Below are 57,369 nucleotides of genomic sequence, written 5' to 3'. Positions count from 1 at the left end.
GCTCCCGCGGTCGTACTCGTCGATAAGCCAAACAAGATTCCCCTCGACGGATCAAAATCAGATGCGAGCGACTCCAAACTTGCACAGGCCCCGGTCGTCAGCGGCAAGTCGGCACGTCCTCCAGGCTCGCGCCCGAACAGTTCCATGGATGCGGCAGCCAACGCTGCAGAAGACGGCGACACCGTCGTCGAAGGCCTTTTGCAACTGATCGGCCTCGCCCGACACGACCTGCTGATCATCTCTCCCTACTTTGTCCCCGGTCCGGAAATCAAACATGCCTTCGCCGCCGCTCGCGCACGCGGCGTCAGTATTCGCGTACTGACGAACTCGCTTTCATCAAATGACGCTCCCATCGCTCATGTGGGCTACGCGCGGCATCGGGAGGAACTTCTCTCGATGGGCATCGAACTCTACGAGTTGCGCAGCGAACAAGCGGGCCTGAGTAGCGCCCTCGGCGCAGGGAGCAACGTTGCCGGCGAATCACGGTCGATGCTCCATTCGAAGGTGCTGGTTCTTGATGGGCGTCTTCTGGTGGTCGGTTCGATGAACCTCGATCTGCGCTCGCAACTTCAGAACACGGAAATCGCATTGCTGATTCGAAGCAATGAGCTTTCACGGATAGCGACCGACAATATCGAGAAGGCCTTTCGAGAGGGTGCATGGCACGTTGAGCAACGCGATGGCCATCTGGTTTGGCGGGCGCCGGCAGGCAGCGGGGTGGCGGACGCCATGTCCGAGCCCGACACCAGTGCCAGTTTGCGTTTGCTGCTCAAACTGCTGGGTCCACTCGCCCCCGACAAACTGCTTTGAGAGGCGCGTCTCGGCGCCTAAACCTGATCCCRCACACGGGTGAATACTCGCCAGAATGCAGCATCCTGCCCCGTTGCGAAGTTGATGCGCATCAGCGTGGTCGGAGGTCGTCTTGCATGAAATAGCGAGCCTGGCGCGATCAGATAGCCCTCGTCGAGCATGCGTTGCGTCAGTACATCCGTGTCGACGCCCGTGTCGAGCCAGCCGAAAAGTCCAGCGGGTTCCGAAGCCAGCGTGCATCCCGCACCCAGGGCCAGCTTGACTGTGCGCCCGCGTGCGCCATCGAGGCGCAGTCGAATTCGCTCTGCGTGCCGGCGCAATTGACCTTGATCGATGCACCAGGCCAATGCTCGCTCCAACAACGACGGCGTGGTCAAAGTCGCGATCAGCTTCGTCTCCAGAAGTCGCCCGACCATCTCCGGTGAAGCCGCCAGAAAACCGATGCGCCAGTTGGGCGCGAGGATCTTTGCAAATCCGCTGACATAGATGGTGCGCTGCAAGCCGTCGAGCGCGCAAAGACGGGTCGCGTACTCGGGCGCGAGGTGGCTGTATGTGTCGTCTTCGACGATGTGAAAGTCGTGCTTGTTGGCCAACTGGAGGACGCGGTGGGCGCTGCCGGGCGACAGGCTGTACCCGGTCGGGTTGTGCAGCACGCTGACACTCACGAAGAGCTTGGGACGGTGACCTTCGCCCGCGTTGCAATAGCGCTCCATCACGTCCAGGTCCGGGCCGTCGGCATGGCGCGGGACGGGCAGGATTCGCATGCCGAGCGCTTGGAGCCGCGCGAACTCGAGCGCCCACCCGGGTTCCTCGACCATCACCGGATCTCCGGGCCGCAGCAATGTCCGGCTCACGATGTCCAGCGCATGCGTAGCGCCCACCGAGGTCACGATCTGCTCGGGACCCGCCGGTACGTTGATGCGCGCAAGCTTGGTGGCCAGGCTTCGCCGGAGCCCGCTGTCGCCCGCTGGCTCGCCGTACTGCAGCGAAAACTCTTGCAGCGACTTGGTGTTCGTCACGCGACGCACGGCCGCAGGCATGAAGGTCGATTCCAGCCAATCGGGCGGAAACACACCCATGCCGGGCTGTGGCTTGTCGCTGGGCCGGTAAAACATGCCGCGGATCAACATGCTGGCGTCTGCTGCGACCGTCTGCGCCTGCGGTGGCTGCGCGGCAAAGGTCATGCGGGCAGGCGCGTTTCCGGCGGGCGCAGCAGAATCACGCACATAGAAGCCTTTTTGACGCCGCGCCTCGATCAACCCCTGAGCAAGAAGCTGGTCGTAGGCTGCAACCACCGTGTGCGCACTGACGCCCTGCTGCCGCGCACATTCACGGACAGAAGGCAAGCGCGCCCCCGGGGCGAGCAGGCGGTCCCGGATACGTTCGGCAAAGCGATCGGCGAGCTGCCCTGTGAGCGACTGTGTGGACGTTCGTGTCAGCATGCGATTCGGTTCTGTGTTGATCATCAGACCAATACAGACTGCCTTCATTGTTTGAGAAACTGTATAGGAACTGTAATGGTCATGAGTTTAGACTGTGGCCTATGAACTGGCAAGAATTCACCACGCTGCTGGTACTGGCCACGGCGATGAGTTTTTCGCCAGGGCCAAACACCACTCTGTCCACGGCTCTGGCTGCCAACAGAGGCCTGCCGCATGCCATGCGATTCGTGATCGCCGTCCCTGTCGGATGGACGCTGTTGCTGCTGCTTTGCGCAGCAGGCATCGGGGCCCTTGTGGTGGCGGCCCCATCCTTGCGGCTGGTCATCAAGGCCTTCGGCATCCTCTATCTCCTGTGGCTTGCATGGAAGCTCAGTGGAAGCGCCACGCTTGCGCAGGCAAACGGAAATAGCGAGCAACTCGACGTCGGCTTCAAGCAGGGCGTTCTGCTTCAGTTCCTCAACATCAAGGCGTGGCTTCTGGCATTGACGCTGGTTGCTGGCTGGATCGCGGGCCACGCTGATGCGTTGCACCGTTTCGCAATCGTTGCGCCCGTGATGCTCATCTACGCCTTCGCCAGCAACTTCAGCTATGCAGTGGCCGGCGCGTTGCTCCGCCACTGGCTGGCGCACGGCCGCCGGCTGCTCTGGTTCAACCGCGCCATGGCGGCCGTACTTGTGCTCACCGCGTGCTGGATGGTCGGCGTATGAAGATCAAGGACGAGACGCTTGGCATGTGGCTCGGCGTGCTCGGTGTCGTCTTCTTTGCCGTGACGCTGCCCATGACACGGCTCGCCACAGGCACGCAAGCGGCGCCGCAACTCTCGCCCTGGTTCGTGACGCTGGGTCGCGCGGCCCTCGCCGGCGTTCTTTCGGCCATCTTCCTGCTCGGCACGCGCGCTCCCCTGCCGCGGCCGCATCAATGGAAAGCGCTGGTCATGGCCGTGCTGGGCAATGCGATCGGTTACCCGCTGCTTCTGGCCTATGCGCTGCGTGTGGTCACTGCGAGCCATGCCGCCGTGGTCACGGCACTATTGCCGCTCGTGACAGCTGCGTGCGCTGCCTGGGTGCTGCATCAGCGTGCGAGGCTGGGCTTCTGGCTTTGCGCCATCGCAGGCAGTGCGCTGGTGCTGGTTTTTTCGCTGCTGCGCGCGAACAGCCAAGGCGCGAGCTTCGGCTTCGAATGGGCCGACGTGCTCTTGGTTGGAGCTGTGTTTGCGGCCTCTCTCGGCTACATATACGGCGCGCAAGTCACGCCTGCACTGGGCGCTGAACGTGTCATCTGCTGGGTCTGCGTACTTGCATTGCCTGTGACGCTGCCGGGAACGCTGTTGCTTTGGCCACAGCAACCGATTGCCGGGTCCGCCTGGGTCGGCTTCGTCTACGTCGGAGTGTTCTCGATGTGGGTCGGCTTCTTCGCCTGGTACCGCGGCCTGGCAATGGGCGGCGCCTTGCGCGTGAGCCAGACGCAACTGCTGCAACCTTTTCTTTCCATCCTCGCCGCCATTCCCCTGTTGGGCGAGCCGCTCGATATCGTTACGCTCGGCTTTGCCGCCGCGGTGGTCGCCACCGTGGTTGCGGGGAAGAAGCTTTCGCAACCGCGAGCCCGTGCCGCTCTCGCCACCGCTTCGCGATAACGATTCATACATTCACGGAGTCATGACATGAACTGGAAACTCGCCGCACGCGCCGAAAAGATGAATCCTTCAGTGATTCGCGAAATCCTCAAGGTGACCGAACGCCCAGGCATCATCAGCCTTGCCGGGGGCCTGCCCTCGCCCAAGACCTTCCCCATCAGCGAATTCGCCGAAGCCTGCGCCGAAGTTCTGCACAAGGATGGCCAGGCGGCCCTTCAATACGCTGCCAGTGAAGGCTACGGTCCGTTGCGCGAAACAGTCGCGGAAATGCTTCCGTGGAACGTGGACCCTGCACAGGTGCTGATCACGACCGGCTCGCAACAAGGCCTTGATCTGATCGCCAAAGTGCTGCTGGATCCCGGCAGCCACGTGCTGGTCGAAACGCCGACCTATCTCGGCGCGCTGCAAGCTTTCTCGCCCATGGAGCCCCTCCCCATCAGCGTCGCGAGCGACAACGAGGGAGTGGTCGTCGACGACATGGTTGCCAAATCGAATGACGCGCGGTTCGTTTACCTGCTGCCTAATTTCCAGAATCCGACCGGTCGCACAATGACTGAAGAGCGGCGTGCAGCGGTATCGGCCGCGGCGGCAAAGGCAGGCCTGCCCATCGTCGAAGACAACCCCTATGGTGAACTCTGGTTCGACGAAGCGCCGCCGCTGCCGCTCACCGCTCGCAACCCCGAGGGGTGCATCTATCTTGGCTCCTTCTCGAAAGTGCTTGCGCCCGGCCTGCGCCTGGGCTTCATGGTGGCACCCAAGTCGATCTATCCGAAGTTGCTGCAGGCCAAGCAGGCGGCCGATCTGCACACGCCGAGCTTCAACCAGCGAATGGTCTCCGAAGTGATGCGCGAGGGCTTCCTGAGCCGCCACGTGCCGACCATCCGCGCGCTGTACAAGCGCCAGCGCGATGCGATGCTCGCAGCRCTCACTCGCGAAATGAAGGGCCTGCAGGTCGAATTCAACAAGCCTGCGGGCGGCATGTTCCTGTGGCTGCGCCTGCCCCAAGGCATGAACAGCGTCGAGCTCCTGCCCAGAGCGGTCGAACGCGGCGTCGCGTTTGTTCCAGGCCTCCCCTTCTACGCTGGCGAAGGCGATCCGCGCACGATGCGTCTCTCCTTCGTCACTGCAAGCGTCGACGAAATCGACACGGCCATTGCCGCCTTGGCAGATGCGGTTCGCGAGCAGCTTGCGCACAGTGCCGCGGCCGAAGTTCAGCGCCAGTTAGCCGCCAGCCCCACCTGAGATCGCACCAAAGGGTCGTTCGACATGCTCAACATCTGGGGGCGCATCAGCTCCATCAACGTACGCAAGGTAGTTTGGTGCGCACAGGAACTCGGGCTCGACTTCCAGCGCACCGAGGCAGGTGGAAAATTCGGTGTCGTCCAAACGCCGGAATACCTGCAGCTGAATCCGAATGCCATGGTGCCGGCGATCGACGACGGCGAAGGCGAGGACCGGGTCGTACTCTGGGAGTCGAACGTGATCGTGCGCTATCTCTGCGCCAAGCATTCGACAGGAAAGCTCTACCCGGAAGCCCTCGCTCAACGTTTCGATGCCGAACGGTGGATGGATTGGCAGCAAACCACCTTGAATGCGGTCAGCGGCGGCGCGTTCAAGCAATGGATACGCACCCCGGCATCGCAGCGACAGCCCGAAGTGATCGAATATTCAGTTCGCGCGACGGAGCCGTTATTCGCTTTGCTGGACGCCCATCTTTCGACGCGTGCTTTCATGCTTGGAGACCAGTTCTCGATGGCCGACATCCCGGTCGGTTGCGAAGCGCATCGCTGGTTAGGGCTGCCGCAAACCGAATATACGCACCCCTCGTGGCCGAATGTGGAGCGCTGGTTTGCAGACCTGCGCAGTCGGACGGGTGCGCGCGGCGTGCTCGACCTTCCACTTGAATGACACAGATGAAAACTCGCCCGTTCAAACAAGTCGACGTCTTCACCTCGACGCCCTACTTCGGCAACCCCCTGGCGGTGGTGCTCGACGGGACCGGGCTCGACGACGTGACGATGCAACGCTTTGCGGCCTGGACACACCTGTCCGAGACCACATTCCTGCTGCCCCCCACCGATCCGGCGGCCGACTACCGCGTGCGCATCTTCACTCCTGGTGGCGAACTGCTCTTCGCGGGCCATCCGACGCTCGGCAGTTGCCACGCGTGGCTGCAGGCCGGCGGAAAGCCCAAGGCGGGCAACCGCATCGTCCAGCAATGCGAAAGCGGCCTGGTGCCGATGCACAGGGAGGGCGATCGCCTGACCTTCGCCGCACCGCCTTTGCGGCGCAGCGCACCCAGTCCGACGATGCTGGCGAAAGTGGCGGCAGCGCTGGGCATCCGCGCTCCACAGATCGTCTCGGCGCAGTTGCTGGACAACGGCACTGTCTGGCTGGGCCTGCTGCTGGCCGACGCTGACACGGTGCTTGCGCTCAAGCCCGACCATCGCGCCTTGTTCGAACTCGGCTACAAGGTCGGTGTCGCCGGATTGTCTGCAGCTGAATCACCCCAGCTAATCACGCGCTCGAATCGCGAAGCGCGAGCATTCGTGCTCTCGGACGAATCGGCCCCGGGCATCGAAGTACGAGGATTTGCAGCGCCGGTCGGCGTCGAAGAAGACCCGGTCACCGGAAGCTTCAACGCCAGCCTCGCGCAATGGCTGATCGCCGACGGGCATCTGCCGGAACGGTACGTCGCGACCCAAGGGCAAGTGCTGGGCCGCGATGGACGCGTCCACGTCATGCGCGACAGTGACGGCCAGGTCTGGGTGGGCGGCGACTCGGTCACCTGCATCGACGGAATCGTCACGCTCTAGGCTAGCGCGATGAAAGCGCGACTGGACCATCTGGTGATTGCCGCGGCGACCCTGGACCAGGGGGTGCAGTGGTGCGAGGCCACATTCGGTGTGCTACCCGGTCCTGGCGGCGCGCACCCTCTGATGGGCACGCACAACCGTCTGATGAAGATCGGCGCGGCAGATTCGCCGCGCCTGTATCTTGAAGTCATTGCGATCGATCCCGCCGCAGCATCGCAGCGGAACCCAATGAGACAGCGGTGGTTCGACTTGGACGATGCCGCACTGCAAGCGACGCTAGAGCGCGAAGGCCCACGACTGGTGCACTTCGTCGCAGAAGTCGCGGACGTTCATGCCGCAGTCCAGATGCTGAGCCAAGAGCGGCTCGATCGTGGCCGCGTGATCGAGGCATCGCGCGATACGCCAGCCGGTCGCCTGTCGTGGCAAATCACGGTACGCGATGACGGTCAGCGACTGTTCTACGGTGCATTGCCGACATTGATTCAGTGGGGCCCCGTGCATCCGAGCGACAGCATGAGCGATTCGCGAGTTGCCCTGCGTTCGCTGAGCATTGCACATCCGCGTTCGACGGACCTCGCCTCTGCGCTCCGCGCGATCGGCCTGACGGGCGTATCTCTGGCGAACGGCGCACCCGATCTTCACGCTGTGTTCGACACGCCGCGCGGCACCGTCGCGCTCCACTCCCGAGGAATCTGATCATGTTGACCGCCTCCGAATTCGCCTGGTTCAGCCTCGCCGCGCTCATACTGGTGCTGACGCCCGGGCCCAACATGATCTATTGCGTCTCGCGCGCGCTGTGCCAGGGCCGTGCCGCCGGCTTGATTTCGCTCGCCGGCGTGCTGCTCGGATTCGTCATGCACCTGATGGCAGCAGCGCTCGGCCTCACGGCGCTGTTGATCGCCGTTCCCGTCGCATTCGACGCCATCCGTCTCGCCGGCGCCGCCTATCTCCTATGGCTGGCCTGGCAAGCCGTGAAGCCCAATGGCACCGCACCGTTCGAAGCACGACTGCTGCCGCACGACAGGCCGGCCAAGCTTTTCAGCATGGGCTTCCTGACCAACCTGCTCAACCCCAAGGTGGCCATGTTCTATCTCTCCTTTTTCCCGCAGTTCCTGCATCCCGACCGCGGCTCCGTACTGTTGCAGAGCCTGGCGCTCGGCGCGGTTCAAATCCTCGTCAGCGGCGGGATCAATATGCTGCTGGTCTTGGGCGCGGCAAGCATCACGGGCTTTCTGTCGAGGAGCAAAGCTTGGCTCCTCGCGCAGCGGTACGTCATGGGCAGCGTGCTCGGCGCGCTCGCCGTTCGCATCGCCCTAATGGATCGCAAGTGATGAGATTCAGCCGCGAAGAGATCGAATCCGCGTTGAGCACCGTCCACTCGGCGATGCCGCCCACGCCGCAGTACGCATGGCCGTTGCTCGCGCAACGCCTGGGATGCACGGTTTGGACCAAGCACGAGAACCACACGCCGATCGGCGCTTTCAAGCTCCGCGGCGGACTCACCTATTTCGAGACGCTGGCACGCGATCAACCTCGGATTCGGCATGTCGTCAGTGCCACGCGTGGCAACCACGGCCAATCGGTCGGCTTTGCCGCTCGACGCCACGGTATCGCTGCCACCATCGTGGTGCCCCATGGCAACTCGCTCGAAAAAAATGCAGCCATGCGGGCACTGGGCGTGACCCTGGTCGAGCATGGCGACGAGTTCCAGACGGCAAGCGAGCACGCCGCCGTATTGGCCGAACGGGACGGATTGCATCGCGTCCCCTCGTTTCATCGCGAATTGGTGCGCGGCGTGGCAACCGGCTGGATCGAGTTCTTCGAGGCCCTGGCGCCTGCTCCGCCGGATGTCCTGTTCGTGCCGATCGGCCTGGGTTCCGGCTTTGCGGGCGCAGCGGCTGCCCGCGCACATTGCGGCGTGTCTACTCGGCTGATCGGCGTCGTCTCGTCGCACGCCACCGCATATCTCGACTCATTTCGAGCCGGAACGGTGGTCGAGGCACCCGTCAGCACCCGCCTGGCCGATGGCATGGCTTGTCGAACACCTGTCCCCGAAGCGCTGGAGGTGCTCAGGCGCGAGGCCGACGACATCGTCTCTGTCGCCGACGGCGAAATCGCCGAGGCGATGCGAATTCTTTTTACTGACACACACAATGTGGCCGAGGGCGCGGGTGCCGCCGCGCTTGCGGCCGCAATCCAACAGCGCTCCCGTTGGCAGGGAAAGACGGTCGGCATTGCGCTGTCCGGCGGCAATGTCGACGCCGATATGTTCGCGGGTGTGATCACCGGATCCTGATCCCAAAAGCACACGCAACCCCGCTGTTCGTTTGTCGTATGTAAGTGGTAGACGAAGACTACAATCCCGCTCCCTTCAGCAACCGACATGGGATTGCCATGAACAAGCGCGTCATCGTCGCTGACGATCATCCAATCATCAGAGCCGGCGTGCGTATGGTGTTGAAAGACGCCTTGGACATCTCCGTCGTCGCCGAAGCCGATTCGCCGCAAGCGCTGATCGCCGTGCTGGCCGAGACACCCGCTGACTTGCTGATCACCGATTTTTCGATGCCGGGCGGAGAAGAAGCAGACGGCCTCGCCCTCGTCCAGCGCATCCGCCGCCTGTACCCCGACATGCCGGTCATCGTGCTCACCATGATGAGCAACGTCGGCGTGCTCGGCGCCATCCTCGCCAGCGGTGTGCGCGGCCTGATCGACAAGGCCTCGGGCATGAACGAGATCGCGATCGCGATTCAGGCGGTGGGTCAAGGTCGCGACTACATCAGCACCACTTTCAAGCACAACCTTCAGCAAAGCCAGTTCGACACCGAAGTCGGCGCCTTCGCGCGCCTGTCGCCGCGCGAAGGCGAAGTCCTTCGACTTTTCGCTTCGGGATTGACCGTGTCCGCGATTGCGGAACGTCTTTCGCGCAGCATCAAGACCGTCAGCCGCCAAAAGTCCGATGCGATGGCAAAGCTGGGTCTCAAGAGCGATCTGGAGATCTACGTCTTTGCGCGCGAACACAACCTGATCTCCTGAGTATTCAGCTTTCCCGTCGCCGCCGCGACCTGAAGTTTCCGAACCACTGGTCAAAATCGAGCCATGGGAACTCTCTATCTCGTGCGCCACGGACAGGCCAGCTTCGGCGCAGCGGACTACGACAACCTCAGCGCGCTCGGCAAGAAGCAGTCGGTGCGCCTCGGCGAATACTGGCGCGAGCGCGGCATGCAGTTCGATGCCGTCATCACGGGCACCTTGAAGCGCCATCGGCAGACCTGGGAAGGCATCGCCGAAGGTTTGGGGTTGAAGCGCGACGACGTCCTTCCCTGGCCGGGACTGAATGAATACGACAGCGAAGCGCTGATTGCGACCATTCACCCGGACAAGCTGGAGCGAGCCGACACGCCGGAGATGTACCGGCACCATTTCCGCCTGCTGCGCCAAGGGCTAGACAGCTGGATGCAGGGTAGGACAGAGCCAACCGGCATGCCGACCTACGTCGATTTCCTCGCGGGCGTGACGAGCGCTCTGGACCATGTTCGAGACAAGCACCACGGCGCGAAGGTGCTGGTGGTGTCGAGCGGCGGCCCCATCAGCACCGCGGTGGGCCATGTGCTGGCTACCAGCCCCGCCACGACGATCGAGCTGAACCTGCGCATGCGAAACACGGCGGTGACGGAGTTTGCCTTTACGCCGAAGCGTCACATGCTCGTGACCTACAACACGCTGCCGCACCTTGATGGCCCGGCGTACGAAGACTGGGTGACCTACTCCTGAACGGGTGGGACACAGCCCCCTTCAACCCAGCTGAGATAGCCTGCCGATCCGCCGGCAACCGGCATGCGAATGATCTCGGGCGTCTCATAGCTGTGGCGCTCGAGGATGAAGGACTCCAGCGCCGCATAACGTGCCTCGAGCGTCTTGATGTGCAGCACCCACTCGGGCTCGCGATGCAACGTGTCCTGCCATCTGTACAGGCTTCGCACCCGCTGCACCTGCACGCAGGCGGCCAGCCGCTGCTCGACGATCTCGGCCGCGAGCGTTTCAGCCTCGTCTTCGGTGCCGAGGCTGGTGGTCACAATGCAAAAGGCGGAGTTCATGTCCTTCTCACTTCTCCATTCGGAACCTGTCCAGAACCTACCCTTGCCAGACGCCGTAGCCGGCCTCGCGCAGCGCGATGCCGAGTTCCACTTCCATGTCCCTGGCCGCCTCATAGGGCATCGGGTTGTACATCGCATAGAGCGCCGGCAAAAGCCGAAGGCCATGATCACGGACAAAGCCATTGGCCTGGATGCCGGCCTTGTGCTTGTCAAAGCGCACGTCCGGATCAAGACCGGTCATCCCGACATAGACAAAGGGCATGCCCAGCTTGTAGTCGGGATTCACGCGGCGAAAGCGCGCGGCATTCCACACCTGATCGCCGAGTTCCACCACGTACACATGGTGGTGATGGCGACTTCGTGTTTTCCGAACCGGCATGTCCTGCACCCAGAGGCGGTGTCGCCGCCGCGCGAACTCACTTCCGCTTGATCAGGCCGTAAAGGACCAACAGCACGATCGCGCCGACCACCGAAGCGATGAATCCCGCGCCCTGACCCGCCGTGTACCAGCCCATGGCCTGACCCACGTAGGTCGCTATCAGCGAACCCGCAATACCGATCAGCGTGGTAACGATAAAGCCTGCGGAGTCATCTCCGGGTTTGATGGCGCGTGCCACAAGGCCCGCGACGAAGCCAATCAGAATGGTCCAAACGATGCTCATAGGGTTCCTTCGGCGAAGAGTCGCGGTGGGGTTTTCATGATAGCGCCCGAGCCCCCTGGCGTCCTACACACGCATGGGTCGGACCGCGCTATACAGGCAGCATGCTCGAAAAACTCCCCGATGTGATCGGCCACGCGCTGCACGACGTCCGGGCCGGTCTCGACCAGATAGCTTTCAACACACTCGGTTTGCGCCAAGGAATGGCTTCGATCAAGCTCGCCAGCCTGGCCTTTGCCGATCACGCCCCAGTGCCTTCGCGCTATACGGCCGATGGCGAGGGCGAGTCGCCACCGCTGCACTGGACCGAGGTGCCGACCGGCTCGACCTCGCTGGTCCTGCTGGTGGAAGACGCGGACTCTCCGACGCCGCACCCGCTGGTTCATGCGATCGCAGTCAATCTCCCGCCGGGCGATGGTAATTTGCCCGAGGGTGCGCTTTCGCGCGACGACGAAGAAGGAAAGGTGTTTCGTGCGGGCCTCAATTCGTATCTTCAGGCGAGTTGGCTTCCGCCCGATCCGCCGCCCGGTCACGGCGTGCATCGCTACGCTTTCCAGATCTTCGCGCTGGGCGCCCCGCATGACTTTTCCGCGACCCCTGGCCGCGATGAAGTTTTCGACGCGCTGAAAGAGCATGCCATCGCGAGTGGTCTCCTGATCGGCACCTGCGAGCGGCCCGACGGTTCGATCAAGATCAAGGATCTCGCGCCGACGGGGCCCTTGCCGGCCGGCTGAAGATCCGTGGGACCGCGGATCCGCTTTTCGAACGCTTCAGGGCAATGGCCCGGTGTTTGCTGTGGTCAGCGGCAAACGCGCCACTTCCGCCAGCAGGGCGGCCAGTTGCGCAGCGCTCGCTTCGACCAGCGCGCGGCCTTTTTCGGCGGTCGCCGCCGCGGCATTGCCGGCGGCGCCTTCTGGGTTGTAGTCTTCCATCGCCCAGCCGAGTTTGGCGCTCCGCCCGTTGCCAAGGACCGAATAGTCGACGGCCCGCTGTCGCGAAGTCGAGCCGAAATCGCGAGCGGCCTCCATGTCGACCTGACCGGGAGACAGGGCCAGCATCATCGAGGTCTCCATCTCGCCGGCATGGACGCCGAACCGATGCTCATCGTCGCTGAACTGAGTGGCAGCCTCTCCGAGCGGGAGGTTGAACCAGCTCGCGCTGTAGACGATAAGACCGTGCGCCGCACGAAGTTCGCGCGCCACGATGTCCATCGCACCGACGTGCCCGCCATGGGCGTTGAAGAGCACCAGCTTTCTGACGCCGGCACGCGCAACGCAGGCGCCAATCTCGCTCCACAAACGGATCAGCGTTTCCGAAGACAAAGTGAGGGTGCCGGGGAAGCGTGCGTGCTCGGGGCTCAGGCCAACATGCTGGGTCGGCAGGAACAGCACCGGCAGATCGGGCGGCAGCAGCGGAAGGGCAGCCTCCACGATACCATCCACAAGCGTCGAATCCACGCTGAGCGGCAAATGCGGACCGTGCTGCTCCGTGGCGCCCAACGGGAGCACTGCAACGGTGGTCGCCGGATCGAGCGCGCGAAAGTCGCGCGTCGTGAATCGAGACCAGTAGCGGCTGGGGGGAGCTTTCATCCGGGCAATCTTAGTGCCCTGCGAGGGGTTCCACTTCTGCTTCTGCTTCTGCTTCTGCTTCTGCTTCTGCTTCTACTTCTTCTTCGCCACCCGCCAAACCGTATTGCCCACATCATCGGCGACCAGAAGCGCGCCGCTCTTGTCCAGTGCAACGCCGACGGGCCGACCCTGCGCCTTTTGGTCGGCATTCAAGAAGCCGGTGAGAAAGTCGACCGGGGGACCGCTCGGGCGACCGCCGACGAAGGGCACGAACACCACCTTGTAGCCCGCGAGCGGCTTGCGGTTCCATGAACCGTGTTCGCCGATGAATACGCCATTGGCGAACTGCGCCGGCATCCCTCGCGGGCTCGAAAAGACGACGCCGAGCGGCGCCCGGTGCGAGCCAAGGGCGTAGTCAGGTGCGATCGCCTTGGCGACCATGTCCGGTCGCTGCGGGACGACGCGATTGTCGACATGCCCACCGTAGTAGCTCCACGGCCAGCCATAGAACGCGCCCTCCTTCACCGAAGTGAGATAGTCGGGCACGAGATCGCTGCCAAGCTCATCACGCTCGTTGACGACCACCCAGAGACTCTTCGATTCGGGCTCCCAGGCCGCCGCGGCGGGATTGCGCAGGCCGCCGGCAAAGAGGCGCTTCTGCCCGGTCTTCGGATCGACCTCCCACACCGCGGCTCGTCCTTCTTCGGCCGCAAGACCGTTTTCACCGGCATTGCTGTTCGAGCCGACCGTCACGTAGAGCTTGGACCCGTCACTGTTCGCGACAACGTCCTTGGTCCAGTGATGATTGATGCCCGCGGGCAGATCGGTCACCCGCGTCGGAGTCGCCGTGACGGTCGTCTGGCCTTCGGCGTACGGAACCTTCACCAGCGCATCGGCGTTCGCGATGAACAACTCGTTGCCGACCAGGACCACGCCAAAAGGCGAGTTGAGGTTCTCCATGAACACCTGCCGCACATCGGCCACCCCGTCGCCGTTGGAATCCCGCAGGAGCGTGATGCGGTTGGCACTCGGCACGCCCGCCCCGGCGCGGTTCTGGACGACCTCCTGGACCTTTGCCCTGATGCGCGCCATCAGGCCGTCGCCGCCGTCATGGCTGCCTTCCGGCGGGGGCGGCTTGTTGCTTTCGACGACGAGGACATCGCCGTTTGGCAATGTGTAGACCATCCGCGGATGGTCGAGCCCCCGGGCAAGCGGTGTCACCGCAAACCCTTCGGGAGCCGTCGGGCCGGCAGTGTCCGTCCAGCCGATGGCAGGCGCGATGTTGAGCGTGGGGATCAGCGTGCTCGTGGGCGGAGGCAATTCGGGCGTTGCGCCGATGCCGGCGTCCGGCGGCAGTTTCGCGGCCTCGCCACAAGCGCTCAACGAGATCGCAATAACCAGCGGCAGGGCCAGCGGGGCGATCGCGGAGCGGGCATGAATGCGGAGCATGGTCTTCATGGGTCGAGGTCCGTCCAATCTCAATCTGTAACCATGCATCTTGAGGCATTCGCCGCGTCCGACTGTCGGCGACGGGCGCTTTCGAGCGTGGGCACACCCCGCCGCGCCCGCACCGCTACCATCGGGCAATGACCGACGATCTTTTTCGCGCCGACGCGTATCTGCGCGATTGTGAAGCCCGCATCCTGAGGATCGAGGAAGGTGCCGTCGTGCTCGACCGTACCGTGTTCTATCCGCAGGGTGGCGGCCAGGCGGGCGACAGCGGATGGCTCGAACTCAGCAGTGGCCGCCGGTTGGCCATTGCCGATACACGCAAGGCCAAGGATGTCGAGGGCAGGCCCACCACGGACATCCTGCACGTGCCGGCGCCCGAACAGTCCGCGATTCTCGATACCCTGAAGCCCGGCGAACCCGTAGCCGCGCACATTGACTGGGAGCGCCGCCACAAGCTGATGCGCTTTCACACCGCCACGCATCTGCTTTGCCATTTGGTTCCTCAGCCGGTCAACGGCTGCTCCATCACCCCCGAGTACGCTCGCCTCGATTTCCACATGACGGAGCCGCTTGACAAGGAGACGCTCACCGCCGGTCTCGCAAGGCTTGTTGCTGCCGGCCATCCTCTCGCAGTGGGCGCCATCACGGATGACGAACTGGACGCCAACCCGGCGCTGGTCAAGAGCATGAGCGTTCAGCCGCCGCGCGGTTCCGGAACCGTTCGCACCATCCGCATCGGCGAATCCGAGCAGATCGACTTTCAGCCCTGTGGCGGAACGCACGTGGCGAACACGCGCGAGATCGGCTCGGTCGTCGTGACGAAGATCGAGAAGAAGAGCGCCAACAGCCGGCGCGTGGTGCTTGGATGGGCATCCTGATTTCGCACTGGAACTTCGCCCTGAACACCCGCTCGGACTGACGGCATGGAATTTTTATCCTCTCTACGCATCGCGGGTTTCGCTTTTGCGGCGCTTTCCGCGCTCACAACCTGCATGCCGGCGGCCGCGCAGTTGAGCTCCAAGGTGGGCTCGGTGGTCACGACACCGCACGTGCGCGCCGAACTGATTGCGAATGCGCCGGACGGCGTTTCGCCGGGGGCGCCCGTCTGGGTCGGGTTGCAGATCACGCATCAGCCTGAATGGCATACGTACTGGAAAAACGCTGGTGATTCCGGCCTTCCGACCGAGCTCACGTGGTCACTTCCACCTGGCGTGTCGAACGGCGACATCGCTTGGCCAGTGCCAAGAAAGATCCCCATCGGCAATCTCGCCAACTACGGCTACGAAGGGACAGTGTTGCTCCCCGTGCAACTCACGGTAGCGCCCGACTTCAAACCGGCCACGGCGCCCACCGGCGCCGGCGAACTCGATGTGCGGCTCAAGGCATCCTGGCTCGTATGCCGCAAGGAATGCATCCCGGAAGAGGGCGAGTTCCGGCTCAAGCTGCCGCTGCAAAGCTCGACAGCACTTCATGCAGGCGAATTCGAATCGGCATGGGCTGCGCAGCCCGTGCCTCTCGCGAAAGCCGGCCAAATTTCCATCGCTGGCGACAAGCTCGAGGTTCGCGTCGAAGGCCTGCCTGATCCGGCGCACGGAAAGACGCTCGAGTTTTTCCCCGAAACGGGCGAGGTGATTCACACCGCCGCGATACTCGGAAAGGACTGGAATCAATCGTGGGACGGCGCGACCTGGACTGCGACCGTGCCGCTCGCCGAGCAACGCAGCGCCAGCCCCGCGGTGATGCCCGTCGTGGTCGCACTCTCCGAAGGCGATCGGCAGCCCGGCAAGCCATTTGCGTGGAGAACCGAAGCTCCCGTCAGCGGCAATTGGCCTACCGTCGCGGCCAAAGCACAGGTGACACCAGCGCTTCAGGCAGCGCTCGACGCCAACAGCAGCGGAAGTGGCAACGCCCCAGTGAGCCGCCCTTCCGGCACGCTCTGGGTCGCGCTGCTTGGCGCCCTTTTAGGAGGCTTGCTCCTGAATCTCATGCCCTGCGTGTTTCCGGTGCTGGCCATCAAAGTGCTCAGTTTTACCCGGCGAGCGGAAGACCAGCGCGGCCACCGCGTGGCTGCGCTCGCCTATGCAGGCGGCGTCATCCTGTCCTGCCTCGCGCTCGGCGGCGCGATGCTGGCCTTGCGGGCTGCGGGAACCCAGCTGGGTTGGGGATTCCAGTTGCAGTCGCCTGCGGTCGTCGCGGCACTGGCGGCGCTGTTCACGCTCATCGGGCTCAATCTCGCCGGACTGTTCGAATTCGGAAACTTTGCATCGCCCTCCCTGGGCGCTGTGCAGGCGCGGCATCCAGTGGCCAACGACTTTCTTTCGGGGGTGCTCGCAGTCGTGATCGCCTCGCCTTGCACTGCACCTTTCATGGGCGCGTCGCTGGGCTTCGCGATCGGATTGCCGGCCGTCGAGGCCTTGCTGATGTTCGGGGTGCTCGGCTTTGGGCTGGCGCTGCCCTATCTCGTCGCTGGATTCGTGCCTGCAATCGCCCGCCTGTTGCCGAAGCCGGGGCCCTGGATGGACACGCTGCGCCGCCTGCTCGCCTTCCCGATGTTCGCCACGGTGGCGTGGCTGGTCTGGGTCCTGGGCCAGCAAAGCGGCATCGACGGCGCGGGCGCGCTGCTCGGCCTGCTGATCTGCCTGGCCGCGATTGCGTGGGCACTGACGCTGGGTGGCCGCACGCGCGTCGCCATGACAGGGCTCGCCCTTGCGGTGACAGCGGTACTGGCGGTCGCGATCGGCGGGAACGTCGTCAAGACGACGGAGCCGCGCCAGAGCGAAGCTGCTGCCGGCGAACGCTGGCAGCCTTGGTCCGCTCAGCGGGTTGCGGCGTTGAACGCGGGCGGCCAGCCGGTGTTTGTGGACTTCACCGCCGCCTGGTGCGTGACCTGTCAATACAACAAGAGAAGCACTCTTTCGGATGATGCCGTGCTGGCGGACTTCGCCGCCAGGAACGTCGCGTTGCTCCGCGCCGACTGGACGCGCCGCGATCCGTCCATTACCGCCGCCCTGACGGCATTGGGGCGCAGTGGCGTGCCCGTCTATGTGCTTCAGGCGCCGGGCAAGGCGCCGATCGTGCTGACCGAAATCCTGAGCAAGAATGAGGTGCGCGCGGCGCTGGCGGCGCTTTGACCCTGCGGCAATACGGGTTGTCACATGCGCTTGAAGAATCCGTTCTAAGCTGCGGTGGTTGTTGCGTATTTCTCATTGGAGGTCAAAGCTGACCATGTCACCATCGTCATCTTCCGAATCCCGTTCTTTTCGCGCCGCACGCCAAGCCAGGGCGGCCCTGACCCGGGCTTCACGGCGCGCTGTCATGACGGCTGCCGTCGCGCTCGGCGCGACTTTCCTCATGAACGCCCAAGCCATGGCTGCCCCCGCTGTCGGCCAGCCGGCTCCCGATTTCATTGCCGTCGACACTGCCGGCAACCAGCATCGCCTCTCAGACTTCACCGGCAAGTACGTGGTGCTCGAATGGACCAACCCCGGCTGCCCGTTCGTGCGCAAGCACTACGGCAGCGGCAACATGCCAGCCACCCAGAAATCGGCAACGGGCAAGGGTGTCGTCTGGCTGGCCATCAACTCGACCGAACGCGCTGCCAGCGACTACCTGAAGGCCCCCGAACTGGAAGCCTKGATGCACGAACAGTCGGGTGCGCCGACCGCCGTGCTGATGGACGAAGACGGTGTGATCGGTCGAGCCTACGGTGCACGGACGACGCCGCACATCTTCATCATCGACCCGAAAGGCACGCTCGTATATGCCGGCGGCATCGACAGCATCGCTTCGGCGCGCCCCGAAGACATCAAGACAGCTGCCAACTACGTGAACCAGGCGCTCGGCGAGGCTTTCGACGGCAAGGCGATCAGTGCCGCGACGACGCGGCCCTACGGCTGTTCGATCAAGTACAAGACCTGAGTCACAAGACCCGGGTCGCCGAAGGCTGCGGCCAAGCCCCTGCGACAATCGCGGGATGCCTTTTGCCCCCTTGAAGAACGACACTTTCCTGCGCGCCTGCTGGCGCCAGGCCACTGACCACACGCCTGTCTGGCTCATGCGCCAAGCTGGGCGCTACCTGCCAGAGTACGTTGCCACCCGTGCAAAGGCCGGCAGCTTCATGGGCCTGGCGACCAATGTCGACTACGCGACGGAAGTCACACTCCAGCCGCTCGAGCGCTACCCGCTCGACGCTGCCATCCTGTTTTCCGACATCCTCACTGTTCCCGACGCCATGGGACTCGGGCTTTCGTTCGAAGTGGGCGAAGGGCCGCGCTTCGCACGACCCGTGCGAGACGAGGCGGCAATTTCGGCCCTCGAAGTGCCGGACATGGCCAAGCTGCGCTATGTGTTCGACGCGGTCGCATCGATTCGAAAGGCCCTTGACGGCCGCGTACCGCTGATCGGGTTTTCAGGCAGTCCCTGGACCCTGGCCTGCTACATGATTGAAGGCGCGGGTTCGAGCGACTACAGGCAGGCCAAGACGCTGCTCTACAGCCGCCCCGACCTCATGCACAAGCTGCTCTCCGTGAACGCGGATGCGGTGGCCGCTTATCTGAATGCCCAAATTGCGGCCGGTGCCCAGGCCGTGATGGTGTTCGACAGTTGGGGTGGCGTGTTGGCTGACGGCGCATTCCAGGAATTCAGCCTCGCGTATACGGCGCGCGTTCTATCGCAGGTTCAACGCAATGGCCCTGACGGCGAACCCGTGCCGCGGATCGTATTCACCAAAGGCGGCGGCCCGTGGCTGACAGACATGCGCGCGCTGGATTGCGAAGTATTGGGCCTCGACTGGACGACCAATCTAGGCAAGGCACGAGCGCTGGTCGGCGAAGGCACCGGTGGCAAGGTGCTGCAAGGAAACATCGATCCCAACGTGTTGTTCGCGCCGCCCCGGCAGATCGAGGCTGAAGTGGCGAAGGTCCTGCAAAGCTTTGGGCGGCCGCACACTGACATCCAAAGCACAGGTCCGACCCACATCTTCAACCTTGGCCACGGTATTAGCCAGTTCACCCCGCCGGACCAGGTCGCGGTGCTCGTCGATGCTGTTCACGCGCAGTCGCGGGCACTTCGCGCCTGAGACGATTGTTATCAATTGTAAACACAAGACGAGCGATCAGCGCTTTGTCAAGGGGGCAAAAAGCGTAAGGGCCGACTGACTTATGCACAAAACACCTGTTGCGGTGCGCAAAAAATATCTGAGGTCCGATGCCGATGCTCCTAAAGGGATAGCGCAGCTAAGTCATTGATTCATAAGGGGATTGAACTTTGCGGTTTTTGCGAGCATTCCAACGGAAGCCTTGATTTTCAAGGGCTGCCGTTGAATCCAGACCCGATATCAACAAAGTTATCCACAGAAAATCTGGATGAACCGCAAAGCGCATCAAAATCAACAACTTAGGTCGTTTTGTTCAAAGTACCTTTAACAAACAAGCGCAGCGGAGATCGCGGTTGAACTGGCGCGTCGACGTCGCAGTTCAGACTCCTGCCCATAGCGCACTAGGGGATGTCCTTAGTTACGCAAGTGGCGCGCCGGTGACGCCGGGCGCTTTGGTGCGGGTGCCATTGGGACGCCGTGAGGTGCTTGGCGTGGCTTGGGCGACGCATGCGGAGGCCGCCGAGGCTGCCGAATCCGGAGCACCGGGCGTGGAATTGAAGTCCATCGGCGCGGTCCTTGATGCGCTCGCGCCGCTCGGCGATGCCTGGCGAGATCTGGTGGCCTTTGCGGCTCGCTATTACCAGCGTTCCCTGGGTGAAATCGCGCTGGCCGCCTTGCCACCGCAGCTTCGCGACTTGTCGAGCGTGCAATTGGCTCGGCGCCTGAAGCGAAAGAGCACGTCAGCGCCCTCGAATGCCGACGCTTTCGCTCCTGTTTCCGTGATCCTCAGTGACGAGCAAACCGCGGCCTTGGCGCGCTTCGAGGCCGAACCCGGGCCGTTCTTGCTTTTCGGTAGCACTGGAAGCGGAAAGACCGAGGTCTATCTTCGCGCCGTAGCGGCGCTCCTCGACCGCGAACCCGAAGCACAGGCGCTGGTGATGGTGCCCGAGATCAACCTGACCCCACAGTTGGAGGCCCGCTTCAAGGAGCGGTTCGCAAGCCGCTTCGGCGCGGATGCGGTCGTCTCGCTGCACAGCGGCATGACGAATCCGCAGCGTCTTGCGAGTTGGCTCGCCGCTCACAGCGGCGCGGCTCGTATCGTGCTCGGGACCCGGATGGCGGTGTTCGCCTCCATGCCCACGCTGCGACTCATCGTCGTCGACGAAGAGCACGACCCCAGCTACAAGCAGCAGGAGGGCGCTCGCTATTCCGCACGCGATCTGGGGGTGTGGCGCGGTCATCGCGAAAACGCGAAGGTGATCCTCGGCTCCGCCACCCCCTCACTCGAAACCTGGCACCAAAGCCGGCCGCCGTCAGGAGAAGATGCAGGCGGCCGCTATGCGCGGCTGGCAATGCCTTCGCGCATCGGCACCAGCTTGCTCCCCACAGTGCGACTGGTCGATATGAACCTTCAGCCGCCCAGGACGGTCTTGTCGGTCGCCCTGCTCGATGCCATCGGCCAGCGCATTGCGCGAGGCGAGCAAAGCATGGTGTTCCTCAACCGGCGCGGCTACGCACCCGTACTGGCATGCGGCGACTGCGGTTGGAAAAGCGAATGTCCACACTGCAGCGCTTATCGGGTGTTCCACAAGATCGATCGCACGCTGCGCTGCCACCACTGCGGTTTTGCCGAACGCGTGCCGCGCACGTGTCCAGCCTGCGGCAATCCCGATATCGCGCCAGTCGGCCGCGGCACCGAACGGCTTGAAGAACACTTGGGCGAGCTTTTCGCGCCCGTCCAGCGACCGGATGGAAGCGCAGTGCGAATCGCCCGCATCGATGCCGACAGCACTCGCAAGCAGGGCGCCCTCGAATCGCAGCTGGCGGCAGTGCATGCAGGCGAAGTCGATGTGCTCGTGGGCACGCAGATGATCGCCAAGGGGCACGACTTCAGGCGAATCACGCTGGTGGCGGCCGTCAATCCGGATGGGGCGCTGTTTTCGAGCGACTTTCGAGCGCCGGAGAGGTTGTTCAGTCTGCTCATGCAATCTGCGGGACGGGCGGGCCGTGACGCGGCGTACTTGATGTCGCAAGGTGCGACCGCCGAAATGTGGATTCAGACGCACCATCCGCAGCATCCGCTTTTTGCGGCCTTGCGGCGCCATGACTACCCCGCCTTTGCTCAGCGCGAACTCGAAGACCGCGCCGCCGCCGGCATGCCGCCGTTCGCGTTCCAGGCGCTTTTGCGCGCGGACGCTCGATCGCAAGAGGTTGCGCAGGCGTTTCTCGCTTCAGCGAGTTCCGCGGCTGAAAGCCTCGCTGGGTCGGAATGGGTCACGCGCTACCCGCCGGTTCCGCTCGCGATTCAGCGCGTTGCCAATGTGGAGAGAGCGCAGATGCTGGTCGAAAGCCAATCCCGGGCAGCCTTGCAACGGTTGCTCGCAGCCTGGCAACCGCTGTTGCATGAGCTGCGGCGGACGCCCGAAGGCAAGGGGGTGATCCGCTGGCTGGTCGACGTCGACCCGCACAGCATCTGATCGCCCCCGCAAAATCGCTCGGTCCTACAGCAAACCGACCGGCTCCTTGCCCATTTCCACGTACTGCAAACTGGAACGCCGTCTTCGATTTGCCGCCCCTGGCCACGCCAACAACACCGCAGCGAGCAGGTAAATGGCGAGCGCCACGCCCGTACCGAGGGCACCCACGTGCCACAGCCAGGTGACGACGGCCAGGCAAACCAAGGAAAGCACCCCTCTCATCAAAGTTGTCATGTCAACTCTCCCGATCAGGAACTCACTTTAGCAGCGACTTTGAGAACCTAAGAACTATCCACAGGCAATATTTCGCATTACCTCCGGCCGCCTCCAATGTGCGGCCAAAGAAATACTCCAAACGGGGCTTGACGATGCGCAGGGGCGATGTCAAATCTATGTAGATGGCGGGCTCATTTCGAGTCCTGCAAGGGGTGGAATCGTGAAATCGCCGTTCGGAGTACTGTGGGGACTGTCGCTCGCATGTCTGGTCTGGGGGGCGCAAGCGGCCGATCTGGAATTGGAAGGCGACCGGCTGCTGGTTAGCGGAATGCTCGACGGCAGCGCGATCAAGTTGTTCGAGGAGCATCTCGCCAGCGGGAAGGTGCGAACCGTCGTCTTCGAGAACTCCCTGGGCGGCACCCCCGAAATCGCCAGCGACTACGCGCGCACCATTCGGGCCAAAGGGGTCAATACGGAGGTCCGCGGCCAGTGTCAGGCGGCGTGCGCTTACGCCTTCCTGGCCGGCCGGGAGCATCGCTTCGGGCGCGGGTTCCAGGTCAATGGCTTGCTCATACCGGTTTCCGGCCGGCCGCGCCCCGCCGACCTCACGGGTCGCTGGGATGGAGAAGACAGCTACCGCACCCTTGCCGAATTCATCGGTCCCGCGCCCGGCGCTCCTGCAGCGGGGCAGGACCCGGCCGGTGCGAGCACAGCAAGCGTTGCCACTGGCACCGCCACGGCCATCTCAGCGTCCGCGTCCAGCCCGGCCGTCGCGCCAAGGGAGCGCTGGCAACCGAATCAGGGCGTGCTCTTCGTCTCCACGCCCACATTGTTCGGCCGCGTATACAACAGCTTCTATTGCGACGGCACGCAGGGGCGTGACATGTCCCGATGCGAGTTGCTCCCCGATGCCGACCCGTACAAGCTGGGCGTCCTGACGCCGTGAGTCGAACCCGCCTCAGTGGATCAAGCCCGCCGCAAGAGGGAAGGTAAAGAAGGCTGCAACCGTCGTCCAGAGAATGATCCGGGCGATGCGGTCGTTGTCGGCGCCGAATCGCTCGGCGAGCATCGACACATTGCTGGCGCTTGGGAGCGCCGCCACGAGCACGATCGCGACCAGTGCCGGCCGCGCCAAAGGCACGCCTAGCGCCATGGCGCCGCGCGCGATGCCGTAGACCACGAGCGGATGCGCGACCAGCTTGATCGCGATGATCGGCAAGACGTCGCGCAATGGCGCGGGGCGCGGCGATGCCCGTGCGCTGCCCATGGCCTGCGCAACTGCGGCGCTGGCCTGGTGTTCGCGCGCCAGCAGCGAAGCACGCGCGAGCACCGCGCCAATGGTGAACAAGGCCACGGGCGATGCGGCGTCGGCCAGCATTGCGATGGTGCGGTCCAACGGGCCCGGCAGGATGGCGTGCGTCGCCGATGCCAGCACGCCGAGCAGAATCGCCCACGGCAGCGGATTCTGCAGAACGCCACGCAGTGCCTGCCGCAAGGCCTTGCCACCGCCGTGCTCATGGGCCGCGTCGAGGCGCGACAGGGCGATACAGAGCGACGAAGTCACGATCATGTCGAACGAAATACTGATGATCGTCGGCGTCGCGGCCTGCGCACCCAGGATCGCCACCAGCAGCGGAACCCCCATGAAGCCGGTGTTCGGAAAAGCGGCGACCAGCGAGCCAAAAGCCGCATCGTTCCATCCAATGCGCTCATTGCGGCTCACGGCAACGGCGGCGCCCACGACCAGCAGTGCGCTGAGACCCCACACCAGCGCGACGCCCGCATCGAGCAGCTGCCCGACGGGTGCGCTCGCGCCGAACCGAAACAACATGCACGGCAGCGCAAAGTAAAGAACGAAAACGTTCAGGCCTGGAATGGCCGCCAGCGGCAGGGCTCCGCCGCGGGTGGCGGCATAGCCGGCGGCTATCAAGGCAAAGAAGGGAACGGTGACGAGGAAGATCTGGAGCACCGGGCAATTGTCCCTGGCACGACTTAACGCAAAAAGCTGCGTCGGTCTACCACATCTGCTCGCCCCGAGCGAAACGGGCCGCCCGTATCATTGCGCGCTTTGCGCTTCCCGATCTCTCGCCTCCATGTCTTCCGGTCTCAATCTCGCGCAGCAAGAAGCGGTCAACTATATGCACGGGCCTTGCCTGGTCCTCGCAGGCGCGGGTTCCGGCAAGACGCGCGTCATTACCCACAAGATTGCGCGGCTGATCCAGGCGGGACTGGAGCCCAAGCGCATCGCGGCCATCACCTTCACCAACAAGGCCGCCGCGGAGATGCGCGAACGTGCAAAGAGCCTGATCGGACGCGAAGCGAAACACGTGATGGTCTGCACCTTCCACGCGCTCGGCGTACGCATGATGCGCGAGGACGGCGCGGTGCTGGGGCTGAAGCCGGCCTTCAGCATCCTCGACAGCGACGACGTGACCAAGATCCTCAAGGATGCGGGCGGCACCACCGATGCGGCCACGGCGCGCATCTGGCAGTGGACCATCAGCAAATGGAAGAACATAGGCCTGAACGCCGCGCAGGCCGAAGCGCAAGCGGCTGACGACAACGAGCGCATCACGGCGCGCATCATGGCGCGCTACGAAGAGCGGCTCGTCGCCTACCAGAGCGTCGATTTCGATGACCTGATCGGCATGCCGCTCAAGTTGCTGCAGCAGTTCGATGAGGTGCGCGCAAAGTGGCAAGCTGCGCTCGGCCACATTCTGGTCGACGAATACCAGGACACCAACGCCACGCAGTACGAAGTCCTCAAGGCCCTGGCGGGCGAGCGCGGGCGCTTCACCGCCGTTGGTGATGATGACCAGTCCATCTACGGCTGGCGAGGCGCCACGCTCGACAACCTGAAGAAGCTGCCGGTCGACTACCCCAAGCTCAAGGTGATCAAGCTCGAGCAGAACTACCGCAGCACGAGCGCGATCCTGCGAGCGGCCAACAATGTCATCGGCCCGAATCCCAAGCTCTTTCCCAAGACGCTGTTCAGCGAACTCGGCGAAGGCGAGCCGGTTCGTGTCGTCGATGCGGACAGCGAGGCGCACGAAGCCGAGCGCGCCGTCGCACGCATCCAGAGCCTGCGAGCCGGCGACGCCATCACGCAGGGGCAGCAGCACAAGGAGTTTCGCGACTTCGCGATCCTCTATCGTGCAAACCATCAGGCCAGGGTGATCGAGCAGGCGCTGCGCAAGGCGCAGATTCCTTACAAGGTCTCAGGCGGGCAAAGCTTTTTCGATCGAGCCGAAATCAAGGATCTGTGCGGCTGGTTTCGCCTATGGGTCAACAACGACGATGATCCGGCCTTCCTGCGCGCCGTGACCACGCCCAAGCGCGGCATCGGACACACGACGCTCGCGAGTCTCGGCACCTTCGCCAGCCAGTACAAGCTGAGCCTTTTCGAGGCGTTGTTCAGCCCTTCGCTGCCGAGCGTCATGCCCAAGCGCGCGCTGGAAGGTCTTCACGAGTTCGGCCGCTACATCAATGACCTGGAGTACAAGGCGCGTCGCACGATGGGCGCCGAGGACTCGCGTGCATTCCTTGCCGAGTGGCTCAAGGAAATCGACTACGAGAAGCACCTCTACGACGGCGAGGAAAGTGAACAAGCCGCTGCGAGCCGTTGGACCAACGTGCTGGAGTTCTGCGACTGGATGTCCCAGCGCTGCGGCGGGCAGATCGACGACGCTTCCGGAGCGACCGTCGAGAGCGAGCGCAAGAGCCTGCTCGAAGTCGCGCAGACGATCTCGCTGCTGTCGACGATCAGCGAACGCGAGAAGGACCAGAACGTGGTCACCCTCTCGACGCTGCACGCATCCAAGGGATTGGAATGGCCCCATGTGATGCTGATCGGCGTCACGGAAGGGTTGCTGCCCTTCAAGCTCGACGACGATGGCGGCCGTCAGGAAAAGATCAGCGAAAGCACGCTGGAGCGCCTGCAGGAAGAACGGCGCCTCATGTATGTGGGCATCACGCGCGCACAGCGCAGTCTCGCAGTGAGCTGGACCAAGCGACGCAAGCAGGGCCGCGAGATGGTCGCCGCGCAGCCGAGCCGCTTCATTGCCGAGATGGCGCTCGACAAGACGACGGCCAAGGAAGACCCGCGGGAAAAGCTCAAGGCATTGCGCGCGGAATTCGCGAGGAAAGTTCAGGACAACGCAGCAGCCGCCRCGGCTGCCGCATCCGCGCCATGAAGCGAACGACCTGGGTCTGGATGGCAGCTTGCTGCCTCTTTTCGGGGTGCGTTGCCGTTCAGGACTCCGCCAGGTCGGCAGGGCCGGCGCCGGTGCGTTCGGCCGAACAGATCGCGAACTGCCCCGCCAGCGGATCGGAGATGCCGCTTGACGCGCTCTTTGGTGAATGGGAAGCGCGCTTCGAAGGCATCGCTGGCATTGCCAAGGTGCAGCTTGCCAAGCATCCCGACTATGCAGGTGTGCGGGGCACCATCACGCGCGGCGAAGGAACTGCCGTCACCGTGGCCCAACTCGCGGGCGACATCGACGACCAAGGCATGCTGAGCCTCGACGAGTCGCAGGACGGCAAGGCCATCAGCGGAGTCTGGCTCGGTGAACTGGGGCCCGGCTCTTGCGGCAGCCAATGGCGGGGCATCTGGCGCAACGCCGCCGACGACAGCAATCACCCTTTCACGTTGACCAAGATCGGCAACGCCGGGACTGAACGATGAATCCACGTTTTCTCTATATCGGTGCACTCTTCTGCGGGTTCGGTGCGTCAGGCGCCATGGCAGAGGCCGTGGACAAGCCACCGAGCCCGTTGGCTCAATCCGAACTGACATGGCAGGCCTGCCAAGGGCTCTCGGGGCCGGCCAACAGCGAAGCTCGACTCGCCTGTTTCGATCGATGGGCGCAGCAGCAGACGTTGCCGGCCGCTGCAGTGCCACCCGCACCTCCGGTGCTCGCGGAAACGCTGCCGCCCGTGGATGCCACCGTGCCCGCCACGCGCGTGATCACCCTCACCAGCGAGGATGGCTGCCGCGATCGCCAGTACTCTCCCCTGTCGCGATTCTGGGAACTGGAGGCAGGCAGCAATTGCGGCACCTTCGGCTTCCGCGGCTACAGACCTCTCAGCGTGGGCATCGGCGCGGCGGCCCAGGCTCCGGAAACCGCGACTTCGCCGGCACCGAACCACACGGGCGTCGACAGGCCTTACCAAGCACAGGACATGCGCATCGGCCTGTCCTTGCGCACCAAGCTCGCGCAAGGCTTGCTCACGGGGGATGATCCGGTCAAGAAGGACGCTCTCTGGTTTGCTTATTCGCAGGCATCGACCTGGCAGGTGTTCAACGAAGAGCTTTCGCGCCCCTTCCGCACCACCGATCATGAACCGGAGGTGATGTACACCTACCCGTCCGATTACCAACTCCCCGGCGGCTGGCGCCTGCGCTATACAGGCCTGGGACTGGTGCACCAATCGAACGGCCAGGACCTGCCGTACTCAAGAAGCTGGAACCGCGTCTACCTGATGGCGGGTGCGGAGTTGGGAGACCAATTCGTGATCACGGGACGCGTGTGGAAGCGAATCAAGGAAAACGCAGCCGACGACGACAACCCCGACATCACCAAGTACCTTGGCAACGCCGACCTCAGGGTCGGCTGGCAGGTCGACCGCCTCAACCAACTCGGGGTGTCGGTTCATGGCGGCAAGGGCGGCATCAAGCTCGAATGGTTGAAGGCGATCGGCGATCCGGTGAAGAGCAACCTGCGCTTTCAGACGCAGCTCTTCTATGGCTATGGCGACACGCTGGTCGACTACAACCGTAAGCGCACGGTGTTCAGCGTCGGATTGGCGCTGGTCGATTTCTGAGGCTAGTGCGGCACTTCGACTGCCGCAGCGCTTGCGGCCGCGCGACGCGGACCGCGAATAAGCAGCAGCAGTGGAATCGCCGCCAGGGTGACGACCATCATGATCCCGAAGTCGTCCAGGTAGCCGATCAGCACACCTTGCCGCGTGACCTCGCTGTTCAGCATGGCCAATCCGGTGGAAGTGGCAGGATTCAACATCTGCGGCAGGTTTGCCAAAGCGTGATTGCCGGGCCCGACCGTCGCCGCCAAGGTCGCGTGAGCCTTGCTGGAGCCTTCCGTCAGTAGCGCCTGGACGATCGAGATACCGACGCTGCTGCCGATGTTGCGCAGCAGGCTGAAGATGGGCGTGCCCTGGTTGCGCAACCGCGGCGCCAACGTCGCGAAGGTCGCCGTGGACAGCGGCACGAACGTGAATCCGATTCCCAGGCCCTGGATGAACCCTGAAGTAATGATCAGCGTGCTGTCCATCTGAAGGGTCATGCTGGTCATCTGCCAGAGCGAGAACGCTGTCAGGCTGAAGCCCACCGCCATGATCGCCCGCACGTCGACGCGCTGCACCAGCCGACCCACGGCAATCATCGCGATCATGGTTCCGATGCCCCGCGGCGCGGTGACTTGGCCGGTGTAGATCACCGGGTAGTCCATCAGCCCCTGCAGAAAGCTCGGCAGCAGCGCCATCGTGCCGTACAGGATCATCCCCACGATGAAGGCGAACAGCAGGCCCGTCACGAAGTTGCGGTCCTTGAGCAGGTCGCGATCGAAGAAGGAAACTCCCTGGACGGTCCACGTGTGGACCACGAAGAACGCAAAAGCAACCAGCGCAGTCACGGCTTCGAGCCGGATCTCCCAGGAATCGAACCAGTCCATCTGCTCTCCGCGGTCAAGAAAGAGCTGCAGCATGCCGATCGCGATGCTCAGCGTGATGAAGCCGAACAGGTCGAGGCGCTCGCCCTGTGGACGGCTTTCCGGCAGATAGCGCACGATGCCCCACAGCGCGAAGATGCCGACCGGCAAGTTGATGAAGAAAACCCAGCGCCAATCGATGTTCTCGGTCAGCCAACCGCCCAGGAGCGGGCCGAGAATCGGCCCGACCATGATGCCGGCGCCCCAGATCGCCATCGCCTGGCCGACCTTCTCGCGAGGGTTGATGTCCAGCAAGACGGCTTGCGACAGCGGCACCAGCGCCGCGCCGAACACGCCTTGCAGCAGTCGCGCGGCAACGATCTCGACCAGCGAGGTCGCAATTCCGCACATGGCGGAGGCGATCGTGAAGCCCACGATCGAGACGATGAAAACCTTGCGCCGGCCCCAGTGGCCGCAGAGCCAACCCGTGAGCGGCAAAGCAATGGCCGCTGCCACGATGTATGACGTGAGCACCCAGGTGATCTGATCCTGCGACGCTTGCAGGCTCCCCTGCATATGAGGCAGCGCGACATTGGCAATGGTCGTGTCGAGCGCCTGCATGATGGTGGCAAGCATGATCGAGACCGTGATCAGCCCCCGGTGCGCGACAGCATTGTGAAGGCTCGGCGTCGTCATTTGCCGGCTCCTGCGGCCGCCGCGTCCAAGGCGATCAGCCCATCGCGCGCCTTCCCGAGGAGGATGAGAAGCTGAGCACGCTCTGCCGGCGTCATGTGCGCGAGCGCCCGCGCATGCAAGCTGTCGCCGATGGTCAGCGCTGCGTCGAGCGCCTTCTCCGCGCTGGGGGCCAGGCGAACTTCATTCATGCGTCGGTCATTGGCGCTTGCCTGCCGATAGACCCACCCCGCCGCTTCCAGCCTGTCGCACAGCCCGCCGACGGCCATGGCGCTCAGATCCAGGCGCTGCGCCAGTTCGACCTGCGAAAGCGGTCGCTCATCGTCATGCATGGCCAGCACCCCAAGCAGACGGCATTGCGCACGAGAGAGGCCGATGCGCTCACGCGACAGCCGGTCGAATTGTTCACCATAGCGCTTGGCGACATCGTTGACCAGGAAGCCGAAGCGCTGGGAGAAGTCTCTTTTCATAAGCGCCGTGATTATAAATATGCTTATGAATTCTGGCCTGCGACCGACAGGGCCGGGCGTGCGACCGCGCCTACCAGGTCGGTTCGCGTTCGGGAGTCGCCGTGATGTGATGGATCGACAGATCCGCGCCGTCGTATTCCTCTTCCTGCGACAACCGCAAGCCCAAGGTCGCCTTGAGCGTGCCGTACACCGCCGCGCCTGCCAGCGCAGCCCAAGCCACACCGATCGCGACGCCGATCAACTGGGCCATCAGGCTCACACCGCCGATACCGCCGAGCGCCTTGCTGCCGAAGATGCCTGCCGCGAGACCGCCCCAGGTTCCGCAAAGGCCATGAAGGGGCCAGACGCCAAGGACATCGTCGATACGCCACTTGTTTTGCGTGAGCGTGAACATCACCACGAAGATTGCGCCCGCCACGCCGCCGACGACCAATGCCCCCAAAGGGTGCATGAGGTCGGAGCCCGCACAAACGGCCACCAGGCCGGCCAAAGGGCCGTTGTAGACGAACCCTGGGTCGTTCTTGCCCAGTGCCAGCGCCACCAGCGTGCCTCCGACCATGGCCATTAACGAATTCACCGCCACGAGTCCTGAAATCCTGTCGAGCGTCTGCGCGCTCATCACGTTGAAGCCGAACCAGCCGATGCAAAGGACCCACGCGCCCAAGGCCAGGAAAGGAATGCTCGACGGCGGATGAGCGCTCAGCGAGCCGTCGCCGCGATACCGGTTGCGGCGTGCCCCAAGCAGGAGTACCGCGGGCAGCGCCAGCCACCCCCCGACCGCGTGGACGACCACGGATCCGGCGAAATCGTGGAACTCGCTCCCGGTCACCGAAGCGATCCAGGCCTGGATGCCGAACGCCTTGTTCCAGGCAATGCCCTCGTACAGAGGGTAGACAAATCCGACGATCACCGCCGTGGCGATCAACTGCGGCCAGAACTTGGCACGCTCCGCAATGCCTCCCGAAATGATCGCGGGGATCGCAGCAGCGAAGGTCAGGAGGAAGAAGAACCGCACCAACTCGAAGCCGCTCTTCGCGGCGAGCTCCTCGGCGCCCACAAAGAAATGCGTGCCGTATGCCACTCCATATCCCACCAGGAAATAGACAACCGTGGAGACGGAGAAGTCCACGAGGATCTTCACGAGTGCGTTGACCTGATTCTTCTTGCGGACTGTGCCGAGTTCAAGAAATGCGAATCCGGCATGCATGGCGAGGACCATGACTGCGCCCAAGAGGAGGAACAGCGCGTTCGCGCCCTGTGTTAGTGCGTCCATGAAAGCTTGCGGGAGTTTTGGCGTTGAAGTGGTGCGCTTTGCCTCTATTGGGCAAATGCGCCGCTTCCGCAAGCAAAAGTGGTGCCTACAGCGCGCGAAGGTGGTGCCGAATGGTTCAAATCACTGCACGGCGCACCGAATCGGCCCGATCTATCGGGGCGAACGTTCAGACCGCTGTACGTTCGATCGCGTCCCTGATCCGCTGGAACACCCTCGGGCTGCTGAAGTTCTGCACTGAGTCGCGAACCGCATCGGCAGTAGGGAGCAAGGAGCGGTCACTGGCAACCCGCTGTATGAGATCGCTCAATGCCTCCACATCGCCCACGCCAAACAGCCATCCGTTCTCGCCGGGACGGATGATGTCGCTCGGCCCCGACGGGCAATCGCTGCTGATGCACGGAATGCCGCGCGCCATCGCCTCGATCAAGACCAACGGAAAGCCTTCATAGGACGAGCAGAGGACGAGGGCATCCGCCTCTTGGATGGAATGCCAGGGCTCCTCTTGGCGGCCGAGCCAATTCAGTCGATCCGCGATGCCCAACTCCTCAGCCAGGGATTGGAGCTCCGCCAACTCCGTTTCCGGACTGCCCGAGCCGATCAGGTCCAGTCGCCAGTCCGCTTGCACTCGAGCGAGCGCGCGCAAGAGGTCGTCAGTGCACTTTTGATCGCCGCGCATGAGCCGCCCGACGTGCAGCAGGCGCAACGGGCCCTGCTCTGACCGGGGAATCGGCACAACCGATTCCATGCGCGTGCCGTTGTAGACGAGGTGCACAGCTTCGGGTCGAACACCTGGCACAAGCTTGGTTGCATCGGCGATTTGCGGACTGATGCAGAGGTGCCCGTCTGCAAACCTGAGAAGGTCGGTTCGCTGCCGATGGACCGTTGAAAAATGCAGCCACGCCAAAACCGGACGTTTGAGGCGCGCAAGCCACAGCCCCAATTTGACGAGCAGAAGCGTGGAGCTGTAGATGACGACGACAGCGTCCGGCAGCTGCGTCTTGCAGGTACGAACAAAGGCCGGCAGGCCCCGCAGCATCTGGGTCTTCAACGAGGTCGAACCGTTTTCGACTTCCGTATAGGCGATCCCTTCATGCCATTTGGGATCTCGAACACTGGGACACAACGCGAGCACGCGAACGCGGTCACCGTGCGCCTGCGCTTCCTCCGCCAGGGACCGGACACACACTTCGATGCCCCCCAAGCCTGACAGGGTACCGACGACAACGAGAATTTCCATAGATGTAGGTGACCCGCATGCGGTTCATCGCCCGCTAACCTAGGGTGCGGGACGTAAGGCAAACGTCGGACACGAAGGCGGTGCCGTGTCAGCCAATTCATCGGCGAGCCATGATTCGATACATGTAGAAACGGCCTGGAACACCGGGGCGCGGCCTGGACCCAGGCGATTCCCTCAGGTCTTTCAATGCCAAAGGCTGGGGTATCCGGCCTTGCGAAGTTCGGGCGTGACGCGCTCCCAGCGCCAGGCACCCTGATACGCGCCATGCACGAGACTCCGCATCAATGAATCCACCGATGCTTTGCGAATCATCGATGATAGTGATAGCATCGATTAATGAAGGCGAATCAACAGAATCACGCTGAGGTCTGCCCTGTCGACGCACAGACCCAGTTCGTATGGATCGTCGGGCACCCCATCGATCAGGTGAAGGCGCCTCAACTTATGAATCCGCACTACATGGCAGCGGGCGACAACGTCCTCGTTTTGCCAGCTCGAGTCAGGCCCGATGACCTCCGGAAAGTCTTCGAAGGCGCCCAACAGCTCGGCAATCTGCGCGGATGGATCGTCACGGTTCCGCACAAGATTGCGCTGGCGTCCTGGATGGACGAGCTTTCGGTGGCCGCGCGCGTCGCCGGCGCCGTGAACGCCATTCGCTTTCGCAACGGCAAGGCCTGTGGCGATCTCTTCGATGGCTACGGCTTCGTGTCCGGTCTCGGTGCGCGGGGCTTCGCGATTGCCGGTTGCTCGGCACTGGTACTGGGCGCAGGTGGCGTCGGCTCTGCCATTGCGCTCGCGCTCTCGGAAGCGGGCGCCGCACGCGTGTCCGTCTCCGACATCGATATCTCGCGCGCGCAACGGCTTGCATCGCGTCTCTGCGAACTCGGCCCAGAGGGCACGCGCTTCGATGCCGGAAGGGCTACATCGACCTCTGGGTTTCAGCTGGTCGTCAACGCCAGCCCTGTCGGAATGGCCGGCGACCCGCGTCTTCCTATCGACCCCGGGTTGCTGCGTAGCTCGCATGTTGTCGCCGAGGTCGTCATGACCCCGGAACTCACGCCGCTCCTGCTTGCCGCGCGCAGCTTGGGCTGCGAAATCCATCCGGGCAAGCAGGTGCTGGAGGGCCAGCTTCAGAAGCTGCTCGATTTCTTTCGCTGATGCGGAACCGCCCCATCTCAAGCATATTGGAGACATCGCATGACAACCATCGCCCCTGAACTTTCCAACACGTCCGAGCGCGAATGGTTTCCGCGAAGGCGGGCGTTCCTGGCTGCCGCGGGCCTTGCCGGCCTCGCCCCGCTCGCCGGCGCCGAACAGGCCTATCCTTCGCGACCCGTCACGATCGTCGTGGGATTCGCGGCCGGCGGCATCGCCGATTCACTCGCCCGGATCGCGGCCCCGCTGCTTGCGGCGCAGCTCAAGCAGAGCGTCATCATCGACAACCGGGCAGGTGCCGGCGGCACCATCGCCGCAGCGTTGGTCGCGAGGGCGCCCAAAGACGGGTACACATTGCTCATGGCCTCCAACGGGCACGCCATCAACGCCACGATGATGAAGCCCTTGCCCTTTGACGCGATCGCGGATTTCGCCGCAGTCGGCGGCGTCGCGGCGACGCCGCTCGTCGCGGTCGTGCGCTCGGATTCCCCCTATAAGACGTTCGCCGACGTCATCGCCGCAGGCAAGTCCAAACCCATCCCGTACGGGTCGGGCGGCGCAGGCACGTTGACGCATCTGTTGCCGGAGCTCGTCGCATCGAACACCGGCGCAAACTTCACCCATGTGCCCTATCGCGGCACGGGTCCCGCCATCATCGACCTTATGGGGGGTCAGATCGAGTTCGTCATGGACCTGGTGCAGACGGCGCTCCCGCAAGTCCAGAGCGGGAAGCTGCGCGCCCTCGCGGTCAGCAGCCGGCAGCGCTCGCCGCAATTGCCCGACGTGCCCACCTTGGCAGAGACGGCGATGCCCGGCCTCGACGCCCAGGGATGGTATGGGCTGCTCGCCCCGGCGGGCACGCCCGTAGCGATACTGGACAAGCTCAACGCCGCGCTCAACAAGGCGCTCGGCGATCCGGCCGTCGTCGCGCGCATGACCGGCCTGGGCTCAACACCCATTGCGGGCTCGCGAGATGCATTCATGACGCTGCTGCGCTCCGAGGTCAAGCGATGGGGCGACATCGTCATCGCCAAGAAGATTACCGTCTGAGATGCCCATGCTTGATATCACCCGTGAAATCGAATGCGACGTTCTGGTCATCGGCGGCGGCAGCGCGGGCATCGCGGCGGCGATCAGCGCCGCACGCAATGGCGCGAAGACACTGCTCGTCGAGGCATCGCCCATGGTCGGTGGAGAACTCGTCAGCGGCATTTCCATGCTGGGGATGATTTCCACGCGCGGTGAGTGGATCGTGGGCGGCATTGCGCGCGATCTGCTGCGCGAAGTCGAGGAGCTTGGCGGCTACATCGGCCCGGTGTTCGACTACCGCTCGCTGCATCTGGTGTGCTTCGACCCGGAACTGATGAAGTTCGCGGTGGTCGGCCTCTTGGGCAAGGCTGGTGTCGAAGTCATGCTCTACACGCTGGCGACAGGCGTTCTATCGGCCGGCGGGGATGTGCGTGGTGTCTTCGTCCAGAACAAATCCGGTCGCCACCTGGTGCGTGCCAAGGTCATCATCGACGCCAGTGGCGACGCGGATCTGGTGGACGCCGCCGGCGGCAAGACCGAACTCGGCAAGGATGGCCGCTTCTTTCAGCCGCCCTCCCTGATCTTTCGCATGACCGGCGTGGACACGCCTCGCCTGCTGGAGAATGTCCGGACCCATCCCGAAGACTACGGACTCGCGGAGTTTCCCGGCATGGGGATGTCGCGCGAACAATGCGCCGAAGGACTCTGGAAGCAGGGCCAGCCGAAAGTGGTCCTTCTCGGGGAGCGCGGCATTCTCAAGCGCGCAGTGGAAGCCGGGGAGATGTTTCCCACATCGATCGTCGCCGTCGTGCCGGTCTCCACGGCGCGCCGGGAAGTCAGCATCAACTGCACGCAGATCGGCAATGTGGACGCCACCGACACGCGCCGCCTGAGTGCAGCAGTGCTCACCTTCTTCGGCCAGATCCAGCAATCGATGCGCTTCCTCAAGGAGCGCGTGCCCGGCTTCGAGGACGCGCACTTCTCGGGCGTCGCTGGCAAGATCGGTGTGCGCGAGACGCGTCGCATCGTGGGGGACTACATCCTCGACGAGGATGACGTGCTGGGCGCTCGCAAGCGTGATGACGTGGTGGCGAAGGGTGGCCATGAGATCGACCTGTTCGCGGTGTCGTCTCATCGCCGCCAGACCATCAAGGACGGCGGCTCCTACGACCTGCCCCTGTCCGTCGCCATTGCGAAGGGTGTGCGCAACCTCTTCGTGGTCGGCCGCTGCCTGTCCGCCACGCGCGAGGCGCAAAGCTCGGCGCGTGTGATGGGGACCTGCATGGCGATGGGCCAGGCGGCAGGGGCTGCTGCCGCAATGTGTTCGGCCGATGGGCACTGGGGCGGCGACGTCCGCGAGGTCTCCATTCCCGAGTTGCAACGCCGCCTGCGCGAGCAAGGCGCCATCCTCCAGAGCGAAGCCTGATGCCTCAGGCGCCAGACTTCGACGTCCTGGTTGTCGGCGCAGGCGCAGCCGGCATGACGGCCGCGCTGTCTGCCTCGTCCCGCGGCCTCAGCGTGCTGCTGGTCGAATCGACCAACCAGGTGGGCGGCACGAGCGCGACCTCGGCGGGCACGCTGTGGATTCCCTGCGCCTCGCCCCAAGACGCCGATGACAATTGCCGCGGAACGGCGCGTGCCTACCTGGAGGCCAGCATCGGGCCGGGGGCCGACAGCGCGAAGATCGAAGCGTTGCTCGAGTCGGCGGCCGAGCTTCTGCGGTTCCTGCGCGAAGAGACAGCGGTGCGCCTTGATCCCGTGGCACGGCATCCAGACTATCTTCAGGCTTTGCCCGGCGCCACGCTCGGCGGTCGGGCGTTCGCGCCGTCCACGTTCGACGGGCGGCGTCTCGGTCGCGACTTTGCACGTGTGCGCCCGCCCCTGCCGGAGTTCATGGTGCTGGGTGGAATGATGGTCGCCAAGGCCGACATCCCGATCCTTCTGAACGCCATGCGAGAGCCGCGCGCTTTTCTCGGCGCCGCGCAACTGGTCGCGCGCCATGCGAGGGACCGGCTCACGCGGCCTCGCGGCACCCGGCTGGTCATGGGCAATGCGCTTGTCGCCCAACTCTTCAGCAGCCTGCTGCACTCCAACGTCAAGATCGCATTCGACACTCGGGTCGCGCGCATGGCGCGGACAGCATCGGGATTCGACTGCGTAATGGCCGGCCCGCAGGGTGAACAGCGGGTTCGGATCGGAAAAGCCGTGGTGCTGGCGACCGGAGGCTTCTCGGGCAACGTAGCGATGCGGCAGCGCTGGTTGCCCGCCCTTGCCCGCGACCACAGCGTCGCACACGCAGGCGACGCCGGCGGGGGCATCGACCTGGGACTTTCACTCGGCGGCGCGGTGGAGGACGATCATGTACCGCCCGCATTCTGGATGCCCGTCTCGACGATGAAGCGCGCGGATGGCAGCGTGGCGACGTTCCCGCACATCATGCTGGACCGGGCCAAGCCCGGGCTTCTCGCAGTGGACGCGACCGGCAACCGCTTCGCCAATGAAGCCGACGCCTACCACCACTTCTGCGAAGGGATGCTCGAATCGAATCGCCGCACGGGCAGCAAGCGATTTTTCCTGATTGCTGACGCCGCATTTGTCAGCAGCTATGGCATCGGCATGGCTCGCCCAGGCCTGAAGTCGCTGCGGCGGTTTGTGCAGGCCGGCTACCTTACGCAGGCCGATTCGCCAGCCCAACTCGCAGAGCGCCTCCATCTCGAAGCCGGCGCCCTCGAGCGCACGCTGACCAGATACAACGAACTCGCCGCGCGCGGCGTGGATCTTGACTTTCATCGTGGCGAGTCGGCGCTCAACCGGCACAACGGCGATCCGCTCCACGGGCCGAATCCGTGCATGCGCGTGCTCGACACGCGCTCGTTGCATGCGGTCGAGATTCATGTCGCCGATTTGGGCACGAGCGTGGGCCTCCGAGCAGACGAAGACGCACGCGTCCTGGACGCTGGAGGGCAACCGGTGCCGGGCCTCTATGCCTGCGGCAACGACATGGCGTCCATGATGCGAGGAGCCTATCCAGGTCCGGGAGCGACGCTGGGTCCCGGAATGACCTTCGCGTGGCGCGCCGCGCGCCACATGGCGAACCGCTAGGGCCTCGCCCGGGTCCGCGTCTTTGCCGCCGGCGCAGGCGCGCCGCCCATCACGGCGATCAGTTGCTGATGCGTGCGGTCGATGTGTTCGAGCGCAAGCTTCTCCGCCAGCTTGGCGTTGCGACCCAGGCACGCGTCCAGCAGGGCCAGATGCTCGCCCTCGGCACGGCGCGAATAGGCCCCATCCTTCGTGAGCTGCAGGCGATAGCGGTCTTGCAAGTCCATGAGCGTGCTGCAAAAGTGCATGAGCATGGGCATGCCGCAGCCGGAGAGCACAGCCAGATGGAATTTGCGATGGGCGCTTTCCCATTCGGCCGCCGAAGTCGGCCCAGGTTTTGCCGCAACGCGCTTGCCGAGCATGTGCGCAGCCGCCGCCACGCGCTCTTCCCAGTCGTCGTCGCCATGCAAGACCGATTCCCGAATCGCGACAGGCTCGCAGAGCTTTCTGATGGTGACTATCTCCCCGAGGTTGGCGCGCGACATTTCGCTGACGCGGAACCCACGCTTGGCCTCGAAGCGCACGAAGCCTTCCGCCGTGAGCCGGGAGAGCGCCTCCCGCAGGGGGCTCAAGCTCACGTCGTATCTGCCTTTCATCTCATCGAGGTTCAGACGCGAGCCAGCGGGGTTGTCTCCTCGAAGGATGCCGATACGGATCTGTCGGGCTAACCGATCGGACAACAAGTCTTCCGATTCCCCTTCTACGATCGTCCGCACGGGCGGATCCACGAGCGAGGGTTGGCCCGCTGCCTGGGCCGATGTGTTGGTAGAACGCTTCTCGATGGATGCCATGCTGGCGATCATAGGCCGGCAGTCATGGATGCCGGATCAGGACTTCGCGCTCCGGCTGACGGCCCCGTCCGCTACGGCAGACGCGAGGAAGTCCCGCGCCGCGACGCAACCGGCGGGTAGCAGTTTCTCCTGCCTCACCGAGGCGCGATGGACTTAGCGTTAGCCATACAGTCCTGTTCGATAGCCTGTGCTGCCTTTGGCAGGTGCTTTGTTGGCAATTGAAAAAAAATTGCCAAAAAAAAGCGGCCTCTTTTGGGAGGCCGCTTTCTGTGTGCCTCTTGCTAACCTGTTGAGTTGCAAGGGACGATGACTGGTGGCCTGGGGCGGAATCGAACCACCGACACGCGGATTTTCAATCCGCTGCTCTACCAACTGAGCTACCGGGCCATGGTGTGCAGCCGGCGATTATACAGTGCTGCGGCGGCCTCTCGACAGGTCGACACCGAGTTGCTTCAGCTTTCTGTATAGATGGGTTCGCTCAAGACCTGTCTTTTCTGCCACGCGAGTCATAGAGCCGTTCTCCATCGCGAGATGGAACTCGAAGTAGGCCTTTTCGAAACCGTCACGTGCGTCGCGCAGCGGTCGATCGAGATCGAAGCTCTGCGTGGCTTGCGGGCCCAATTCGGCCGGTGACAACTGAGGTGCGGCGGGTACCAGAGCGCTGTCACCTATGGTTGTGACGACGGCAGAGAAACTGCTCGCCGGCGGCACGACGCTGGCAGCCGCGCGGCGGGCGTTTTCACGGGCCAAGCCCTGCTCCACTGCCTTGAGCAGTTTCTGCAGAGTGATGGGCTTCTCGAGGAACGCGAATGCGCCGATCCGAGTGGCATCGACTGCCGTATCGATCGTGGCGTGCCCGCTCATCATGACGACAGGCATGCTCAGAAGGCCGGCGGCGGACCACTCCTTCAACAGCGTCACGCCGTCGGTGTCGGGCATCCAGATGTCGAGGAGAACGAGATCGGGACGCGCGCGCTGACGCGCTGCACGCGCCTCGGCTGCGTTCTCCGCGAGTTCCACGTTGTGGCCTTCGTCATTGAGAATTTCGAAGAGCAGGTCTCGGATACCCAGCTCGTCGTCGACCACGAGGATGTTTGCCATGTGTGCTTGAGATGTGCGCCGATGTTTGTGTAGTTAGGGGAGTCGTCTCGCTGCCCTTCCGACCGAGCCGTCATGTGCGCTCAGGTGACGGATGACTTCAAGTCCTCGGTGTGAGCAACCGCTCCCTGCGGTCCTCCCGCAAGCGCGAATGATAACGAGACTTGCGCGCCAACCACAGCCCCATCGACCATACGATTGGAAAGTTCGATGCGCGCTCCGTGTTCGTCGGCGATTTTCTTGACGACTGCCAGACCGAGGCCCGTGCCCTTGGACTTGGTCGTGACGTAGGGCTCGAAGGCGCGCTTGAGGATGTGCTCGGCAAAACCCGCGCCGTTGTCCTGTACGGTCAAGCGTACTCTCTGGCCGGATTCGCTAAGCCGAGTGCGGACGACGACCTCGCCCTTGTGCCCCGTCCGCGCGGCGTTGACCTCGGCAGCATCCTGGGCGTTTTGCAACAGGTTGTGAATGACCTGCCGGATCTGCTGTGCGTCCGCACGAATGGGCGGACAACGATCATCCAGTTCAGGGTGCAGGGGGACCGAAGAGCTCTCGGACGGATAGAGATGCAGTACGTCCGCCACCAGTGCATTGAGGTCGACTGCCTTCAGGTCGGCTGCCGGAAGGCGCGCGTAGTCCCGGAACTCGTTGACCAGCCGCTTCATCGCATCGACCTGGTCGACGATGGTCTTGACCGACTTTGTGAGAATCGCCTGCTCAGGAGCCGCGACCTTGCCGGAGAGCTTCATCTCGAGGCGCTCCGCCGAAAGTTGGATGGGGGTGAGCGGATTCTTGATCTCGTGCGCCAGTCGTCGCGCCACCTCGCCCCAGGCTTGCGCACGTTGTGCCGACACGATTTCCGAGATGTCGTCGAACACCAGCAACCTCGTTGCCTCTGGCAGTTCCGCTCCGCGCGCCACGATGTTGATGGCGTCTTCCGACATCGCATCGCCTTGCGCGTGAAGCTCGAACGCGTGCTGCCAATGATCGAGACCATGCTGAAGCCGTTCCACGTCGAAGTCGTCGAACTGCTGCTGCACGCTTTGAGCGAATTCGGACAAGCCCGGCACTTCGGACAAGTGCTGGCCTTCGTAAGCTGCCAGTGGCACCCGCAGCACGCGCGTGGCGCCCGGATTGGTGGAGACGATGACTCCGTCGGCATGAAGCACGATCACACCCGACGTCAGGTTATCCAGAATTGTTTGCAGATTCGAGCGGGCGGCATCCAGTTCGCCCATCGTTTTTTCGACCGCCCCCCTCGCATCGGCCAGTTGCTGGGTCATGACGGCGAACGAACGAGTCAGCCCCCCGAGTTCATCCTTGCCCTGCAGTACGGCAGTGGGACGAAGATCCCCCCCGGCCACTTGGCGCACGCCGTCGGCCAAGACGAGAAGGGGCCGCGCAAGCTGATTGCCAAAGAGCACGGCCAACAGCACCGCGCCGAACACCGCGAGAAAGAGCGTGAGCGTGAGCGTGCCGATGTACATCCGGCGCAGGCCTTCACGGGCGAGCGCCCGTTCCTGGTACTCACGGTTGGCCTCTTGCACCGCCAAAGCGTTCGCGACGACTGCCGGCGGAAGAGGCTGCGTGACCTGCAGGAAGCGTGGCTCCGTGTTGAATTCGAAGCCCTGTCTTTGCACCAGAGCAATGGCCCGCACGCTCGCAGGCGGTGGCGCTGCCGCGCCTGGCGCCGGTGCTTCGTCAAGCCCTTCGATGTGCGCGACGGCGCGATCGGCGCGCACCTGCCGCAATTGCTGCTGCGTAGGCCGCTCGGGATTCAGCTGAAAGCGCGACGCGCCTGCACCAGCGACCAATTGGCCATTGCCGGTCCAGAGCACAACGTCGGTGGCTCCCAACTGGTCGCGGATGCGTTCGAGCACCAGCCCGGCGCCTGCGTCCGAGACGTTGGCGAGCTGCGCGCTGGCCGTCTTTGTCTTGCTCATCAGGTCGTCTGACAGCGAGTCCAGGGTGGCGCGGCCGAGGTTCAGGCCTGCATCAAGAGCGCCCTCCACCTTGACGTCGAACCAGCTCTCGATCGAGCGCGCGACGAACTGATAGGACACCACGTAGACGAGCATGCCCGGCACGACGCCGACCAGCGCAAAGATGGCGGCGAGCTTGATCAGCAGCCGACTGCCGAACTTGCCCTGCCGCAAACGGCTGAGAAGCCTGAACGCCACCCAGCCGATGACGAGGATCAACACCACCGCCACAACCACGTTGATGTAGAAAAGCCGCGCGTAATTGCGCTCGTAGAACGCGCGGTTGTTGGTGGCTTGCGCCAGCAGGAACATCAACACGAGGCCGATGGCGGTCACCATCGCGGCACCGACGCCGATGGCCCATCGGACAGCGCGAGAGCGACGTGCCGCCGGAGACCGGGAGCCGCTGCGCGGTTCGGTGCTCACCGGGCCTTCTCCAGCGGGAGCCGCGTGGTCTTTTCAACGGAGATATCCCAGTCCGACTGGCCGAAAGCGCCAATCTGGAATGGACGCGGCAGCTGCGAAGTGTCCAGGCGAAATCGGAACATGACCGGATGACTCGGCCCGTCACCGATCTCGGAAATGTCGCCCAAGCGCATGCGGCCGACTCGGCGCACGCCCTCGAGGGCTTCCGCGAGAGTCTCGAAGTTCTGGTTCAACGAAACGCCGAAACCTGCGTTGGTGATAGGTACGGGTGACACGTTGAGGCGCCATCGACGGCTGAGCGGCTGATAGGCCAGCCGCATGTATCGGGAAGCTTGTGCCACTTTGAGATCCGTCCAGTACCAGCGTTCCCGGTAGAGTTCCGCCTCTGCCACGAAATAGATCGCGATACCCTTGTCCAGGACCTCTTCGACCAGAGGTGACAGTTCAAACTGCACTTGAGCGGTGAGATACACGCCGTCATCGGCCTCCTCGAGCCGCATCTGGGTCACGGAGGCGCCATGTGTCTCTGCTGCGACCGCTCCCGGAAACCAGGCCAACACCCAGACGAACGCCAGCAGCACGGCCAGCCAGGTCGCGGAATGTTTGTCAGCGCTGCAGCTTCTCGAGCAGGGCGTAGAAGAAACCGTCGTGATCACCCAACGGATTGTCCGGGACGCCACGCGCATTCACCCCGCTTTGGGGGAGCAAATGCCCGGGCGAAGGCAGTAAACGGGCGTCGGTGTTGTGCGCAAGGAACGCCTCAATTTGGTGCGAGCCTTCTTCGCGAAACACCGAACAGGTGCAATACAGCAATCGGCCTCCCGCCCGCACCAGCGGCCAAAGGGCGGCCAACAGCATCGCCTGCTGGAGCGCGAGCTGGCCAATATCGCTTTCCCGCCGCAGCCAGCGCACGTCAGGGTGCCGCCGGACGATGCCTGAAGCAGTGCACGGCGCATCGAGCAGAACGGCATCGAACGGTAAACCGTCCCACCATTCCGCAGGACGAGAGGCGTCAGCAATGACAACTTTCGCGCTCATTCCCAGACGCGAGAGGGTTTGGTCGATTCGGCGGCTGCGGCCCGCGTCCACCTCGAGCGCGGTGACGTCAATCCTAACCGACGCGCCCAGCTCAAGCAGATGCGCAGTCTTGCCGCCGGGCGCGGCACACGCGTCCAGCACGCGCAATGGCGCCGACCCTTTCTCGAGGCCGTCCAGAAGAAGTGGCGCAGCGATCTGCGCTGCGGCATCCTGTACTGAGCACGCGCCGTCGAGAAAGCCGGGCAGCTGCTGGACCGGTCGGGCGCGTACCAGCTGGATACCGCTGGCACCAACAGGCATCCCGGGCAGGTCTGCTGCCTCCAGCGCGTGCAGATATGTCGCCACATCCGTCTTCAGCAAGTTGACGCGCAGTGTCATGGGCGCTTGCGCGTTGTCCGCGGCCAAGACGCGTTGCCATTCGCGGGGGTGATCTCGCTTCAGCCGCTCGATCCACCAGCGCGGATGATTCCATTGCGCCACGGGCTCGTGTTCGGTAGCCGCCACCAATTCTTCGCGCTCGCGCAAGAACCGTCGAAGACAGGCATTGATGAAGCTTGCCTGGGCCCTGGTGCCTGGATTGCGCTTGGCGGCCTCGACCGCCTGGTCAACCAGCGTGAAGGGTTCATAGGGTGACCGCTCGGGATCCCACGCCAGCGCGAGCGCGGTGCAAAGCAGCGCGTCCGCGGCCGGCGGAGGCGTTCGCTTCGCCAGGTGCCGGCGTAGCGCTTCGGCACGGCCGAGCCACCGCAGCACCTGAAATCCGAGCGCCTGCACGCCTGGCCGCAGGGCGGGCTCTACTCCTTCAAAGGCGGCAGAGCCGGAAACGCCGGCGCGGATCGAGGCCAAGGCCGACGAGGCAAGCTGGAGCTGGCGCCAGAGCGGCGGCGATGCGAAGTTGGAATCTGAAAGATCTGGCAAATGAGGTCAATGGTAATTGGGCTAATGGGCAATGCGTCAGCCGCAGCAGGTGATCAGCGCAGCGGGGCTGCGGCTTTGAGCTGCATGATCCACGCCACCAGGAGAGCTGGAAACTGGGTAATGGCGGCGTTGTACCTGCCGACCGCAAGATTGAACTGGCTGCGAGCCATTTCGGCAGCCGCCGAGGGTTCCGGCCAAGCAATGGGGACGGAGCCTTCGGAAGACTCATCTTTGCCCTCCAGTGTGGCCGGTCGCGACAACGTGCCGTCGGCTTCGAAACTGACCACGGCGTCCGGATACAAGCGCTGCCATGCGCTGACCATCACGTGCATCGCGGTGCTCATTGCGGCAACACTTGCCGGGTCCAAAGGACGAAGGCGAGTGGTCGTCATAAGGGTCGAGAGCTGATTGGCGGCAGCTTGCAGCGACGCACCCGGAGCCGCCTGCACTGCGGAGGGCTCTTCATCCTGGGCGGAGCGGGCGAGGACGAACTCGAGCTGACGAGCCAGCGCCGCGTCAAGAATCGCGTATGCATTCAATGCCGCTGAGCGTAGCCGCATGAGCCGGTTGTAGGCGCCGACGAACCAGAACAGCGCGAGGGCGCCGCCAATCCAGTACGGCAGAGAGTCGGGCAGGCCGTTCATTTAATCAAGCATGGCGTTGAAGAAAAAGAAAAGCCCCCGATCCGCGAGCGGAAAGGGGGCGTTTGCTACCGGTCATGTCCGGCGATGCTAACCAACTATTCGGTCGCGGCGCCTTCGCTGGCGTCGGCCGTCGTGGTGGCTTCGTCCGCGGCGGCTGCCGAACCGGACAACTCGGCTGCTTCGGCCTCAGCGATCGCGCGACGTTCGGCTTCGTCCATCGCGTCCTTCACCTTGCGTGCCTGGTGGTAAGCCATGCCGGTGCCTGCGGGGATCAGGCGGCCAACGATGACGTTTTCTTTCAGACCGCGCAGTTCGTCGCGCTTGCCCATGATCGCGGCTTCCGTCAGCACGCGCGTCGTTTCCTGGAACGATGCCGCGCTGATGAAGCTGTCGGTCGAGAGCGATGCCTTCGTGATACCGAGCAGCAGGTTGGTGAACGTCGCGGGGATCTTGCCGTCGGCGCGCAGGGCGTCGTTGGTGTTGAGCATCTCGCTACGTTCGACCTGTTCACCGGCGATGTAGTTGGTATCGCCGGGGTTCTCGACCACGACGCGACGCAGCATCTGGCGAACGATCACCTCAATGTGCTTGTCGTTGATCTTCACGCCCTGCAAGCGATACACGTCCTGCACCTCGTCGACGATGTAGCGCGCCAGCTCTTCGGAGCCTAGCAGGCGCAGGATGTCCTGCGGGTCTGCCGGGCCATCGACGATGGACTCGCCCTTGTTCACGACTTGGCCTTCGTGCACGAGGATGTTCTTTTCCTTCGGCACGAGTTCTTCCCAGACCTTGCCTTCCGGGTCGGTGATCTGCAGGCGTACCTTGCCCTTGGTCTCCTTGCCGAACGACACCGTACCAGTCATCTCCGCGAGCATGCCCTTGTCCTTCGGCGAACGCGCCTCGAACAGCTCGGCCACCCGCGGCAGACCGCCGGTGATGTCACGAGTTTTCTGGCCTTCGACCGGAATACGCGCCAGCACTTCGCCGGGGCCCACGTCCTGGCCGTCGCGCACCTGCACCAGGGCGCCAATCGGGAAGCCGATGGTCACCGAGTGATCGGTGCCGGGGATCTTGACCTCGGCGCCGGACGCATCGATCAACTTCACCTGCGGGCGCACGACCTTGGCCGCACCGCGACGCTTCGGATCGATCACCACCAGTGTCGACAGGCCGGTGACTTCGTCCACCTGCTTGGCGACCGTGAGTCCTTCCTCGACGTTCTCGAACTTCGACGTACCGGCGAATTCCGTGATGATGGGGCGCGTCAGCGGATCCCAGTTGGCCAGTACGTGGCCCGCCTTGATCTGCTGATCGGCCTTCACGGCCAGCGTGGCACCGTACGGCACCTTGTGACGCTCGCGCTCACGGCCATGCTCGTCATGGATGACGATCTCGCCCGAACGCGCAATCACGACCAGCTCGCTCTTGCTGTTGGTCACGTAGCGCATGGTGGCATTGAAGCCGATCACGCCGTTGGACTTCGCTTCGACACTCGAGGCAACAGCCGCACGCGATGCCGCACCACCGATGTGGAAGGTGCGCATGGTCAGCTGAGTGCCGGGCTCGCCGATCGACTGGGCAGCAATCACGCCGACCGCTTCGCCGTTGTTCACCAGGCCACCGCGGCCCAGGTCGCGGCCATAGCACTTTGCGCACAAGCCGAAGCGTGTCGCGCAGGTCAGCGCCGTGCGAACCTTGACTTCGTCAACGCCTTCGGCTTCGAGCGCCTCGATCACATCTTCGTCGAGCATGTCGCCTGCTTTCGCCAGCACTGCACGCGTTTCCGGGTGCAAGATGTCCTCGGCTGCAGTGCGACCCAGGATGCGCTCGCGCAGGGATTCGATGACCTCACCCCCTTCGACGATCGCGCGCATCACTGCGCCGTCTTGCGTGCCGCAGTCCTGTTCGATGACCACCAGATCCTGGGTGACGTCGACCAGGCGACGTGTCAGGTAGCCGGAGTTCGCGGTCTTCAGCGCAGTGTCAGCCAGGCCCTTACGGGCACCGTGAGTGGAGATGAAGTACTCCAACACGTTCAGGCCTTCACGGAAGTTGGCCGTGATTGGCGTTTCGATGATCGAGCCATCCGGCTTGGCCATCAGACCCCGCATACCTGCGACCTGGCGAATTTGCGCTGCGGAACCGCGCGCGCCCGAGTCGGCCATCATGTAGATGGAGTTGAAGGACTCCTGCTCCACTTCCTTGCCATGGCGATCGAGGACCTTCTCCTTCGACAGCTTGGCCATCATGACCTTCGACACCTCGTCGCCGGCCTTGCCCCAAATGTCGACCACCTTGTTGTAGCGTTCACCCGACGTGACGAGACCGGACACGTATTGCTGCTCGATCTCCTTCACTTCCTTGGCGGAGCGGTCGATGATGCCGTGCTTCTCGGCGGGCACCAGCATGTCGTCGATTGCAATCGAGATGCCTGCCTTGGTCGCCAAGCGGAAGCCGTTCTGCAACAGCTTGTCGGCGAACACGACGGTCTCCTTCAGGCCGCACTTCCGGAACGAAGCATTGATGAGCTTGGAGATTTCCTTCTTCTTCAGTGCCTTGTTGATGTTCGAGAACGCCAAGCCCTTCGGCAGGATCTCGGACAGCAACGCGCGGCCGACCGTCGTGTCGACGAGGGAGGTCGATGGAGTGAATTCGCCCGTGTCCTTGTCCTTCGTGTATTCCGTGATTCGCACGCTGACCTTCGCGGTGAGCTCGACCACATTGGCGTCGAGCGCGCGCTGGACTTCGCCGATGTCCGAGAACATCAGGCCTTCGCCCTTGCCGTTGATGCGATCGCGGGTGGTGTAGTACAGACCCAGCACCACGTCTTGCGATGGCACAATCGACGGTTCGCCGTTGGCGGGGAACAGCACGTTATTGGAAGCCAGCATGAGCGTGCGGGCTTCCATCTGCGCTTCCACCGACAGCGGGACGTGGACGGCCATCTGGTCACCGTCGAAGTCGGCGTTGAAGGCCGCGCAAACCAGCGGATGCAGCTGGATTGCCTTGCCTTCGATCAGGATCGGTTCGAAGGCTTGAATGCCCAGGCGGTGCAGCGTCGGTGCGCGGTTCAGCATCACCGGGTGTTCCTTGATCACTTCTTCAAGGATGTCCCACACGACTGGCGTGCCGCTTTCCACTTCCTTCTTCGCCGCCTTGATGGTGGTTGCAATGCCCATGGCTTCGAGGCGCGAGAAGATGAAGGGTTTGAACAGCTCAAGCGCCATCAGCTTCGGCAAGCCGCACTGATGCAGCTTGAGCGTCGGCCCCACCACGATGACCGAACGTCCCGAGTAGTCGACGCGCTTGCCCAGCAAGTTCTGGCGGAAGCGACCGCTCTTGCCCTTGATCATGTCGGCCAGCGACTTGAGTGCACGCTTGTTGGCACCGGTCATGGCCTTGCCGCGGCGGCCGTTGTCCAGAAGCGAATCAACTGCTTCCTGGAGCATCCGCTTTTCGTTGCGCGCGATGATCTCCGGCGCCTTCAGTTCGAGAAGGCGGCGAAGGCGGCTGTTGCGATTGATGACCCGGCGATAGAGGTCATTCAGGTCGGAGGTCGCAAAACGGCCGCCGTCCAGCGGCACCAGCGGACGCAGGTCCGGAGGCAGCACTGGCAGCACGTCGAGAACCATCCACTCGGGCTTGATGCCCGACTTGCGGAAGGCTTCCAGCACCTTGAGGCGCTTGGAGTTCTTCTTGACCTTGACTTCGGAACCCGTCAGGTCGCCGCGCAGCTTCTCGATCTCGCTGTCGAGTTCGATGCCCATCAGCAGATCCTTGATGCCTTCTGCGCCCATCTTGGCGATGAATTCGTCGCCGTATTCCTTGCGCTTCGCGTCATAGTCGTCCTCGGACATGATCCCGAACTTCTTGAGCGGGGTCATGCCAGGATCGGTGATCACGTAAGCTTCGAAGTACAGCACGCGTTCGATGTCGCGCAGGGTCATGTCCAGCACCAAGCCCAGACGCGACGGCAACGACTTCAGGAACCAGATGTGAGCACAGGGAGCGGCCAGGTCGATGTGACCCATGCGCTCGCGCCGCACCTTGGTCTGGGTGACTTCAACGCCGCACTTCTCGCAGATCACGCCGCGGTGCTTCAGGCGCTTGTACTTGCCGCACAGGCACTCGTAATCCTTGATCGGACCGAAGATCTTCGCGCAAAAAAGGCCATCGCGCTCAGGCTTGAAGGTCCGGTAATTGATCGTCTCGGGCTTCTTCACTTCGCCGAAAGACCACGAGCGGATCTTCTCGGGCGAGGCCATGCCGATCTTGATGGCATCAAAATGCTCATCCGGAGTGAATTGCTTGAACAGGTCGAGTAGCGATTTCATAAGACTCTTTCCCTTTTCAATTAAGAACGCTCGAGCTCGATGTCGAGCCCCAGTGAACGGATTTCCTTGACCAGCACGTTGAAAGATTCCGGCATGCCGGCTTCGATCGAGTGCTCGCCCTTGACGATGCTTTCGTACACCTTCGTACGGCCTTGCACGTCATCGGACTTCACGGTCAGCATTTCCTGCAGGACGTAGGCAGCGCCGTAAGCTTCCAGCGCCCACACTTCCATTTCGCCGAAACGCTGGCCGCCGAACTGCGCCTTGCCGCCCAGCGGCTGTTGCGTGACGAGCGAGTACGGGCCGGTCGAGCGAGCGTGCATCTTGTCGTCCACCAAATGGTGGAGCTTCAGGAAGTGCATGTACCCAACAGTGACAGGGCGCTCGAACTGGTCGCCGGTACGCCCGTCGTACAGGTAGGCTTGGGTACGGGTCTCTGTCAGGCCCTTGAGCTTGGCGATGTCCTCGGGATAGGCAAGCTTCAACATGCCGCGGATTTCTTCTTCCGAAGCACCGTCGAACACTGGCGTCGCAAAAGGCACGCCCTGCGACAGGTTTTCTGCCATTTCGAGCACGTCGGAATCGCTCAGCTTGCCGAGGTCTTCCTTGCGACCGGAACCGTTGTAGAGCTGGTCCATGAACTTGCGCAGTTCAGCCACCTTGGCCTCAGCCTGCAGCATGTCGCCGATACGCTGTCCGATGCCCTTGCCGGCCCAACCCAGATGCACTTCCAGCACTTGACCCACGTTCATGCGCGAAGGCACGCCCAACGGGTTCAGGCAGATGTCGCATGGCGTACCGTCGGCCATGTGGGGCATGTCTTCGACCGGAACGATCTTCGAGACGACGCCCTTGTTGCCGTGACGGCCAGCCATCTTGTCGCCAGGTTGCAGCCGGCGCTTGACCGCCAAGTAGACCTTGACCATCTTCAGCACGCCCGCGGGCAATTCGTCGCCTTGCGTCAGCTTCTTGCGCTTTTCTTCGAACGCGAGGTCGAAGCTATGGCGCGTCTGCTCGAGCGAGTTCTTGATCGACTCGAGTTGCGCAGCGACTTCGTCTTCCGCCGGGCGAATGTCGAACCAGTGGAACCTTTCGATTGACGACAGATAGGCCTTGTCGAGCTTTGTGCCCTTGGCCAGCTTGTTGGGGCCACCGTTGGCGACCCTGCCCGTCAGGAGCTTCTCGATACGGTCGAACGCGTCGGCCTCAACAATGCGCAGTTGATCGTTCAGATCGAGGCGGAAACGCTTCAGCTCGTCGTCGATGATCTGCTGGGCGCGCTTGTCGCGGGTAATGCCTTCGCGCGTGAACACTTGCACGTCGATAACGGTGCCCTGCGAGCCTTGGTCAACGCGCAGCGAGGTGTCCTTCACGTCGGAAGCCTTCTCGCCGAAGATCGCGCGGAGCAGCTTCTCCTCAGGCGTCAGGGTGGTCTCACCCTTGGGGGTGACCTTGCCGACGAGCGTGTCACCTGGCTGCACTTCGGCGCCGACGTAAATGATCCCGGATTCGTCCAGCCGATTGAGCTGCTGCTCGGCGAGGTTCGGAATGTCACGCGTGATTTCCTCTGCACCCAATTTGGTGTCGCGGGCCATCACCACCAGTTCCTCGATATGGATTGAGGTGTAGCGGTCTTCGGCAACCACACGCTCGCTGATCAGGATCGAGTCCTCGAAGTTGTAGCCGTTCCAGGGCATGAAGGCGATCAGCATGTTCTGGCCAAGCGCCAGTTCGCCAAGATCAGTCGACGCGCCGTCAGCCACGACGTCGCCCTTGGCGATCTTGTCGCCGCGCTTGACGATGGGCCGCTGATGGATGTTGGTGTTCTGGTTGGAGCGCTGGTACTTGATCAGGTTGTAGATGTCCACCCCGACTTCGCCGGCCGCCGCTTCAGCGTCGTTCACACGCACTACGATGCGGGTCGCGTCGACGTAGTCGACGGTTCCGCCGCGGGTGGCGGTCACCACGGTGCCCGAATCGACTGCCGAGACGCGCTCGATGCCCGTACCGACGAAAGGCTTTTCGGGGCGCAGCACAGGCACAGCCTGACGCTGCATGTTGGCGCCCATTAGCGCGCGATTCGCATCATCGTGCTCGAGGAACGGCACGAGCGAAGCAGCCACCGAAACGATCTGGGCGGGCGACACGTCCATGTACTGGACGCGTTCGGCGCTCACCAGGATCGACTCGCCAGTCTCGCGAGCTGAAACCAGGTCGCCCGTCAGCTTGCCATCCTTGTCGAGCGCGGCATTGGCCTGAGCGATGACGTACTTGCCTTCTTCGATGGCGGACAGGTAGTCGATCTCGTTCGTGACCTTTCCATCCACCACGCGGCGATACGGGGTCTCGATGAAGCCGTACTCATTCAGGCGGGCGTAAAGAGCCAGCGAGTTGATCAGACCGATGTTCGGGCCCTCAGGCGTTTCGATCGGGCACACGCGGCCATAGTGCGTCACGTGCACGTCGCGCACTTCGAAGCCAGCGCGCTCACGAGTCAGACCGCCCGGGCCGAGGGCCGAGACGCGACGCTTGTGCGTGATCTCGGACAGCGGATTGGTCTGGTCCATGAATTGCGACAGCTGGGACGCACCGAAGAATTCCTTCAGCGCTGCCGAAATCGGCTTGCTGTTGATCAAGTCGTGCGGCATCAACGGTTCTTGTTCCGCTTGGCCGAGACGCTCTTTCACAGCCTTCTCGATACGGGCGAGACCGGTACGGTACTGGTTCTCGGCCAGTTCGCCGACGCAACGAACACGGCGGTTGCCAAGGTGGTCGATGTCGTCGACTTCCCCACGGCCGTTGCGCAGGTCCACCAGGATCTTGACGACCGCGAGGATGTCCTCGTTGGTCAGGACCATCGGGCCCGTCGATTCGTCGCGGCCGACCTTGGCATTGAATTTCATGCGGCCGACGCGCGACAGGTCGTACGTGTCCGGGTTGTAGAACAGGCGCTGGAAGAGGGCTTGCACCGCATCTTCCGTCGGCGGTTCGCCGGGACGCATCATGCGATAGATGGCCACACGCGCAGCGAACTCATCGACGGTTTCGTCGATACGAAGCGTTTGCGAAATGTAGGCACCTTGGTCGAGTTCGTTCGTGTAGATCGCCTGCACGTCCTGCACGCCGGCGGCGCGCAGCTTCTTGAGCAGCGCTTCGGTCAACTCGTCGTTGGCCTTCGCCAGGATTTCGCCAGAATCGGGGTCCACAATGTTGCGGGCCACGACGCGACCGACCAGGAAGTCTTCCGGCACGCTGATGTGCGTGGTGCCCGATTGCTCGAGTTCACGCGTGTGGCGAGCAGTGACCCGCTTGTCCTTGGCGACCACGACCTTGCCCGACTTGTCAGTGATGTCGAAGCGCGCGACTTCGCCGCGGAGACGTTCGGGGACGAACTCCATCTGCGCGCCGCTGTCCATCAGACGGAAATTGTCGTTCACGAAGAAGTTCGCGAGGATCGACTCCGGGTTCAGGCCGATCGCCTTCAGGAGGATCGTGACTGGCATCTTGCGGCGACGATCGACGCGGAAGTACAGCATGTCCTTCGGATCAAACTCGAAGTCGAGCCAGGAGCCACGGTACGGAATCACCCGAGCCGAGAACAGCAGCTTGCCCGAACTGTGCGTCTTGCCTTTGTCGTGCTCGAAGAACACGCCTGGAGAGCGGTGCAACTGAGAGACGATGACGCGCTCGGTGCCGTTGATGATGAACGAGCCCTTGTCCGTCATGAGCGGCACTTCGCCCATGTAGACCTCTTGTTCCTTGACTTCCTTGACCACCTTCGACTGTGAGGTCGACGACTCACGGTCATAAATGATCAGTTGGACCTTGGCACGAACGGCCGAAGCAAACGTGAGGCCGCGGGTTTGGCATTCGCGCACATCAAACGCAGGCTTCGCGAGGTTGTACTCGAGGAACTTCATCTCGACGAAACCGTTGTGCGAGACGATTGGAAACGCTGCGTCGAACGCAGCCTGCAAACCTTCGACAGTGCGTTTCTGGGGCGGCACTCCGGCTTGCAGAAAAGCGGTGTACGCGTCTTTCTGCATCTGCAGCAAGTAGGGGATTTCGACGACGCTGTCGCGGTTACCGAAATTCTTTCGGATGCGCTTGCGTTCGGTGTAACTGTAAGTGGACGTTTGGGCCATGAGAGCTCCGGAGCTTGAGATCTTCAGCGACTTGTCAGCAATGCTTTCGCATCACTGCTTGGCGGCTGGCCACTACCAGCCGTTGGCGGACAGTGATGCGTTGCACATCACCCGAACCAAGGGGTCTTCTGCAGTCGGGGTCAGAAGACACTCAAAAACCGTGCAACCGCAGCGGCTTTTGGGTGCGCTCTGAAAGCGGCAAAGGCTGGAGGGCCTTCCGGCACACTCCAGCCCTCAAGGGAAGCTGAATTACTTCAGTTCCACCTTCGCACCAGCGTCTTCCAGCTTCTTCTTGGCGGCTTCGGCGTCAGCCTTGGACAGACCTTCCTTGACAGCCTTGGGAGCCGCCTCCACCAGGTCCTTGGCTTCCTTGAGGCCCAGGCCGGTGATTTCGCGAACTGCCTTGATCGCCGAAACCTTATTCGCGCCTGCTTCCATGAGCATGACGTTGAACTCGGTCTTTTCTTCTGCAACGGGAGCAGCGGCGCCGCCACCAGCGGCAGGAGCGGACATTGCCGCGGCGCTCACGCCGAACTTCTCTTCGATGGCCTTAACCAGGTCGTTGAGTTCCAAGACCGTCATGCCGTCGAGCGCGGTCAGAAATGCGTCTTTATCGAATGCCATTTTTGTTTCCTAACAATTGGGTTGAATTATCAAAACGCAAGGCTCAAGCGGCCTGCGCCTCCGCCGGTGCTTCGGCTTGTGCTTCGCCACCACTGCGCTTCTCTGCGAGAGCGGCCAAAACACGGGCCGTGCGCGAGATTGGGGATTGCATCAAGCCCAGCAACTGCGCCAACAACACTTCCTTCGAAGGAATGTTTGCCAGTTGCTTCACGCCGTCGACGTCCAAGGCCTTGCCGCCGAAGGCGCCGCCGCGAATGACCAACTTGTCGTTGGTCTTCGCGAAATCGGCCACCACCTTCGCGGCGGCCACAGCGTCTTCGGAGAAGCCATAGATCAGCGGACCGGTCATCTGGTCGCCGATGATCTCAAACGAGCTACCGGCGACAGCACGGCGTGCCAGAGTGTTTTTCAACACGCTGAGGCTCACGCCCTTGCTGCGCGCGTCGGTGCGCAGTTTGGTCATATCGGCAACCGTGATTCCACGGTATTCCGCCATCACGAGCGTTTGAGCTTTTGCGGCGAGGCTGGTCACATCACTGATGACCGCTTCTTTCTCACTGCGATTCAGACTCAAGGTCTACTCCTTTTAAATGCGCCCCTCGGCTGGAGCCTCAGAACGCGCTTCACGCAGCGACCAACTGTTCCGGAAATGAACTCCATTGCAGCGGGATCGCCATCTGCGCTGGCCGCCACACGAAGTGGAGCGATTAAGTACAGGCATCCCTGCACGCCAGCGGTCTTGGATGGCCCGGGGTTGCGATTGACGCGACTCCGACCCACCACATCGTCCGGCCACCGCAGATCGGCAGCCGAACAAATACATCAGCCCTGGGCGATAGTCTGCGTGTCCACCCGGACACCCACACCCATCGTCGAAGACACCGCCACCTTGCGCAGGTAAACACCCTTGCTGGTCGCCGGCTTGGCCTTGACCAGGGCGTCGATCAGCGCAGCCAAGTTGCCCTGCAGCTTGTCGTTGTCGAACGAACGGCGGCCGATCGTGCCGTGCACGATCCCAGCCTTGTCCACGCGGAACTGGACCTGGCCAGCCTTGGCGTTCTTGACGGCGGTCGCGACGTCGGGCGTCACCGTGCCGACCTTCGGGTTCGGCATCAGACCGCGCGGGCCGAGGATCTGGCCCAGCGTGCCGACCACGCGCATCGCGTCCGGCGCGGCGATCACGACGTCGAAAGGCATGTCGCCAGCCTTCACCATCGCGGCCAGGTCGTCCATGCCGACGATGTCGGCGCCAGCGGCCTTGGCTTCTTCAGCTTTGGCGCCCTGGGCGAACACGGCCACGCGCTTGGTCTTGCCGGTACCGTTGGGCATCACCACGGCGCCACGCACAACTTGATCAGACTTCTTCGCATCGATGCCGAGCTGCACCGCAACGTCGATGGACTCGTCGAACTTCGCCGTGGCGGCTTCCTTCACGAGACCGAGCGCATCAGCGAGCGGATACAGCTTGCCGCTATCGACCTTACCCTCGAGGGCCTTTTGCTTCTTGGTGATCTTTGCCATTTACACGCCCTCCACATTCACGCCCATCGAGCGAGCCGAACCGGCGATGGTACGAACCGCGGCGTCGAGATCGGCAGCAGTCAGATCCTTCATCTTGGTCTTGGCGATTTCTTCGAGCTGTGCCCGAGTGATTTTTCCGACCTTGTCGGTATGAGGACGTGCAGAACCCTTATCAAGCTTGATCGCCTTCTTGATCAAAGTGACGGCCGGAGGCGTCTTGATGATGAAGGTGAAGCTCTTGTCCGCGAATGCCGTGATGACCACGGGCAACGGCAAGCCTGGCTCGACACTTTGGGTCTGCGCATTGAATGCTTTGCAGAACTCCATGATGTTCAAGCCGCGCTGACCCAAGGCGGGTCCGATTGGCGGCGATGGATTGGCCTTACCAGCTGGCACTTGCAGCTTGATGAAGCCGACGATTTTTTTCGCCATGCTTTTCTCCTTGCGGGTGATAACGCCTAGGCTTCTTTAGCCTTGGCTCCCCGGGGTTAACGACTCTTTGTCCAAGTTTCTTGCCGAGCCGGAGAAGCAAGAAACAAAAATCTCGCGGCCACACGGTGCGGATCGCGCTTGTTTCACTTAGGTTTTTTCGACCTGCGCAAACTCGAGCTCGACTGGCGTGGCACGGCCAAAAATCATGACCGAGACGCGTACCTTGCTCTTCTCGTAGTTGACTTCCTCGACAGTGCCATTGAAGTCAGTGAATGGGCCTTCCTTAACGCGCACGAATTCGCCCACCACGAACTCAACCTTGTGACGCGGCTTTTCAGTGCCCTGCTGCATTTGGCTGACGATGTCTTCGACTTCTTTCTGCGAAATCGGAGCAGGCCTATTCTTTGCGCCGCCAACGAATCCGGTGACCTTGTTGGTGTGCTTCACCAGATGCCAACTTTCATCGTCCATGATCATTTCGACCAAGACGTAGCCTGGAAAGAAGCGTCGTTCCGTCGTGCGCTTCTGACCGTTCTTGATTTCGACTACTTCCTCAGTCGGAACCAGGATTCGGCCGAACTTGTCCTGCATGCCGGCGCGCGCAATGCGCTCGGTGATGTTGCGCTCAACCGCCTTCTCCATGCCTGAATACGCATGAACCACATACCAGCGGAAGTCGGGATTGGCGGCTGGAGCCAGCACAGGCACACCTTCCGGCGCAGCTTCGACCACATCGTCAGTCATTTATTTTCTCCAACCCAGAATGAGATCGAAAAATACCCATTCAAGAGTCTTATCGGTGAGCCACAGGAAGATGGACATGATTGCGACAAAGGCAAACACATAGGCGGTCATCTGGATCGCTTCCTTACGCGTCGGCCAGACCACCTTCTTGACCTCTCGCCACGCATCACGACCGAAGGCCCACAGCTGGCGGCCGCTTTCGGAACTCGCAAAAGCCCCCACAGCGGCAGCAAGACCGATGAGCAAAGCCACCCACTGCACCACCGCGCCCTGTCGAGCCAGCAAGTAGAACGCCACGATGGCGCCCACGGCCAGGACAACGGCCATAGCCAGCTTGGCTTTGTCCGCATTGGTGCTAACCGTTTCGATTTGAGAAGAAGCCATCTTGGGCAATATTCCTGGGCCTTTCAGCCTTCATTCAAAGCGCCATCTGAGACGCCGAAGCCCGTCAGGGCATGACGGGCTTTTAGAGGCCACCCTCAGGTGGCAGGGGCAGTAGGAATCGAACCTACAACCTTCGGTTTTGGAGACCGACGCTCTGCCAATTGAGCTATACCCCTTCGCGATCCTTAAATCAGATGTCGAGGATCTTTGCCACGACGCCCGAGCCGACGGTGCGGCCACCTTCGCGGATCGCGAAGCGCAGGCCCTCTTCCATGGCAATCGGGTTGATCAGCTTCACTGTGATCGACACGTTGTCGCCCGGCATGACCATTTCCTTGTCCTTGGGCAACTCGATCGCGCCAGTCACGTCCGTCGTGCGGAAGTAGAACTGCGGACGGTATA

The 57,369-nt window shown here is 63.0% G+C and carries 52 protein-coding genes and 2 tRNA genes (1 of these 54 only partly in view); 25 read left to right on the top strand and 29 right to left on the bottom strand.

Translation table 11 applies throughout. The features are described from left to right. On the top strand, positions 1–810 hold the end of the coding sequence (locus tag AC1DMA_RS29175; RefSeq protein WP_478128759.1) for a phospholipase D family protein. Its footprint begins 897 nt before the window's first position; the window shows 810 of its 1,707 coding nt (coding positions 898–1,707); its start codon lies off the left edge, out of view; its stop codon occupies positions 808–810. 17 nt (positions 811–827) lie between these two features. On the opposite strand, the gene AC1DMA_RS29170 is transcribed toward AC1DMA_RS29175, so the two are convergent. Further along, positions 828–2,252, bottom strand: a complete 1,425-nt coding sequence (locus tag AC1DMA_RS29170; RefSeq protein WP_478146336.1) for an aminotransferase-like domain-containing protein — start codon at positions 2,250–2,252, stop codon at positions 828–830. A gap of 101 nt (positions 2,253–2,353) precedes the next feature. Between AC1DMA_RS29170 and AC1DMA_RS29165 the strand changes: the two genes are divergently transcribed. From AC1DMA_RS29165 to AC1DMA_RS29120, 10 genes are all read left to right on the top strand, one after another. After that, the gene (locus tag AC1DMA_RS29165) at positions 2,354–2,959 is read left to right on the top strand and encodes a LysE family translocator (RefSeq protein ID WP_478128757.1); all 606 of its coding nucleotides are present in this window, start codon (positions 2,354–2,356) and stop codon (positions 2,957–2,959) included. After that, positions 2,956–3,885: a DMT family transporter gene (locus AC1DMA_RS29160; protein ID WP_478146335.1), complete on the top strand. Its 930-nt coding sequence runs from the start codon at positions 2,956–2,958 to the stop codon at positions 3,883–3,885. Before AC1DMA_RS29165 ends, AC1DMA_RS29160 begins: the two co-directional genes overlap by 4 nt. 27 nt (positions 3,886–3,912) lie before the next feature. Beyond that, a complete protein-coding gene (locus AC1DMA_RS29155; RefSeq protein ID WP_478146334.1) occupies positions 3,913–5,127 on the top strand; it encodes an aminotransferase-like domain-containing protein in 1,215 nt (404 codons plus the stop codon). Between the two features lie 24 nt (positions 5,128–5,151). After that, entirely contained in the window at positions 5,152–5,793 is a 642-nt protein-coding gene (locus AC1DMA_RS29150) for a glutathione S-transferase family protein (RefSeq protein WP_478146333.1), read from the top strand. A gap of 5 nt (positions 5,794–5,798) precedes the next feature. Then, the gene (locus AC1DMA_RS29145) at positions 5,799–6,701 is read left to right on the top strand and encodes a PhzF family phenazine biosynthesis protein (protein WP_478146332.1); all 903 of its coding nucleotides are present in this window, start codon (positions 5,799–5,801) and stop codon (positions 6,699–6,701) included. A 9-nt stretch (positions 6,702–6,710) separates the two neighbouring features. Next, positions 6,711–7,397 (top strand): VOC family protein, encoded by a 687-nt coding sequence (locus AC1DMA_RS29140; protein ID WP_478146331.1) that lies wholly within the window; start codon positions 6,711–6,713, stop codon positions 7,395–7,397. Between the two features lie 2 nt (positions 7,398–7,399). Continuing rightward, positions 7,400–8,032 (top strand): LysE family translocator, encoded by a 633-nt coding sequence (locus AC1DMA_RS29135; protein ID WP_478146330.1) that lies wholly within the window; start codon positions 7,400–7,402, stop codon positions 8,030–8,032. Next, the gene (locus AC1DMA_RS29130) at positions 8,032–8,997 is read left to right on the top strand and encodes a threonine dehydratase (RefSeq protein ID WP_478146329.1); all 966 of its coding nucleotides are present in this window, start codon (positions 8,032–8,034) and stop codon (positions 8,995–8,997) included. Before AC1DMA_RS29135 ends, AC1DMA_RS29130 begins: the two co-directional genes overlap by 1 nt. Before the next feature lie 98 nt (positions 8,998–9,095). Next, a complete protein-coding gene (locus AC1DMA_RS29125) occupies positions 9,096–9,737 on the top strand; it encodes a response regulator (RefSeq protein ID WP_478128748.1) in 642 nt (213 codons plus the stop codon). Between the two features lie 63 nt (positions 9,738–9,800). Beyond that, complete coding sequence (locus AC1DMA_RS29120; RefSeq protein ID WP_478128747.1) at positions 9,801–10,475, top strand: histidine phosphatase family protein; 675 nt, start codon at positions 9,801–9,803, stop codon at positions 10,473–10,475. Here the strand turns inward: AC1DMA_RS29120 and cutA are convergent. The 3 genes from cutA to AC1DMA_RS29105 are packed head-to-tail and all read right to left on the bottom strand — an operon-like array spanning position 10,466 to position 11,460. After that, positions 10,466–10,798, bottom strand: coding sequence for a divalent-cation tolerance protein CutA (gene cutA / locus AC1DMA_RS29115; protein ID WP_478128746.1), 333 nt, complete (start codon positions 10,796–10,798; stop codon positions 10,466–10,468). The genes AC1DMA_RS29120 and cutA overlap by 10 nt on opposite strands. Before the next feature lie 37 nt (positions 10,799–10,835). Continuing rightward, the gene (locus AC1DMA_RS29110; RefSeq protein WP_478146328.1) at positions 10,836–11,177 is read right to left on the bottom strand and encodes a hypothetical protein; all 342 of its coding nucleotides are present in this window, start codon (positions 11,175–11,177) and stop codon (positions 10,836–10,838) included. Positions 11,178–11,214: 37 nt separating this feature from the next. After that, positions 11,215–11,460 carry a GlsB/YeaQ/YmgE family stress response membrane protein gene (locus AC1DMA_RS29105; protein ID WP_286571615.1) on the bottom strand — a complete coding sequence of 82 codons (246 nt, stop codon included), beginning with the start codon at positions 11,458–11,460 and terminating at the stop codon, positions 11,215–11,217. Between the two features lie 101 nt (positions 11,461–11,561). Between AC1DMA_RS29105 and AC1DMA_RS29100 the strand changes: the two genes are divergently transcribed. Next, positions 11,562–12,191, top strand: a complete 630-nt coding sequence (locus AC1DMA_RS29100) for a YbhB/YbcL family Raf kinase inhibitor-like protein (RefSeq protein ID WP_478146327.1) — start codon at positions 11,562–11,564, stop codon at positions 12,189–12,191. 36 nt (positions 12,192–12,227) lie between these two features. On the opposite strand, the gene AC1DMA_RS29095 is transcribed toward AC1DMA_RS29100, so the two are convergent. Both AC1DMA_RS29095 and AC1DMA_RS29090 read right to left on the bottom strand, forming a co-directional pair. Next, positions 12,228–13,046 (bottom strand): creatininase family protein, encoded by an 819-nt coding sequence (locus AC1DMA_RS29095; RefSeq protein WP_478128743.1) that lies wholly within the window; start codon positions 13,044–13,046, stop codon positions 12,228–12,230. A 72-nt stretch (positions 13,047–13,118) separates the two neighbouring features. Beyond that, on the bottom strand, positions 13,119–14,474 hold the full coding sequence (locus AC1DMA_RS29090; RefSeq protein ID WP_478146339.1) for a PQQ-dependent sugar dehydrogenase: 1,356 nt from the start codon (positions 14,472–14,474) through the stop codon (positions 13,119–13,121). 137 nt (positions 14,475–14,611) lie between these two features. On the opposite strand from AC1DMA_RS29090, the gene AC1DMA_RS29085 reads away from it, so the two are divergent. The 5 genes from AC1DMA_RS29085 (at position 14,612) to priA (ending at position 22,049) form a co-directional block, all read left to right on the top strand. Continuing rightward, a complete protein-coding gene (locus tag AC1DMA_RS29085; protein ID WP_478146326.1) occupies positions 14,612–15,355 on the top strand; it encodes an alanyl-tRNA editing protein in 744 nt (247 codons plus the stop codon). Between the two features lie 114 nt (positions 15,356–15,469). Continuing rightward, entirely contained in the window at positions 15,470–17,608 is a 2,139-nt protein-coding gene (locus AC1DMA_RS29080; protein ID WP_478146338.1) for a protein-disulfide reductase DsbD family protein, read from the top strand. A 94-nt stretch (positions 17,609–17,702) separates the two neighbouring features. Continuing rightward, a complete protein-coding gene (locus AC1DMA_RS29075) occupies positions 17,703–18,395 on the top strand; it encodes a thioredoxin family protein (RefSeq protein WP_478146325.1) in 693 nt (230 codons plus the stop codon). A 55-nt stretch (positions 18,396–18,450) separates the two neighbouring features. Then, entirely contained in the window at positions 18,451–19,554 is a 1,104-nt protein-coding gene (gene hemE / locus AC1DMA_RS29070) for a uroporphyrinogen decarboxylase (RefSeq protein ID WP_478146324.1), read from the top strand. 371 nt (positions 19,555–19,925) lie between these two features. Further along, positions 19,926–22,049 carry a replication restart helicase PriA gene (gene priA / locus AC1DMA_RS29065; RefSeq protein WP_478128739.1) on the top strand — a complete coding sequence of 708 codons (2,124 nt, stop codon included), beginning with the start codon at positions 19,926–19,928 and terminating at the stop codon, positions 22,047–22,049. A 24-nt stretch (positions 22,050–22,073) separates the two neighbouring features. Here priA and AC1DMA_RS29060 read toward each other — a convergent pair whose 3' ends face one another. After that, complete coding sequence (locus AC1DMA_RS29060) at positions 22,074–22,283, bottom strand: hypothetical protein (protein WP_478128738.1); 210 nt, start codon at positions 22,281–22,283, stop codon at positions 22,074–22,076. 202 nt (positions 22,284–22,485) lie between these two features. Here AC1DMA_RS29060 and AC1DMA_RS29055 point away from each other — a divergent pair, with 202 nt between their 5' ends. Next, positions 22,486–23,211 carry a hypothetical protein gene (locus AC1DMA_RS29055; protein ID WP_478146323.1) on the top strand — a complete coding sequence of 242 codons (726 nt, stop codon included), beginning with the start codon at positions 22,486–22,488 and terminating at the stop codon, positions 23,209–23,211. Between the two features lie 12 nt (positions 23,212–23,223). On the opposite strand, the gene AC1DMA_RS29050 is transcribed toward AC1DMA_RS29055, so the two are convergent. After that, entirely contained in the window at positions 23,224–24,234 is a 1,011-nt protein-coding gene (locus AC1DMA_RS29050) for an AEC family transporter (protein WP_478146322.1), read from the bottom strand. 124 nt (positions 24,235–24,358) lie between these two features. Between AC1DMA_RS29050 and AC1DMA_RS29045 the strand changes: the two genes are divergently transcribed. From AC1DMA_RS29045 to AC1DMA_RS29035, 3 genes are read left to right on the top strand one after another with little or no spacing between them, the layout of a single operon-like run. Continuing rightward, a complete protein-coding gene (locus AC1DMA_RS29045; RefSeq protein ID WP_478146321.1) occupies positions 24,359–26,458 on the top strand; it encodes an ATP-dependent helicase in 2,100 nt (699 codons plus the stop codon). Then, on the top strand, positions 26,455–26,949 hold the full coding sequence (locus AC1DMA_RS29040) for a hypothetical protein (RefSeq protein WP_478146320.1): 495 nt from the start codon (positions 26,455–26,457) through the stop codon (positions 26,947–26,949). The genes AC1DMA_RS29045 and AC1DMA_RS29040 overlap by 4 nt, the downstream gene beginning before the upstream one ends. After that, on the top strand, positions 26,946–28,088 hold the full coding sequence (locus AC1DMA_RS29035; protein WP_478146319.1) for a phospholipase A: 1,143 nt from the start codon (positions 26,946–26,948) through the stop codon (positions 28,086–28,088). The genes AC1DMA_RS29040 and AC1DMA_RS29035 overlap by 4 nt, the downstream gene beginning before the upstream one ends. Positions 28,089–28,090: 2 nt before the next feature. Here AC1DMA_RS29035 and AC1DMA_RS29030 read toward each other — a convergent pair whose 3' ends face one another. From AC1DMA_RS29030 to AC1DMA_RS29015, 4 genes are all read right to left on the bottom strand, one after another. After that, positions 28,091–29,626, bottom strand: a complete 1,536-nt coding sequence (locus AC1DMA_RS29030) for a DHA2 family efflux MFS transporter permease subunit (RefSeq protein ID WP_478146318.1) — start codon at positions 29,624–29,626, stop codon at positions 28,091–28,093. Then, positions 29,623–30,093 carry a MarR family winged helix-turn-helix transcriptional regulator gene (locus tag AC1DMA_RS29025; protein WP_478146317.1) on the bottom strand — a complete coding sequence of 157 codons (471 nt, stop codon included), beginning with the start codon at positions 30,091–30,093 and terminating at the stop codon, positions 29,623–29,625. Before AC1DMA_RS29025 ends, AC1DMA_RS29030 begins: the two co-directional genes overlap by 4 nt. 70 nt (positions 30,094–30,163) lie before the next feature. After that, positions 30,164–31,366 (bottom strand): ammonium transporter, encoded by a 1,203-nt coding sequence (locus AC1DMA_RS29020; RefSeq protein ID WP_478128730.1) that lies wholly within the window; start codon positions 31,364–31,366, stop codon positions 30,164–30,166. A 166-nt stretch (positions 31,367–31,532) separates the two neighbouring features. Further along, positions 31,533–32,603: a glycosyltransferase gene (locus tag AC1DMA_RS29015; RefSeq protein WP_478146316.1), complete on the bottom strand. Its 1,071-nt coding sequence runs from the start codon at positions 32,601–32,603 to the stop codon at positions 31,533–31,535. Positions 32,604–32,939: 336 nt separating this feature from the next. On the opposite strand from AC1DMA_RS29015, the gene AC1DMA_RS29010 reads away from it, so the two are divergent. From AC1DMA_RS29010 to AC1DMA_RS28995, 4 genes are read left to right on the top strand one after another with little or no spacing between them, the layout of a single operon-like run. Next, positions 32,940–33,761 carry a shikimate dehydrogenase family protein gene (locus tag AC1DMA_RS29010; protein WP_478146315.1) on the top strand — a complete coding sequence of 274 codons (822 nt, stop codon included), beginning with the start codon at positions 32,940–32,942 and terminating at the stop codon, positions 33,759–33,761. A gap of 39 nt (positions 33,762–33,800) precedes the next feature. After that, complete coding sequence (locus tag AC1DMA_RS29005; RefSeq protein ID WP_478146314.1) at positions 33,801–34,808, top strand: tripartite tricarboxylate transporter substrate binding protein; 1,008 nt, start codon at positions 33,801–33,803, stop codon at positions 34,806–34,808. A gap of 7 nt (positions 34,809–34,815) precedes the next feature. Next, positions 34,816–36,213 carry an FAD-dependent oxidoreductase gene (locus AC1DMA_RS29000; protein ID WP_478146313.1) on the top strand — a complete coding sequence of 466 codons (1,398 nt, stop codon included), beginning with the start codon at positions 34,816–34,818 and terminating at the stop codon, positions 36,211–36,213. Beyond that, complete coding sequence (locus tag AC1DMA_RS28995) at positions 36,213–37,889, top strand: FAD-dependent oxidoreductase (protein WP_478146312.1); 1,677 nt, start codon at positions 36,213–36,215, stop codon at positions 37,887–37,889. The genes AC1DMA_RS29000 and AC1DMA_RS28995 overlap by 1 nt, the downstream gene beginning before the upstream one ends. Here the strand turns inward: AC1DMA_RS28995 and AC1DMA_RS28990 are convergent. The 17 genes from AC1DMA_RS28990 to AC1DMA_RS28910 all read right to left on the bottom strand — a co-directional run. Beyond that, positions 37,886–38,677, bottom strand: a complete 792-nt coding sequence (locus AC1DMA_RS28990) for a GntR family transcriptional regulator (RefSeq protein WP_478128724.1) — start codon at positions 38,675–38,677, stop codon at positions 37,886–37,888. The two genes, AC1DMA_RS28995 and AC1DMA_RS28990, sit on opposite strands and share 4 nt — an antisense overlap. A gap of 311 nt (positions 38,678–38,988) precedes the next feature. Next, positions 38,989–39,064 (bottom strand) — tRNA-Phe (locus AC1DMA_RS28985). Positions 39,065–39,082: 18 nt separating this feature from the next. Then, complete coding sequence (locus AC1DMA_RS28980) at positions 39,083–39,778, bottom strand: response regulator (protein WP_478105071.1); 696 nt, start codon at positions 39,776–39,778, stop codon at positions 39,083–39,085. A gap of 80 nt (positions 39,779–39,858) precedes the next feature. Next, on the bottom strand, positions 39,859–42,183 hold the full coding sequence (locus AC1DMA_RS28975) for a sensor histidine kinase (protein WP_478128723.1): 2,325 nt from the start codon (positions 42,181–42,183) through the stop codon (positions 39,859–39,861). Continuing rightward, positions 42,180–42,692, bottom strand: coding sequence for a DUF4390 domain-containing protein (locus AC1DMA_RS28970; protein WP_478128722.1), 513 nt, complete (start codon positions 42,690–42,692; stop codon positions 42,180–42,182). Before AC1DMA_RS28970 ends, AC1DMA_RS28975 begins: the two co-directional genes overlap by 4 nt. Before the next feature lie 97 nt (positions 42,693–42,789). Further along, positions 42,790–44,139, bottom strand: a complete 1,350-nt coding sequence (gene rsmB, locus AC1DMA_RS28965) for a 16S rRNA (cytosine(967)-C(5))-methyltransferase RsmB (protein ID WP_478146311.1) — start codon at positions 44,137–44,139, stop codon at positions 42,790–42,792. Between the two features lie 53 nt (positions 44,140–44,192). Then, positions 44,193–44,783, bottom strand: a complete 591-nt coding sequence (locus tag AC1DMA_RS28960) for a LemA family protein (RefSeq protein ID WP_478128720.1) — start codon at positions 44,781–44,783, stop codon at positions 44,193–44,195. A gap of 95 nt (positions 44,784–44,878) precedes the next feature. Then, positions 44,879–49,117: a DNA-directed RNA polymerase subunit beta' gene (gene rpoC, locus AC1DMA_RS28955; protein WP_478128719.1), complete on the bottom strand. Its 4,239-nt coding sequence runs from the start codon at positions 49,115–49,117 to the stop codon at positions 44,879–44,881. A gap of 20 nt (positions 49,118–49,137) precedes the next feature. Further along, positions 49,138–53,262: a DNA-directed RNA polymerase subunit beta gene (rpoB, locus tag AC1DMA_RS28950; protein WP_478146310.1), complete on the bottom strand. Its 4,125-nt coding sequence runs from the start codon at positions 53,260–53,262 to the stop codon at positions 49,138–49,140. Between the two features lie 249 nt (positions 53,263–53,511). After that, entirely contained in the window at positions 53,512–53,886 is a 375-nt protein-coding gene (gene rplL, locus AC1DMA_RS28945) for a 50S ribosomal protein L7/L12 (RefSeq protein WP_478128717.1), read from the bottom strand. Between the two features lie 43 nt (positions 53,887–53,929). Then, positions 53,930–54,460: a 50S ribosomal protein L10 gene (gene rplJ, locus AC1DMA_RS28940; RefSeq protein ID WP_478128716.1), complete on the bottom strand. Its 531-nt coding sequence runs from the start codon at positions 54,458–54,460 to the stop codon at positions 53,930–53,932. 248 nt (positions 54,461–54,708) lie between these two features. Continuing rightward, positions 54,709–55,407 carry a 50S ribosomal protein L1 gene (gene rplA, locus AC1DMA_RS28935; RefSeq protein ID WP_478128715.1) on the bottom strand — a complete coding sequence of 233 codons (699 nt, stop codon included), beginning with the start codon at positions 55,405–55,407 and terminating at the stop codon, positions 54,709–54,711. Continuing rightward, the gene (gene rplK, locus AC1DMA_RS28930) at positions 55,408–55,839 is read right to left on the bottom strand and encodes a 50S ribosomal protein L11 (protein WP_478128714.1); all 432 of its coding nucleotides are present in this window, start codon (positions 55,837–55,839) and stop codon (positions 55,408–55,410) included. 147 nt (positions 55,840–55,986) lie between these two features. Then, entirely contained in the window at positions 55,987–56,583 is a 597-nt protein-coding gene (gene nusG / locus AC1DMA_RS28925; protein WP_478128713.1) for a transcription termination/antitermination protein NusG, read from the bottom strand. Next, positions 56,584–56,967, bottom strand: coding sequence for a preprotein translocase subunit SecE (gene secE / locus AC1DMA_RS28920; RefSeq protein WP_478128712.1), 384 nt, complete (start codon positions 56,965–56,967; stop codon positions 56,584–56,586). Positions 56,968–57,067: 100 nt separating this feature from the next. Further along, positions 57,068–57,143: transfer RNA gene (locus AC1DMA_RS28915), tRNA-Trp, on the bottom strand. Positions 57,144–57,157: 14 nt separating this feature from the next. Then, the coding region (locus AC1DMA_RS28910; RefSeq protein ID WP_478146309.1) for an EF-Tu C-terminal domain-related protein at positions 57,158–57,369 on the bottom strand (212 nt) is incomplete at its 5' end.

Source organism: Variovorax sp. 05N34 (assembly GCF_056397405.1).
This window is presented reverse-complemented; position numbering and strand designations above follow the sequence as displayed.

Excerpts from the sequence above, each read along its gene's own strand:
- rplA (WP_478128715.1), bottom strand. The coding sequence starts at position 55,407 with ATGGCAAAGATCACCAAGAAGCAAAAGGCCCTCGAGGGTAAGGTCGAT.
- AC1DMA_RS28990 (WP_478128724.1), bottom strand. The coding sequence starts at position 38,677 with ATGGCATCCATCGAGAAGCGTTCTACCAACACATCGGCCCAGGCAGCG.
- AC1DMA_RS29160 (WP_478146335.1), top strand. The coding sequence starts at position 2,956 with ATGAAGATCAAGGACGAGACGCTTGGCATGTGGCTCGGCGTGCTCGGT.
- AC1DMA_RS29025 (WP_478146317.1), bottom strand. The coding sequence starts at position 30,093 with ATGAAAAGAGACTTCTCCCAGCGCTTCGGCTTCCTGGTCAACGATGTC.
- AC1DMA_RS29010 (WP_478146315.1), top strand. The coding sequence starts at position 32,940 with ATGAAGGCGAATCAACAGAATCACGCTGAGGTCTGCCCTGTCGACGCA.
- AC1DMA_RS29105 (WP_286571615.1), bottom strand. The coding sequence starts at position 11,460 with ATGAGCATCGTTTGGACCATTCTGATTGGCTTCGTCGCGGGCCTTGTG.
- AC1DMA_RS29095 (WP_478128743.1), bottom strand. The coding sequence starts at position 13,046 with ATGAAAGCTCCCCCCAGCCGCTACTGGTCTCGATTCACGACGCGCGAC.
- AC1DMA_RS28995 (WP_478146312.1), top strand. The coding sequence starts at position 36,213 with ATGCCTCAGGCGCCAGACTTCGACGTCCTGGTTGTCGGCGCAGGCGCA.
- AC1DMA_RS29135 (WP_478146330.1), top strand. The coding sequence starts at position 7,400 with ATGTTGACCGCCTCCGAATTCGCCTGGTTCAGCCTCGCCGCGCTCATA.
- rplK (WP_478128714.1), bottom strand. The coding sequence starts at position 55,839 with ATGGCGAAAAAAATCGTCGGCTTCATCAAGCTGCAAGTGCCAGCTGGT.
- AC1DMA_RS29090 (WP_478146339.1), bottom strand. The coding sequence starts at position 14,474 with ATGCTCCGCATTCATGCCCGCTCCGCGATCGCCCCGCTGGCCCTGCCG.
- AC1DMA_RS28980 (WP_478105071.1), bottom strand. The coding sequence starts at position 39,778 with ATGGCAAACATCCTCGTGGTCGACGACGAGCTGGGTATCCGAGACCTG.
- AC1DMA_RS29130 (WP_478146329.1), top strand. The coding sequence starts at position 8,032 with ATGAGATTCAGCCGCGAAGAGATCGAATCCGCGTTGAGCACCGTCCAC.
- AC1DMA_RS29000 (WP_478146313.1), top strand. The coding sequence starts at position 34,816 with ATGCTTGATATCACCCGTGAAATCGAATGCGACGTTCTGGTCATCGGC.
- AC1DMA_RS29085 (WP_478146326.1), top strand. The coding sequence starts at position 14,612 with ATGACCGACGATCTTTTTCGCGCCGACGCGTATCTGCGCGATTGTGAA.
- AC1DMA_RS29035 (WP_478146319.1), top strand. The coding sequence starts at position 26,946 with ATGAATCCACGTTTTCTCTATATCGGTGCACTCTTCTGCGGGTTCGGT.
- AC1DMA_RS29165 (WP_478128757.1), top strand. The coding sequence starts at position 2,354 with ATGAACTGGCAAGAATTCACCACGCTGCTGGTACTGGCCACGGCGATG.
- AC1DMA_RS29030 (WP_478146318.1), bottom strand. The coding sequence starts at position 29,626 with ATGACGACGCCGAGCCTTCACAATGCTGTCGCGCACCGGGGGCTGATC.
- AC1DMA_RS29145 (WP_478146332.1), top strand. The coding sequence starts at position 5,799 with ATGAAAACTCGCCCGTTCAAACAAGTCGACGTCTTCACCTCGACGCCC.
- secE (WP_478128712.1), bottom strand. The coding sequence starts at position 56,967 with ATGGCTTCTTCTCAAATCGAAACGGTTAGCACCAATGCGGACAAAGCC.
- AC1DMA_RS29005 (WP_478146314.1), top strand. The coding sequence starts at position 33,801 with ATGACAACCATCGCCCCTGAACTTTCCAACACGTCCGAGCGCGAATGG.
- AC1DMA_RS29110 (WP_478146328.1), bottom strand. The coding sequence starts at position 11,177 with ATGCCGGTTCGGAAAACACGAAGTCGCCATCACCACCATGTGTACGTG.
- AC1DMA_RS29125 (WP_478128748.1), top strand. The coding sequence starts at position 9,096 with ATGAACAAGCGCGTCATCGTCGCTGACGATCATCCAATCATCAGAGCC.
- AC1DMA_RS29150 (WP_478146333.1), top strand. The coding sequence starts at position 5,152 with ATGCTCAACATCTGGGGGCGCATCAGCTCCATCAACGTACGCAAGGTA.
- cutA (WP_478128746.1), bottom strand. The coding sequence starts at position 10,798 with ATGAACTCCGCCTTTTGCATTGTGACCACCAGCCTCGGCACCGAAGAC.
- AC1DMA_RS29040 (WP_478146320.1), top strand. The coding sequence starts at position 26,455 with ATGAAGCGAACGACCTGGGTCTGGATGGCAGCTTGCTGCCTCTTTTCG.
- AC1DMA_RS29080 (WP_478146338.1), top strand. The coding sequence starts at position 15,470 with ATGCCGGCGGCCGCGCAGTTGAGCTCCAAGGTGGGCTCGGTGGTCACG.
- AC1DMA_RS28960 (WP_478128720.1), bottom strand. The coding sequence starts at position 44,783 with ATGAACGGCCTGCCCGACTCTCTGCCGTACTGGATTGGCGGCGCCCTC.
- AC1DMA_RS29015 (WP_478146316.1), bottom strand. The coding sequence starts at position 32,603 with ATGGAAATTCTCGTTGTCGTCGGTACCCTGTCAGGCTTGGGGGGCATC.
- nusG (WP_478128713.1), bottom strand. The coding sequence starts at position 56,583 with ATGACTGACGATGTGGTCGAAGCTGCGCCGGAAGGTGTGCCTGTGCTG.
- hemE (WP_478146324.1), top strand. The coding sequence starts at position 18,451 with ATGCCTTTTGCCCCCTTGAAGAACGACACTTTCCTGCGCGCCTGCTGG.
- rpoC (WP_478128719.1), bottom strand. The coding sequence starts at position 49,117 with ATGAAATCGCTACTCGACCTGTTCAAGCAATTCACTCCGGATGAGCAT.
- AC1DMA_RS29140 (WP_478146331.1), top strand. The coding sequence starts at position 6,711 with ATGAAAGCGCGACTGGACCATCTGGTGATTGCCGCGGCGACCCTGGAC.
- rplL (WP_478128717.1), bottom strand. The coding sequence starts at position 53,886 with ATGGCATTCGATAAAGACGCATTTCTGACCGCGCTCGACGGCATGACG.
- rpoB (WP_478146310.1), bottom strand. The coding sequence starts at position 53,262 with ATGGCCCAAACGTCCACTTACAGTTACACCGAACGCAAGCGCATCCGA.
- AC1DMA_RS29020 (WP_478128730.1), bottom strand. The coding sequence starts at position 31,366 with ATGGACGCACTAACACAGGGCGCGAACGCGCTGTTCCTCCTCTTGGGC.
- AC1DMA_RS29060 (WP_478128738.1), bottom strand. The coding sequence starts at position 22,283 with ATGACAACTTTGATGAGAGGGGTGCTTTCCTTGGTTTGCCTGGCCGTC.
- AC1DMA_RS29100 (WP_478146327.1), top strand. The coding sequence starts at position 11,562 with ATGCTCGAAAAACTCCCCGATGTGATCGGCCACGCGCTGCACGACGTC.
- AC1DMA_RS29120 (WP_478128747.1), top strand. The coding sequence starts at position 9,801 with ATGGGAACTCTCTATCTCGTGCGCCACGGACAGGCCAGCTTCGGCGCA.